At 75.4% G+C, this 49236-nt stretch carries 47 protein-coding genes and 1 pseudogene; 36 read left to right on the top strand and 12 right to left on the bottom strand.

Annotation, left to right across the window (positions count from 1 at the left end; translation table 11 throughout):
- The 4 genes and pseudogenes from VER05_RS05330 to VER05_RS05315 form a co-directional block, all read left to right on the top strand.
- Positions 1-288 (top strand): annotated as a pseudogene (locus tag VER05_RS05330) (ABC transporter ATP-binding protein); the annotation flags it as partial.
- A complete protein-coding gene (locus tag VER05_RS05325; protein ID WP_324844353.1) occupies positions 264-1829 on the top strand; it encodes a hypothetical protein in 1566 nt (521 codons plus the stop codon). The pseudogene VER05_RS05330 and the gene VER05_RS05325, both read left to right, overlap by 25 nt.
- A 28-nt stretch (positions 1830-1857) precedes the next feature.
- A complete protein-coding gene (gene ychF / locus VER05_RS05320; protein ID WP_147795830.1) occupies positions 1858-2943 on the top strand; it encodes a redox-regulated ATPase YchF in 1086 nt (361 codons plus the stop codon).
- Positions 2943-4076, top strand: a complete 1134-nt coding sequence (locus tag VER05_RS05315; RefSeq protein ID WP_324844352.1) for a class I SAM-dependent methyltransferase — start codon at positions 2943-2945, stop codon at positions 4074-4076. The genes ychF and VER05_RS05315 overlap by 1 nt, the downstream gene beginning before the upstream one ends.
- 21 nt (positions 4077-4097) lie before the next feature.
- Here VER05_RS05315 and VER05_RS05310 read toward each other — a convergent pair whose 3' ends face one another.
- A complete protein-coding gene (locus VER05_RS05310) occupies positions 4098-4889 on the bottom strand; it encodes an SDR family NAD(P)-dependent oxidoreductase (protein WP_324844351.1) in 792 nt (263 codons plus the stop codon).
- A gap of 110 nt (positions 4890-4999) precedes the next feature.
- On the opposite strand from VER05_RS05310, the gene VER05_RS05305 reads away from it, so the two are divergent.
- Entirely contained in the window at positions 5000-5506 is a 507-nt protein-coding gene (locus VER05_RS05305) for a MarR family winged helix-turn-helix transcriptional regulator (protein ID WP_324844350.1), read from the top strand.
- 4 nt (positions 5507-5510) lie between these two features.
- Here VER05_RS05305 and VER05_RS05300 read toward each other — a convergent pair whose 3' ends face one another.
- The 4 genes from VER05_RS05300 to VER05_RS05285 all read right to left on the bottom strand — a co-directional run bounded on the left by VER05_RS05300 (position 5511) and on the right by VER05_RS05285 (position 8886).
- Entirely contained in the window at positions 5511-5951 is a 441-nt protein-coding gene (locus VER05_RS05300) for a DUF1801 domain-containing protein (protein ID WP_324844349.1), read from the bottom strand.
- Between the two features lie 108 nt (positions 5952-6059).
- Positions 6060-6521 carry a hypothetical protein gene (locus tag VER05_RS05295; RefSeq protein WP_324844348.1) on the bottom strand — a complete coding sequence of 154 codons (462 nt, stop codon included), beginning with the start codon at positions 6519-6521 and terminating at the stop codon, positions 6060-6062.
- A complete protein-coding gene (locus VER05_RS05290; protein WP_324844347.1) occupies positions 6518-8116 on the bottom strand; it encodes an APC family permease in 1599 nt (532 codons plus the stop codon). Before VER05_RS05290 ends, VER05_RS05295 begins: the two co-directional genes overlap by 4 nt.
- 101 nt (positions 8117-8217) lie before the next feature.
- The gene (locus VER05_RS05285) at positions 8218-8886 is read right to left on the bottom strand and encodes a hemerythrin domain-containing protein (RefSeq protein WP_324844346.1); all 669 of its coding nucleotides are present in this window, start codon (positions 8884-8886) and stop codon (positions 8218-8220) included.
- A gap of 117 nt (positions 8887-9003) precedes the next feature.
- On the opposite strand from VER05_RS05285, the gene VER05_RS05280 reads away from it, so the two are divergent.
- From VER05_RS05280 to VER05_RS05260, 5 genes are all read left to right on the top strand, one after another.
- Positions 9004-9567: a CGNR zinc finger domain-containing protein gene (locus tag VER05_RS05280; RefSeq protein WP_324844345.1), complete on the top strand. Its 564-nt coding sequence runs from the start codon at positions 9004-9006 to the stop codon at positions 9565-9567.
- 85 nt (positions 9568-9652) lie between these two features.
- The gene (locus tag VER05_RS05275) at positions 9653-10069 is read left to right on the top strand and encodes a VOC family protein (RefSeq protein ID WP_324844344.1); all 417 of its coding nucleotides are present in this window, start codon (positions 9653-9655) and stop codon (positions 10067-10069) included.
- A gap of 509 nt (positions 10070-10578) precedes the next feature.
- Positions 10579-12429, top strand: coding sequence for an ABC transporter family substrate-binding protein (locus VER05_RS05270; RefSeq protein ID WP_324844343.1), 1851 nt, complete (start codon positions 10579-10581; stop codon positions 12427-12429).
- 204 nt (positions 12430-12633) lie between these two features.
- On the top strand, positions 12634-14250 hold the full coding sequence (locus VER05_RS05265) for an ABC transporter permease (protein WP_324844342.1): 1617 nt from the start codon (positions 12634-12636) through the stop codon (positions 14248-14250).
- On the top strand, positions 14247-15317 hold the full coding sequence (locus VER05_RS05260) for an ABC transporter permease (protein WP_324844341.1): 1071 nt from the start codon (positions 14247-14249) through the stop codon (positions 15315-15317). Before VER05_RS05265 ends, VER05_RS05260 begins: the two co-directional genes overlap by 4 nt.
- A gap of 4 nt (positions 15318-15321) precedes the next feature.
- Here the strand turns inward: VER05_RS05260 and VER05_RS05255 are convergent, their stop codons facing one another.
- The gene (locus VER05_RS05255) at positions 15322-15936 is read right to left on the bottom strand and encodes a PH domain-containing protein (protein ID WP_324844340.1); all 615 of its coding nucleotides are present in this window, start codon (positions 15934-15936) and stop codon (positions 15322-15324) included.
- A gap of 93 nt (positions 15937-16029) precedes the next feature.
- On the opposite strand from VER05_RS05255, the gene VER05_RS05250 reads away from it, so the two are divergent.
- From VER05_RS05250 to VER05_RS05225, 6 genes are all read left to right on the top strand, one after another.
- Positions 16030-17952 (top strand): ABC transporter ATP-binding protein, encoded by a 1923-nt coding sequence (locus VER05_RS05250; RefSeq protein ID WP_324844339.1) that lies wholly within the window; start codon positions 16030-16032, stop codon positions 17950-17952.
- 135 nt (positions 17953-18087) lie between these two features.
- Positions 18088-20025, top strand: coding sequence for a translational GTPase TypA (gene typA / locus VER05_RS05245; RefSeq protein WP_217615001.1), 1938 nt, complete (start codon positions 18088-18090; stop codon positions 20023-20025).
- A 10-nt stretch (positions 20026-20035) separates the two neighbouring features.
- Positions 20036-21103, top strand: a complete 1068-nt coding sequence (locus VER05_RS05240; RefSeq protein ID WP_324844338.1) for a PIG-L family deacetylase — start codon at positions 20036-20038, stop codon at positions 21101-21103.
- Between the two features lie 109 nt (positions 21104-21212).
- Positions 21213-21629 carry a hypothetical protein gene (locus tag VER05_RS05235; RefSeq protein ID WP_324844337.1) on the top strand — a complete coding sequence of 139 codons (417 nt, stop codon included), beginning with the start codon at positions 21213-21215 and terminating at the stop codon, positions 21627-21629.
- Positions 21626-22165, top strand: a complete 540-nt coding sequence (locus VER05_RS05230) for a flavin reductase family protein (protein WP_324844336.1) — start codon at positions 21626-21628, stop codon at positions 22163-22165. The genes VER05_RS05235 and VER05_RS05230 overlap by 4 nt, the downstream gene beginning before the upstream one ends.
- Before the next feature lie 167 nt (positions 22166-22332).
- Entirely contained in the window at positions 22333-24120 is a 1788-nt protein-coding gene (locus tag VER05_RS05225; protein WP_324844335.1) for a VanW family protein, read from the top strand.
- 23 nt (positions 24121-24143) lie between these two features.
- On the opposite strand, the gene VER05_RS05220 is transcribed toward VER05_RS05225, so the two are convergent.
- Entirely contained in the window at positions 24144-24425 is a 282-nt protein-coding gene (locus VER05_RS05220) for a hypothetical protein (RefSeq protein WP_324844334.1), read from the bottom strand.
- 125 nt (positions 24426-24550) lie between these two features.
- Between VER05_RS05220 and fdxA the strand changes: the two genes are divergently transcribed.
- The 5 genes from fdxA (at position 24551) to VER05_RS05195 (ending at position 29270) form a co-directional block, all read left to right on the top strand.
- Positions 24551-24877: a ferredoxin gene (fdxA, locus tag VER05_RS05215; RefSeq protein WP_203668414.1), complete on the top strand. Its 327-nt coding sequence runs from the start codon at positions 24551-24553 to the stop codon at positions 24875-24877.
- Positions 24878-24882: 5 nt separating this feature from the next.
- On the top strand, positions 24883-26040 hold the full coding sequence (dapC, locus tag VER05_RS05210; protein ID WP_324844333.1) for a succinyldiaminopimelate transaminase: 1158 nt from the start codon (positions 24883-24885) through the stop codon (positions 26038-26040).
- A 245-nt stretch (positions 26041-26285) separates the two neighbouring features.
- Positions 26286-27584, top strand: coding sequence for a citrate synthase (locus VER05_RS05205; RefSeq protein ID WP_324844332.1), 1299 nt, complete (start codon positions 26286-26288; stop codon positions 27582-27584).
- 163 nt (positions 27585-27747) lie between these two features.
- Complete coding sequence (locus VER05_RS05200; protein ID WP_324844331.1) at positions 27748-28290, top strand: PAS domain-containing protein; 543 nt, start codon at positions 27748-27750, stop codon at positions 28288-28290.
- Complete coding sequence (locus VER05_RS05195) at positions 28287-29270, top strand: methyl-accepting chemotaxis protein (RefSeq protein ID WP_324844330.1); 984 nt, start codon at positions 28287-28289, stop codon at positions 29268-29270. Before VER05_RS05200 ends, VER05_RS05195 begins: the two co-directional genes overlap by 4 nt.
- 132 nt (positions 29271-29402) lie before the next feature.
- Here the strand turns inward: VER05_RS05195 and VER05_RS05190 are convergent, their stop codons facing one another.
- Positions 29403-30326 (bottom strand): hypothetical protein, encoded by a 924-nt coding sequence (locus VER05_RS05190; RefSeq protein WP_324844329.1) that lies wholly within the window; start codon positions 30324-30326, stop codon positions 29403-29405.
- Positions 30327-30330: 4 nt separating this feature from the next.
- Positions 30331-31284, bottom strand: coding sequence for a 2,3,4,5-tetrahydropyridine-2,6-dicarboxylate N-succinyltransferase (dapD, locus tag VER05_RS05185; protein WP_324844328.1), 954 nt, complete (start codon positions 31282-31284; stop codon positions 30331-30333).
- 59 nt (positions 31285-31343) lie between these two features.
- On the opposite strand from dapD, the gene dapE reads away from it, so the two are divergent.
- From dapE to VER05_RS05155, 6 genes are all read left to right on the top strand, one after another.
- Positions 31344-32447 (top strand): succinyl-diaminopimelate desuccinylase, encoded by a 1104-nt coding sequence (gene dapE / locus VER05_RS05180; protein ID WP_324844327.1) that lies wholly within the window; start codon positions 31344-31346, stop codon positions 32445-32447.
- Between the two features lie 81 nt (positions 32448-32528).
- On the top strand, positions 32529-33380 hold the full coding sequence (locus VER05_RS05175) for a TIGR00730 family Rossman fold protein (RefSeq protein WP_324844326.1): 852 nt from the start codon (positions 32529-32531) through the stop codon (positions 33378-33380).
- Positions 33370-34320: a dihydropteroate synthase gene (gene folP, locus VER05_RS05170; protein ID WP_324844325.1), complete on the top strand. Its 951-nt coding sequence runs from the start codon at positions 33370-33372 to the stop codon at positions 34318-34320. Before VER05_RS05175 ends, folP begins: the two co-directional genes overlap by 11 nt.
- Positions 34317-35573: a hypothetical protein gene (locus VER05_RS05165; protein WP_324844324.1), complete on the top strand. Its 1257-nt coding sequence runs from the start codon at positions 34317-34319 to the stop codon at positions 35571-35573. The genes folP and VER05_RS05165 overlap by 4 nt, the downstream gene beginning before the upstream one ends.
- 228 nt (positions 35574-35801) lie before the next feature.
- Positions 35802-35969, top strand: coding sequence for a DUF3117 domain-containing protein (locus tag VER05_RS05160; RefSeq protein ID WP_082812748.1), 168 nt, complete (start codon positions 35802-35804; stop codon positions 35967-35969).
- 22 nt (positions 35970-35991) lie between these two features.
- Complete coding sequence (locus VER05_RS05155; protein WP_324844323.1) at positions 35992-37605, top strand: leucyl aminopeptidase family protein; 1614 nt, start codon at positions 35992-35994, stop codon at positions 37603-37605.
- Positions 37606-37725: 120 nt separating this feature from the next.
- On the opposite strand, the gene VER05_RS05150 is transcribed toward VER05_RS05155, so the two are convergent.
- The gene (locus VER05_RS05150; protein WP_147795860.1) at positions 37726-38358 is read right to left on the bottom strand and encodes an O-methyltransferase; all 633 of its coding nucleotides are present in this window, start codon (positions 38356-38358) and stop codon (positions 37726-37728) included.
- Positions 38359-38663: 305 nt separating this feature from the next.
- On the opposite strand from VER05_RS05150, the gene sigE reads away from it, so the two are divergent.
- The 9 genes from sigE (at position 38664) to VER05_RS05105 (ending at position 46960) form a co-directional block, all read left to right on the top strand.
- Positions 38664-39269, top strand: coding sequence for an RNA polymerase sigma factor SigE (gene sigE, locus VER05_RS05145; protein ID WP_324844322.1), 606 nt, complete (start codon positions 38664-38666; stop codon positions 39267-39269).
- On the top strand, positions 39266-40387 hold the full coding sequence (locus VER05_RS05140; protein ID WP_324844321.1) for a zf-HC2 domain-containing protein: 1122 nt from the start codon (positions 39266-39268) through the stop codon (positions 40385-40387). The genes sigE and VER05_RS05140 overlap by 4 nt, the downstream gene beginning before the upstream one ends.
- Positions 40384-42111, top strand: coding sequence for a S1C family serine protease (locus tag VER05_RS05135; RefSeq protein WP_324844320.1), 1728 nt, complete (start codon positions 40384-40386; stop codon positions 42109-42111). The genes VER05_RS05140 and VER05_RS05135 overlap by 4 nt, the downstream gene beginning before the upstream one ends.
- Before the next feature lie 59 nt (positions 42112-42170).
- A complete protein-coding gene (locus VER05_RS05130; protein WP_324844319.1) occupies positions 42171-42560 on the top strand; it encodes a twin-arginine translocase TatA/TatE family subunit in 390 nt (129 codons plus the stop codon).
- A 70-nt stretch (positions 42561-42630) separates the two neighbouring features.
- Entirely contained in the window at positions 42631-43653 is a 1023-nt protein-coding gene (gene trpS, locus VER05_RS05125) for a tryptophan--tRNA ligase (RefSeq protein WP_324844318.1), read from the top strand.
- Positions 43650-44189, top strand: coding sequence for a 2'-5' RNA ligase family protein (locus tag VER05_RS05120; RefSeq protein ID WP_324844317.1), 540 nt, complete (start codon positions 43650-43652; stop codon positions 44187-44189). The genes trpS and VER05_RS05120 overlap by 4 nt, the downstream gene beginning before the upstream one ends.
- A gap of 131 nt (positions 44190-44320) precedes the next feature.
- Positions 44321-45352 carry a YihY/virulence factor BrkB family protein gene (locus VER05_RS05115; RefSeq protein ID WP_324844316.1) on the top strand — a complete coding sequence of 344 codons (1032 nt, stop codon included), beginning with the start codon at positions 44321-44323 and terminating at the stop codon, positions 45350-45352.
- Between the two features lie 296 nt (positions 45353-45648).
- Entirely contained in the window at positions 45649-46554 is a 906-nt protein-coding gene (locus tag VER05_RS05110) for a hypothetical protein (RefSeq protein WP_324844315.1), read from the top strand.
- A 115-nt stretch (positions 46555-46669) separates the two neighbouring features.
- Positions 46670-46960 carry a hypothetical protein gene (locus VER05_RS05105; RefSeq protein WP_324844314.1) on the top strand — a complete coding sequence of 97 codons (291 nt, stop codon included), beginning with the start codon at positions 46670-46672 and terminating at the stop codon, positions 46958-46960.
- Positions 46961-47212: 252 nt separating this feature from the next.
- Here the strand turns inward: VER05_RS05105 and VER05_RS05100 are convergent, their stop codons facing one another.
- Both VER05_RS05100 and VER05_RS05095 read right to left on the bottom strand, forming a co-directional pair.
- Complete coding sequence (locus tag VER05_RS05100; protein ID WP_166942903.1) at positions 47213-47980, bottom strand: succinate dehydrogenase iron-sulfur subunit; 768 nt, start codon at positions 47978-47980, stop codon at positions 47213-47215.
- A partial coding sequence (locus VER05_RS05095; protein WP_324844313.1) for an FAD-binding protein occupies positions 47980-49236 on the bottom strand: 1257 nt, incomplete at its 5' end. The genes VER05_RS05100 and VER05_RS05095, both read right to left, overlap by 1 nt.

The raw sequence follows: 49236 nt of genomic DNA, 5'->3' as shown, positions 1-49236 counted from the left end.
CTGGACGAGCCGTTCGAGGCCGTCGACCCGGTGTCCGCGGCGAACATCCGGGACATCCTGGCGGCGTACGCCGCGGGCGGCGGCACCGTCGTCGTGTCCTCGCACGTGATGGACCTGGTGCAGCGGATGTGCGACCACGTCGCCGTCATCGCCGGGGGCCACGTGCTCGCGCAGGGCACGGTCGACCAGGTCCGCGGGGACGCGTCGCTCGAGGACCGGTTCGTCGAGCTGGTCGGCGGCCGGCGCACGGAGGGGGCGCTCGCGTGGTTGCGCACCTCGTCCGACTGAAGCTGACGCTGCTGCGCAACGGCCTGCGGCGCAGCGTGTGGAAGGTCGTCGCGCTCCTGCTGTCGGTCCTCTACGCGCTGTTCCTGCTCGGGCTCGCGGTCGTCGGCCTGGTCGCGCTCGGCGCGCACGACGACCCGGAGCTGACCCGCACCGTCGTCGTCCTCGGCGGCGCGCTGCTCGTCGCCGGCTGGTGGCTGCTCCCGCTGGTCGCGTTCGGCGTGGACAGCACCCTGGACCCCGAGCGGTTCCAGCTGTTCGCGATCCGCCGGCGGCACCTGCTGACCGGGCTGACGCTCGCCGGCCTCGTCGGCGTGCCCGGCGCCGCCACCGTCGTGCTGGGCGGCGCGTCGGCCCTCGCCTGGTGGCGGGACCCGGGCGCGCTCGTGGCCGGGCTGGTCGGCGGCGCGCTCGGCGTGGCGGTCTGCGTGGTCGGCTCCCGGGCGCTCACGACGATGCTGGCGCCGCTGGTCGGCGGCCGGCGGTTCCGCGAGGTCGCCGCGGTCCTGGCCATCGTGCCGCTCATGCTGCTCGGCCCGATCCTGCTCGGCGCGACGGCGGGGCTGTCCGCGGTCGCCGACGCGCTGCCCGAGGTCGGCGTCGTGGTCGGCTGGACCCCGCTCGGGGCGCCGTGGGCGCTCGCGGCCGACGTGCAGGCCGGCGCCTGGGCGGCGGGGCTGGGCAAGGTCGCCGTCGCCGGGGCCACCCTCGCGGTGCTCGTCGGCGTCTGGGACCGGGCGCTGTCGGCGGCCCTCGTCCGGTCGCCCGGCGGCGCGGGCCACGTCGCCCGCAGCGAGGGACTCGGCTTCTTCGCGCGGTTCCCGGCGACCCCGACCGGCGCGGTGGCCGCGCGCAGCCTGACCTACTGGCTCCGCGACCCCCGGTACGCGGCCGCCGTCGCCGTCGTGCCGGTGATGGTCCTGCTGCTGTGGTTCCTCGGCCGCGGCGGGGGGCTGCTGCTCGGCGCCGGCGTCGTGGTGGCGTTCGTCATGGGCTGGTCGCTGTCCGCCGACATCTCCTACGACGACACCGCGTTCTGGACGCACGTCGCGGCGCCGGTCGACGGCCGGGTGGACCGGGCGGGCCGCGCGCTGGCCGGGATGCTCGTCGGCGGCGTCGTCGTGCTGGCGACCGACGTCCTCGTGCTCGGCGTCGCGGGCCGGTGGGACGCCGCCGTCCCGGTGCTCGGCATGTCGCTCGGCGTGCTGGCGGTCGGCGTCGGGGCGTCGTCGATCTACTCCGCGCGCGTCGTCTACCCGGTCCCGAAGCCGGGCGACAACCCGTTCTCGACGCCGCAGGGCTCGTCGCTGGCGGTCATGCTCACGCAGTCGCTCGGGATGCTGCTGCTGCTCGTCGTGTGCGTGCCGACGGTCGGGCTGGGCATCGCCGCCGTGGTCACCGGGCACGCGCTGCTCCAGGCACTGACCCTGGTCGTCGGGCTCGGGTCGGGCGCGGCGGCGCTGGTCGTGGGCGTGCGGGTCGGCGGCGGGCTGTACGACCGGCGGGCCCCGGAGCTGCTGCAGACCATCCGCTCGTTCGCCTGAGGCGGCCCGCCCCCTAGGATGGTCGCCCGTGGCACTCACCATCGGCATCGTCGGCCTGCCCAACGTCGGCAAGAGCACGCTCTTCAACGCCCTGACCCGCGCGCAGGTGCTCGCGGCGAACTACCCGTTCGCCACGATCGAGCCCAACGTCGGCGTCGTGCCGCTGCCCGACCCGCGGCTGGAGAAGCTCGCGGAGATCTTCGGCAGCGAGAAGATCCTCCCGGCGACCGTGTCGTTCGTCGACATCGCCGGCATCGTCAAGGGCGCGAGCGAGGGCGAGGGCCTGGGCAACAAGTTCCTCGCCAACATCCGCGAGGCCGAGGCGATCTGCCAGGTGACCCGCGCGTTCGCCGACCCCGACGTCGTGCACGTCGACGGCCGCGTGTCGCCCAAGGACGACATCGAGACGATCAACACCGAGCTGGTCCTCGCCGACCTCCAGACGCTCGAGAAGGTCGTCCCGCGCCTGGAGAAGGAGGTCCGCATCAAGAAGGCGGACCCCGCCGAGCTCGCCGCCGCCCAGGCCGCGCAGGCCGTGCTGGAGTCCGGCCAGACGCTGTTCCAGGGCGCGAAGGCCGCCGGGCTCGACCTGGCCGACCTCGCCTCGCTGCAGCTCATGACGGCCAAGCCGTTCATCTACGTCTTCAACACCGACGACGCCGGCCTGGCCGACACCGCCATGCAGGACGAGCTGCGCGCGTTCGTCGCCCCCGCCGACGCGATCTTCCTCGACGCCAAGTTCGAGTCCGACCTGGTCGAGCTCGAGCCCGACGAGGCCAAGGAGATGCTGGCGGACAACGGCCAGGACGAGGCGGGCCTCGACCAGCTCGCCCGCGTCGGGTTCCACACCCTCGGCCTGCAGACCTACCTGACCGCCGGCCCCAAGGAGTCCCGCGCCTGGACCATCCACCAGGGGTGGACCGCGCCGCAGGCCGCCGGGGTCATCCACACGGACTTCCAGAAGGGCTTCATCAAGGCCGAGGTCATCTCGTTCGACGACCTGGTCGAGGCCGGCTCCGTCGCCGCCGCCCGGTCCGCCGGCAAGGCGCGCATCGAGGGCAAGGACTACGTGATGGCCGACGGCGACGTGGTGGAGTTCCGCTTCAACGTCTGATGACCGAGGACCTGCTCGCCGCGCTGCGCTGCGACCCCGAGATCCCCGCGCCGGACCTGGTCGCGGTCGACGCCGCCGACCGCCTGGTCCTCGACGAGGCCGCGCCGCTGCTCGACGGGGCGGCGCCGGGGACGGTCGTGGTCGTCGGCGACCGGTACGGCGCGGTGACGCTCGGCGCGATGCACCGGTTCGGCCTGACCGGGGTGCGCTCGCACACCGACCGGCTCACCGGCGAGCTCGCCCTGGCGGAGAACGCCGCCCGGCTCGGTGGCGCCGGGGCGTTCCGGTCGCACGCCGACCTGCGCCCGGAGCTGGTGGCCGGGGCCCGGGTCGTGCTGCTCCTGCTGCCGCGCTCGCTGGACGCGCTCGACGAGGTCGCCGGCCTGGTCGCCCGGCATGCCGACCCCGACGTCGCGCTGGTCGCCGGCGGCCGGGAGAAGCACATGTCCCGGGCCATGAACGACGTGCTCGCCCGGCACTTCGCGCAGGTGCGGGCCAGCCGCGGCCGGCAGAAGGCGCGGGTCCTGCACGCCGCCGGGCCCCGCGCGGCCGACGAGAGCACCCCCGCCTGGCCCGCCACCGCGCGGCACGACGACCTCGGCCTGACCGTCCGCGCGCACGGCGCCGCGTTCGCCGGCGCGCGCGTCGACATCGGCACCCGGTTCCTGGTCGAGCACCTGGCCGGCGCCGTGCCCGACGCGCGGACCGCCGTGGACCTGGGCTGCGGCACCGGTGTGCTGGCGTCCGCCCTGGCCGCCGCCCGCCCGGCCGTCGAGGTCGTGGCGACCGACGAGTCCGCGGCCGCCGTCGCGTCCGCCCGCGCGACCGTCGCGGCGAACGGGCTGACCGACCGGGTGCGCGTGCAGCGGGCGCGGGGGACCGCGGGGATCGCCGACGCGAGCGCCGACCTCGTCCTGCTCAACCCGCCGTTCCACGTCGGCGCCGCGGTGCACGACGGGGTGGCCCGAGGGCTGTTCGCCGAGGCGGCGCGGGTGCTGCGCCCAGGCGGGGAGCTGTGGTGCGTGTGGAACTCCGGGCTGGGCTACCGGCCGGCGCTGGAGGCGGCCGTCGGGCCGACCCGGCAGGTGGCGCGGAACCCGAAGTTCACGATCACCGCCTCCCGCCGGGCCTGACCCGGGCGCGGCCCGGCCCGCTCACAGCAGCGTCGTCAGCACGCCCCCGTCGGCGCGCACCGCGGCCCCGTTGGTCGCCGAGGACAGCGGGCTGGCCAGGTACACCACCAGCCGCGCGATCTCCTCGGGCTCGAGGAACCGCTGCACCAGCGACGTCGTCCGGGCGGCGGCGAGAGTGTCCTTCAGGTCCCCGGCCGGCACCCCCTGGGCCCGCGCGATCTGCTCCACCGCCCCGGCCACGCCGTCCGAGTAGGTCGGCCCGCCGAGGACGGTGTTCACCGTGACCCCCGTGCCGCGGGTGAGCTTGGCGAGCCCGTTGGCCAGCGCCAGCGCCCCGGCCTTCGTCACGCCGTAGTGGAGCATGTCCGCCGGGACGTCCACCCCCGACTCGCTGCTGACGAACAGCACCCGCCCGCGGCCGCGGGCGAGCATCGGCGGCAGCAGGCGGCGCGCCAGCCGGACGCCGCTCAGCAGGTTCACGTCCAGGTAGCGCTGCCAGTCGGCGTCGGTGATCCGCTCGAACGGGGCGACCTCGAACACGCCGACGTTGTTCACCAGCACGTCGACGTCGCCGAGCCGGTCGAGCAGGCGGTCGACCTGGTCGGCGTCCGCGACGTCGGCGGCGATCCCGGAGACGGTGGCGCCCGGCACAGCGTCCCGCAGCCGGGACACCGCGTCCCGCACCCGGCCCTCGTCGCGCCCGTTCACGACGACCTCGGCGCCCTCGCGCAGCAGCCCCGCGGCGACGGCGTAGCCGATGCCCTGCGTCGACCCGCTGACGAACGCCCGGGCCCCGGTCAGCTGCAGATCCATGGTGGTCCTCCCCGTGCCGCCGCGCGGTGCGGCGATCACTTGCTCAGGAAAGTCACGGTACGCCACGGATGACTTTCCTGAGCAAGTCACCCCGGGTTAGGCTCCCGGGCATGACGGACGACGCGCACCCCCCGGTCGAGCTCGAGGGCGACGACCTCGCGACCTGGTCCGCGCTGGCCACCGTGCTGGAGTGGCTGCCGCCCGCGCTCGACGCGCAGCTGCAGCGGGACGCGGGGATCACGCACTTCGAGTACGGCGTGCTCTACGCGCTGAGCCGGGCCGAGGACCGGACGCTGCGGATGAGCGTGCTCGCCGACTACGCGAACAGCACCCTGTCCCGGCTGTCCCGCGCGGCGGCCCGGCTGGAGGGGCGCGGGTGGCTGCGCCGGGAGCCGGACCCCGCGGACGGGCGGTACACGCTCGCGGTGCTGACCGACGCCGGCCGGGCCGCGGTCGCCGGGGCGACCCCGGGGCACGTCGCGACGGTGCACCGGCTGGTGCTCGACCGGCTCACGCCGGCGCAGGCGCGGCAGCTGCGGGAGATCAGCCTCCGGGTCGCGCGCGCGGTCCGCGAGGAGGGCGGCTGGCGGCCGCCGTCGGGCGGGGCGGAGCGGTAGCCCCTCACCCCTCCCCGGCGGCCCGCCGCACGAGCTCCCGGATCGCGGCCTCCTCGGCGTCCCCGACCCGGGTCAGCGCGTACGCCGTCGGCCACATCGCGCCGTCGTCCAGCCGCGCGTCGTCGTTGAACCCGAGCGTCGCGTACCGGGCCTTGAACTTCGAGGCCGGCTGGAAGAACAGCACCGCCTTCGACGCGCCGTACGCCGGCATCCCGTACCAGGTGCGCGGCGTCAGCCCGGGGGCGACCTCGCGGACGATCGCGTGGATGCGCTCGGCCATCGCACGGTCCTCGTCCGGGAGCTCGGCGATCTTGGCGAGCACCTCGGCGTCCGGGTCGGCGGCCTTCCCGCGCTTGCGGGCGGTGCGGACCTCGGCGGCGCGCTCCTGCATCGCGGCGCGCTCCTCGGCGGTGAAGTTCGCGGTGGACTCGCGGGTCTCGGCCATGCTCGGTGCCTCCTGCTCGGCGGGGTGGGGTGGTGCGTGCGCCCACCGTAGGAGCGCGGACGGGCGGGGCGCTTCTCCGATCCTGACGGGTCCGCGCCCCGCCCCCGGTCAGTACCCCGAACCGCCGTCGTCGGCGTCCGCGAGCTGCAGGTCGTCGACGATCGCCTGCACGTCCGCCAGGTGCTCCGGGCAGTACACGCCCACGATCAGCAGCTCGGCCCGCACGGCCCGGCTCGCGGAGATCGTCGGCCGGTAGCCGGGCCCGGTGGCGCCGTTGGCGAGCCCGGCGAAGATCGCCGCCTTGCCGAGGGCGGACGCGGGGTCGGAGCAGGCGACGCCGCCGTCGGTGCCCAGCACCGCGGCGACCCGGTCGACCGACGGCAGCTGGGCGGCCCCCGCGGCGGCCATCTGGTCGACGAGCTCCTGGGCCTTGTCCCGCGCCTCGGCGTCCTCGCGCGCGGAGCCGAACGAGAGCAGGGCGATCAGCACCAGCACCGCGAGGACCGCGATGCTCACCCCGTACACCCAGCCGCGCTCGCGGCGGGTCGAGGTCTCGACGGGCACGGTCATGACGCGCTCACCTCCGGCTGCTGCGCCTCCGCGAGCCGCCAGGAGGGCTTGCGGAGCCGGTAGAACAGGAACGGCACGAGCAGGCCGAGGCCGAGGGCGCCGCCGCCGACGACCAGGACGTAGACCCAGGGGCTGCCGGTGCCGAGCTGCGAGGGCGGGACGAACCCGACGAGCAGGGCGGCCGCGGAGGCGACGAACCCGACGCCGCACAGCGTCCGGATGATCGGCGCCTTGTACCCGCGCGGGTGGTCCGCGTGCAGCCGCCGCAGCCGCACGGCCGCCACGAACATGAGCAGGTACATGATCAGGTAGACCTGCGTGGTGATCACCGAGAACACCCAGTACGCGCTCGACACCGAGGGGATCAGCGCGTAGCCGAGGGCGATGAGGGTGGTGATCGCGCCCTGGGTGACCAGGATGTTCTGCTGCACGCCGTTCTTGTTCAGCCGCTGCAGGAACGGCGGCAGGTAGCCCTCCTGCCGGGAGATCAGCAGCAGGCCCTTCGACGGGCCGGCCAGCCAGGTCAGCATGCCGGCGACCGACGCGGTCACGAGCATGATCCCGATGACCGGCGTGAGCCACTGCCAGCCGAACTGGGCGAACACCGCGTCGAACGCCTGCATGATGCCGGCGGTGAGCGACAGCTCCTCGGCGGGCACGAACCAGGAGATGGCGAGCGCCGGGAGGATGAAGATCAGCAGCACCATCCCCATCGCCAGGAACATCGACCGGGGGAACTCCCGCGCCGGGTTCCGCAGCGAGGACACGTGCACCGCGTTCATCTCCATGCCCGAGTAGGACAGGAAGTTGTTCACGATCAGCACCAGGCTGGACAGGCCGGCCCACGCCGGGAGCAGGTGCTCGGCGTCCATCGGCGCGGCCGACGGGTTGCCCTGGCCGAGGAACACCACGCCGAGGGTCACGAGCAGCACCCCGGGGATCAGCGTGCCGATGATGAGGCCGCCGGAGGCGAGCCCCGCGATCGCCTTGGTGCCGCGGGACGACACCCACACGCCGCTCCAGTAGACGACCACGATGACCGCGGCCGTCCACACGCCGCTCGTCGCCAGGTCCGGGTTGATGACGTAGGCGAGCGTGCTGGCGACGAACCCGAGCAGCGTCGGGTAGTAGAAGATCGTCATCGCGAACTGGCACCAGACGGCGAGGAAGCCGGCGGGCTTCGAGATGCCCTCGGAGACCCAGTTGTAGACGCCGCCCTTCCAGCCGGACGCGAGCTCGGCGGACACCAGGGACGTCGGCAGCAGGAACACGACGGCCGGGACGACGTAGAGGAACACCGCCGCCAGCCCGTAGATCGCCATGGTCGGTGCCGCGCGGAGGCTGGCCACCGAGCTGGTGGTCATCATCGCGAGCGCGACCCAGGAGATCCACTGCGCGGCCGGCACCGGTGTGCGGGCGGGCACGGCGTCGGCGGGCGGCGGCTCCGGGGCGTCGCCGGCGCGGCCGTCGCCGGCCGGGCTGCCGTTCCCGGCGGGCGTGGACCCCACCGGGACGGCCGTGCCGCCCGGCGCCGCCGGAGCGGCCCGGTGCCGCGGCGCGGGCTCGCCGGTGGTGGGTGCGGTCTCCGCGGACATGGTGCCCCCCTTCTCCGCGCCGTCGCCGGCGACGGGGATCACGCTAGGGAGGCGCCGGAACGGCCGTCCTCACCCGGCCGGGGTTACCCGCCCGCCGCGCGTCACCGCACGCCGTAGACCCGCGCGCGGTGCGCGGCGAACCGCCGGCGCCCGACCGTGTGCCACAGCAGCCGGGCGGGCGCGGGCAGGTTGGTGCGCAGCCAGCCCGCGCGCTCGGGCGCCGGCACGGCGTCCAGGATCCAGCCCAGCTGGATCAGCATCCGGCTGCGCGGGACGGAGGCCATCCCGTGCTCGTGCAGCTGGTCCCACTCGCGCTGGCTGAGCACGCTCGACGCGGTCGGCAGGATGCGGTCCTCCTCCTGGCCGAGGTGCTGCACCAGCAGCGCCTGCAGCGCGTCGAGCACCCGGGCGACGTCGTCGCGCGCGGCGGCGGGCGCCCCGGCCTCCCACGCGGGCAGCGCGGCGTCCAGGTCGCGCAGCAGCCCGGCGACGTCCGCGTGCTGGGAGCGCATCAGCCCGACGTGCAGCGCGCAGGCGGGGGAGCGCTGCTCGAGCCGGTCCCACAGCAGCAGGTCCTCGCCCTCGTGGTGGTGGTGCAGCCCGGTCGCCACCTCGCGGACGTGCGCGGCGACGACCCGCATCCGGGCGGTGTCGCCGTCCGGCACCCCGCGGACGAGGCCGGGCGCGTCGGCGAACGCGCGCCGGAACAGCTGGTGGATGTGCAGGAGGTCCGAGGTGTCGCACCCGGGACGGTCGGTGGTCGCGGACATCGTCGGCTCGCTCTCGCTCGAGGGGGGACGGGGCTGGCGGCGTCCGGCGCCGGTGACGCCGCCCCTGCGGGCGTCACCGGCTATCGCCGAACGGTGGTGACGACTATCCTCAGGCCCATGTCCGCCGTCAAGACCCCCGGGGCCGACCCGCTCGACGCCTGGGTGGTGCGCGGCGCGGAGCCCGGCGTCGCCCCTGACGCGACCGAGGGCCTGCGCGCGCTGCTCAACACCGACGACCGGTTTCACAGCGTCGACCGGCTCCGCGGGTCCGGCCCGGCGGCGCTCGTCGAGGCCCGCGACGCGCTGCGCGGCTACCTGGGCGGCGACGCCGCGGCGCTCGGGGAGCTCGCCGCGCGGTACCCCCTCGTGCTGGCCGCGGCCGCACCCTCGGGCGACCCCGCGCCCGGCGACCCGGCCGGCGGCGGGCTCGGGCTGGTGCCCGCGCCCGGCTCCGACCCGGACGCGGCGCTGGTCGCCGGGGTGCTGGCGGCGCTGCACCGGGCGGTCGCGACGGGGGACTGGGCGCGGCTCAAGGCGTGCGCGAACCCGGACTGCCAGTGGGTCTACCACGACGGGTCCCGCAACCGGTCGGGTCGCTGGTGCTCGATGGACGAGTGCGGCGACGTGATGAAGGCGCGCGCCTACCGCCGCCGCGCGCGGTCCGGCCCGGCCCCGGCCTGACACGCTGCGACCCGGCTGCGACCGCCCGGCCGTAGGCTCGTGCGCCGGTCGGTCGACCGTCGGCCGACCCGCGCTGGAGGCGACGATGCTGTCCGACCACTCCGCGATGCCCTGCCTCGCCGTGCGGGACCTGGGCCGTGCGCGCCAGTTCTACGAGCAGACCCTCGGCTTCCGGAAGGCGGAGCTGCCGGGGTTCACCGACGCCGAGGAGATGACCGGTGTCGTCTACGCCACGAAGCAGGGCGGGATGCTGGTCTACCCGTCCTCCTACGCCGGCACCAACAAGGCGACCGCGGTGACGTTCCAGGTCGCCGACGAGGCGTTCGAGGAGGAGGTCGCCGCGCTGCGCGCGGGCGGCATCGAGTTCCAGACGTTCGAGCTGCCGTCCGGCACCTGGTCCGACGGCGTGCTGACGGACGGGCCGATGCGGTCGGTGTGGTTCGCCGACCCGGACGGGAACATCCTCAACGTCGAGGCGGTGCGCGTGGCCGCCGCGGTCTGAGGCCGCACCCGCGGCGGCCGCCGCACCCGCCGCGCCCGCCGCGGCCGCACGGGCCGCCCCGCCCACCCGGGCGGGGCGGCCCCGCTGCGTCCGGGCACCGCGGGGTGCCGGACAGGCGCCGCTGTGCGATCCTCGTCACACCCGCGCGCGGACGACGGCGTCGCCGACCGGGGGAGGGCGGCCGAGCGGTCGTCGCTCATAGCACAGGGCCGTGGATCCGCGCTGAGCCGACGGCCCCTCGCGAGGGCGCCCGTGCGAGACGGGCGCCCCGAGCGGCATGTTTCCGCGACGTTACCGGCATGTTCCGTCTTGAATGCTGGACACTACTGCTCAGTATCGATCCGGTAACGATCACCCCCGACGGGGGGCTGTGTCCGATTTGTCCTGACTGGGGTCACTAGCGTTGCCCCATCCACGGCGGGACCGCACGTCTGCCGCGCTCGGGACGACCCCTCCGGTCGGCCCACGCGGCGCGAGGACGGGCGGGCGCCACCTTCACAGGAGGAACATTGAAGATCAGGCGAATCAGCGCCGCGGCGGCTGCGGTGGCGGCGGGGGCACTCGTGCTCACGGCGTGCTCGAGCCCCGCCCCGCAGAGCGAGATCGACGAGACCACGTCGGTCAACGTCAGCTGGAACCAGCCGATGTTCTCGACGAACAACCTCACGTCGAACGGCAACGCGACCGCGAACGCGAACGTCATCTACCTGATGACCTCGTTCTTCAACTACTACGACGGCGACCTGAACCTCGCGAAGAACGAGGACTTCGGGACGTACGAGGTCGAGTCCGAGGACCCGCTCGTCGTCAAGTACACGATCAACGACGGCGTCACGTGGTCCGACGGCGAGCCCGTCGACGCGGCCGACATGATCCTGTGGTGGGGCGCGCAGAACGACGCGTTCGACACCGCGTCCGGCGACGACGTCGAGTCCGGCGACGACGGCTCGGTCACCGCGCCCGAGGGCTCGGTCTACTTCGACTCGTCCTCCCCGGCGATGAACCTGATCACCGAGTTCCCGGAGATCAGCGACGACAACAAGTCGGTCACCTTCCACTACACCGAGCCCCGCTCGGACTGGGAGGTCTCGATGAGCCAGCCGTCCCCGATCGCGGCGCACGCCGTGGCGGAGATCGCGCTCGGCATCGACGACCCGACCGAGGCCAAGCAGGCGCTCATCGACGCGTTCAAGAACAACGACGCGGCGGCCCTGGCCCCGATCTCGGAGACCTGGAACAACGGGTTCAACTTCACGTCGCTCCCGGACGACGAGCGTCTCTACCTCTCGTACGGCGCGTACATCATCTCGGACTACGTCGAGAACCAGTACGTCACGCTGACGAAGAACCCCGACTACACCTGGGGCCCGGAGCCCAAGGTGGACTCGATCACGATCCGCTACACCGAGGACCCGCTGGCCGCGGTCACCGCGCTCCAGAACGGTGAGGTCGACCTGATCGCCCCGCAGTCCTCCGTGGACGTGCTGGCCACCCTCGAGGGCATCGACGGCGTCTCCTACTCCACCGAGCAGGAGGGCACGTACGAGCACGTCGACCTGACGTTCAACAACGGCGGCCCGTTCGACCCGGCGGCCTACGGCGGCGACGCCGACAAGGCGCTCAAGGTCCGCCAGGCGTTCCTCAAGACGATCCCGCGCCAGGAGATCATCGAGAAGCTCATCCAGCCGCTGCAGGAGGACGCCACCACGCGTGACTCCTTCACCGTGGTCCCGGGCTCCCCGAACTACGACGAGGTCGTCGCCAACAACGACTCCTCGCTCTGGGCCGAGGTCGACATCGAGGGCGCCAAGGCGCTGCTCGCCGAGGCCGGCGTGACCACCCCCGTGGACGTGCGCTTCCTCTACGGCAAGTCCAACGTGCGCCGTGCGAACGAGTACCAGCTCATCGCGCAGTCCGCGGCCCAGGCCGGCTTCAACGTCATCGACAACGGCGACGACAACTGGAGCTCGCTGCTCGGCGGCGGCACCTACGACGCCGCGCTGTTCGGCTGGCAGTCGACCAACACGTTCGCCCTGAACTCCGAGGCGAACTACATCGAGGGCGGCGTCAACAACTTCGGTGGCTACGCCAACCCGGCCATCGACGAGCTGTACGGCCAGATGTCGACGAACACCGACCCGGACGTCGAGACCCAGCTGACGATCGACATCGAGAAGCAGCTGAACGCGGACGCCTTCGGCGTCAACATCTTCCAGTTCCCCGGTGTGGTCGCGCACCGCGACGTCCTGCAGGGCGTCTCGACCATCGCGCTCTCCCCGACCATCTTCTGGAACTACTGGGACTGGGAGATCAGCGCGTCCGACTCCCTCGACGCGCCGAGCGCGACCGAGACCGAGTGACGCTCTGACGCACTGACGCTCCCCAGCGAGCGACGCCGGCACGGGGGTACCGCGGCCACCGCGGTACCCCCGTTGCCGTGCCTCCTAGTACCACAGCCGTACGGGTACTCACGGTCGACCACGGCCTGCGGCGCAGCACCCCTACCGGGAGTGCCTACACTTGCGCCTTGCGAGTACCCCCCTTCCCGTGATGGCAAGGACCCCATGGCCACCTCTGTGACGACCCGTGCCTCCGGCGCGCGCTCCGCGCCCGACGCACCGGTCACGGCGCGCCGTTCCTGGTTCAGGAACGCGGCGCCCACCCTGACCTTCCTCGGGCGACGCCTCGTGTCGTCCGCGATCGTGCTGCTCGGAGCGACGTTCATCGTCTACATGCTCCTCGCGTACTCCCTCGACCCCCTCGAGGAGCTGCGGACCAGCACCGCCCCCAACAAGGAGGCGCTGATCGCGGCACGGATCCAGGCGCTGGACCTGAACACGCCGCCGGTCATCCGGTACTTCAAGTGGCTGGGCTCGCTGCTCACCGGTGACCTCGGCTCCAGCTGGGTCACGGGGCAGCCGGTGTCCGCCCTGCTCAGCACCGCGATCCCGAGCACCGTGCAGCTCGTCGCCGCCTCGACGTTCCTCGCGATCGGCCTCGGCGTGCTCGTCGGCATCGTCTCGGCCCTGCGCCAGTACACGCGGTTCGACTACAGCGTCACGTTCATGTCGTTCGTCCTGTACTCGCTGCCGTCCTTCTGGGTCGCCGTGCTCCTCAAGCTGTGGGGCGCCATCGGCTTCAACGACTTCCTGGCGAACCCGCACGTCCCGCCGCTGTGGATCGCGCTGCTGTCCGTGATCTCCGGCGTGCTCTGGTCGTCGATCATCGGCGGCACGACGCGCACCCGCTGGGTCTCCTTCGGCGCCGCGGTCGTCGCCACGGCCGGCGCCCTGCTGTTCATCTCGAACACCGGCTGGCTGCTGGACCCGAGCCTCGGCCTGGTGGGCGTGCTCGCCCTCGGCGTCGGCATCGCGTTCGGCATCGTCGCGCTGACCGCGGGCCTGCAGAACCGCCGCGCGCTCTACGCGTCCCTGACCACCGCCGTCATCGGCGCCGCCCTCTACTACCCCCTGCAGTACGCGTTCGTGAACGCGAGCTGGGGCCTGATGGCGCTGCTGGCGCTCGCCGCCCTCGTGGTCGGCCTCGTGGTCGGCTACCTGTTCGGCGGCTACGACCGCGTCGTCTCGATGCGGGCCGCCGCGGTCACCGCGATCGGCGTCGGCGTGCTGCTGTTCGTCGACCGCGTCATGGCGGTCTGGTACCCCTACTCGAACGCGTCGCAGATCAACGGCCGGCCCATCGCGACCATCGGGTCGCAGACGCCGGGCCTCACCGGCGACTTCTGGGTGCAGTCGCTGGACAAGTTCACGCACCTGATCCTGCCGACGATCGCCCTGATCCTCATCTCGTTCGCGAGCTACACCCGGTACTCCCGGGCGAGCCTGCTCGAGGTGATGAACCAGGACTACATCCGCACGGCCCGGGCCAAGGGCCTGTCCGAGCGGGTCGTCACCACCCGGCACGCGTTCCGCAACGCGCTGATCCCGCTGGCCACCGTCGTGCCGCTCGACATCGCGGCGCTGTTCGGCGGCGCGATCATCACCGAGCGCATCTTCTCGTGGAGCGGCATGGGCGCGCTGTTCATCAAGTCCCTGGGCGCCAAGGACGCGGACCCGATCATGGGGTACTTCCTCGTGACCGGCACGCTCCTCGTCCTCGCCAACATCGTGGTCGACTTCGTGTACGCGGCGCTCGACCCCCGGATCCGGGTGAACTCATGAGCATCACTCCTCCTCTCGAGCCCAACGAGGGCATCACCGACCCGAAGGCCGCGGTCGAGAACACCGAGAACGCGATCGAGCTCAAGGAGGTCGAGGGCCTCTCGCAGGGCCGCATCGTCCTGCGGCGGTTCCTCCGGCACCGCGGCGCGATGATCTCCGCGATCGTGCTGCTCGGCGTCATCATCCTGGTGACCACGTCCATCGGCTGGGGCCCGATCCCCGGCTGGTGGAAGTACGGCTACCGCGAGACCAGCGACATCGTGAACGCCGGCGGCGCCCCGACGATGGGCTTCCAGAACGGCTCGTTCCAGTTCGGCGAGCACCCGTTCGGCCAGGACAACATCGGCCACGACGGCTTCGCCCTCGTCATGCGCGGCACGCAGCAGTCGCTGACCGTCATGGTCGTGATCGGCCTGCTGTCGACGACGATCGGCGTGCTGGTCGGCGCCGCGGCCGGGTTCTTCCGCGGCCGCCTGGACGACCTGCTCATGCGGTTCACCGACATGATCATCACGATCCCGGTCATCATGATCGGCGCCATCCTCGGCGTGCTGGTCGGCGGCGCGAACCCCTGGTCGCTGGCCATCGCGCTGTCGCTGGTGTCATGGACGAACATGGCGCGACTCGTACGCGGCCAGTTCCTCACCCTGCGCGAGCGGGAGTTCGTGGACGCGGCCCGGGTGGCCGGCGCCTCGAACGGCCGGATCATGTTCAAGCACATCCTGCCGAACGCCGTCGGCGTGATCATCGTCAACGCGACGCTGCTCATGGCCTCGGCGATCCTGCTCGAGACCGCGCTGTCCTACCTCGGCTTCGGCATCAACAGCCCCGAGGTCTCGCTGGGTCAGCTGATCAACGAGTACCAGACGGCGTTCGCCACCCGGCCCTGGCTGTTCTGGTGGCCCGGCCTGTTCATCGTGACGATCGCGCTGTGCGTGAACTTCATCGGTGACGGCCTGCGCGACGCCTTCGACCCGCGGCAGCGGCGCATCCCGACCAGGCGGGCCCTGGCCCGTGCGGACGCGCGCAAGGCCAAGTCCCAGGCTCGGGCCGCGGCGCGGGCCTGACGTGTCAGAGCGCCACGGTCAGCACGCTGGCCGCGATCAGCACGACGATCGCGGCCAGCGTGCCGGCGTGCCAGCGCACCCGCGGGGTCGCGCGCTCGAGGCGGGGGTCCTCCAGGACGCCCGCGTCGAGCAGCTCCTCCCAGCGGGCGCGCACGATCATGGCCGCCTGGCCGGAGGCGCTCGACGCCAGGTCGCCGGGGCGGACGCTCCCGCCGGGGCCGTAGGTCGAGCCGGGGAGGTTCGCCACGTCGTCCTTGCCGGCGGTGGCCACCCGGGCCCGGCTCGGCGCCGGCGCGGCCCACGCGGCGTAGTCGCCGTAGGCCGTGTGCAGCGTGAGCGCGTAGCGGGTGTCCACCCGCTGGATCGTCGGCCAGGGCAGCTCGATCGTCCGGGTGACGTTCCGGAGCTCGACGCCCGCGGGGCTGACCAGCACGGCGGGGCGCCAGTAGGCGGCCCAGACCCAGAGCACCACCAGCACCACCGGTGCCACGTAGGGCCACGTGGCCCCCGCGTCGGCCACCAGCCCGGTCACGAGGCCACCGAGCCCCAGGACCGCCACGACCACCGCCAGAACCCGGCCGAAGGCCGGCCTGTACTCCACCACGTCCGCCGAGACCATGCGGCCATCGTCCCAGACCAGCGGACGACCGCCCCTCTCGACGTCGCGCGGCCCGCCCACATCGGGTCGTCCCACGGAAGGATCTCGTGAACCGTGACCACTGACTACGCCACCGCCCCCGGCGGCCCGGGCGCCCCGGCCCCCGGCGCCAAGGCGCCGATCCTCGAGGTCCGCGACCTCACGGTCGAGTTCTTCGTCGACGGCGAGTGGTTCCCGGCCGCCCAGGACGTCAGCTACGACGTCCGCCCGGGCGAGGTCCTCGCGATCGTCGGCGAGTCGGGCTCCGGCAAGACCCAGTCGTCGATGTCGCTGATCGGCCTGCTGCCCCCGAACGGCCGCTCGTCGGGCTCCGCGAAGCTGGCGGGCCGCGAGCTGCTCGGGCTGAACCACAAGCAGCTCAGCAAGGTGCGCGGCAACGACGTCGCCGTCATCTTCCAGGAGCCGATGACCGCGCTGAACCCGGTGTACACCGTCGGGTTCCAGATCATCGAGACCCTGCGCGTGCACTTCGACATGACGCCCAAGCAGGCCCGCGTCCGCGCGATCGAGCTGCTGCGCCTGGTCGACCTGCCGAACCCGGACGAGGCCGTCGACAAGTACCCGCACCAGCTGTCCGGCGGCCAGCGCCAGCGCGCGATGATCGCCCAGGCGCTCGCCTGCGAGCCCAAGCTGCTCATCGCCGACGAGCCGACGACGGCCCTCGACGTGACGGTCCAGGCCGAGATCCTCAAGCTCATGCGCGACCTGCGGCACCGCGTCGACGCCGGCATCATCCTCATCACCCACGACATGGGCGTGGTCGCGGACCTGTCGGACCGCGTCATGGTGATGAAGAACGGCCGCGTGGTCGAGTCCGGCTCCGCCGACGAGGTGTTCAACCGCCCGCAGCACGAGTACACCCGCCAGCTGCTGGACGCCGTCCCGCACCTCGGCTCGGAGACGTACGCGGCCCAGGGCCTGCACGGCGAGCACCCGGTCGCCGAGGCCGAGGGCACCGCGCAGGTCACCGAGCGCGCGGGCGTCGACCCGTTCGGCACCGCGGCCCCGGCCGCCGCCGCGGCGTTCTCCCTCGAGGCGCAGGGCCTGGTCATCGAGTACCCGGGCCGCGGGCGCGTGCCGGCCTTCCGGGCGATCAACGGCATCGACCTGACCATCGGCAAGGGCGAGGTCGTCGGCCTGGTCGGCGAGTCCGGCTCCGGCAAGACCACCGTCGGCCGCGCCGCGGTCGGCCTGCTCCCGGTCGCCGGCGGCTCGCTCAAGGTCAACGGCGTCGAGCTCGCGGGCATCAAGCCGAAGGACCTGCGCGGCGTCCGCCAGGACGTGTCGATCGTGTTCCAGGACCCGGGCTCCTCGCTGAACCCGCGCCTGCCGATCGGCGAGTCCATCGGCGAGCCGCTCAAGCTGCACAAGATCGCGTCGGGCGCCGACCTGGACCGCCGGGTCGAGTCCCTGCTGGACCGGGTGCACCTGCCCCGCGCCATGCGGAACCGCTACCCGCACGAGCTGTCCGGCGGCCAGCGCCAGCGCGTCGGCATCGCCCGCGCCCTGGCCCTGTCGCCCAAGCTGCTCATCGCCGACGAGCCGACGTCCGCGCTCGACGTGTCGGTGCAGGCGCGCGTGCTGGAGCTGTTCCAGGAGCTGCAGCGCGAGTACGGGTTCGCCTGCCTGTTCATCAGCCACGACCTCGCGGTCGTCGAGATCCTGTCCAACCGGATCGCCGTGATGAGCAAGGGCGACCTGGTCGAGGTCGGCCCGCGCGAGCAGATCCTGCGCTCGCCGCAGCAGGACTACACCCGGCGCCTGCTCGCCGCGGTGCCCGTGCCGAACCCGGCCGAGCAGAAGCTGCGCCGCGAGGAGCGGGACCGGCTGCTCGCCGCGGCCGCGCCGGCCGGCACCACGGCGGCCGAGGCCGCGGTCGCCGACGGCGCGCGCGTCCAGGCGTTCGAGGACGAGCAGATCACCAACGCGGGCCGGTACGACGGCAACATCCGGCCCCGCGGCGGCTCGGACGTCTGAGCCCTCGCAGCACCACCCCGCGCGCCCCGGCACGACCCCTCCTCGTGCCGGGGCGCGCGGGCGCGTACACTTGATCGGCGCTCGACGTCGTCGCGCCCCTCATCTCCCCACTTCCTCGCGGAAACGAGTCCTGACATGACTGTGCCCACCTCGCCCACGGGCACGCGCGTGCGCGGCGACCTGCGCAACGTCGCGATCGTCGCGCACGTCGACCACGGCAAGACCACGCTGGTCGACGCGATGCTCCACCAGTCCGGCGCCTTCGGCGCGCACGCGCACGTGGACGAGCGGGCGATGGACTCGGGCGACCTCGAGCGCGAGAAGGGCATCACCATCCTCGCGAAGAACACCGCGGTCCGGTACGCCGGCCCCGCGGCGGCCGCGGCGGGCGAGCCCGGTGGCATCACGATCAACGTGATCGACACCCCCGGCCACGCCGACTTCGGCGGCGAGGTCGAGCGCGGCCTGTCGATGGTCGACGGCGTCGTGCTGCTCGTCGACGCGTCCGAGGGCCCGCTGCCCCAGACCCGGTTCGTGCTGCGCAAGGCGCTGGCCGCGAAGCTCCCGGTCATCCTGGTCGTGAACAAGGTCGACCGCCCGGACTCCCGGATCACCGAGGTCGTCGCCGAGGCGACCGACCTGCTGCTGGGCCTGGCGTCCGACCTGCACGACGAGGTCGAGGACCTCGACCTCGACGCGATCCTCGACGTCCCGGTCGTGTACGCCGCCGCCAAGGCCGGCCGCGCCTCGCTGACCCAGCCCGCCGACGGCGGCCTGCCGGACTCGGAGAACCTGGAGCCGCTGTTCCAGACCATCCTCGAGAAGATCCCGGCGCCGACGTACACCGAGGGCGCGCCGCTGCAGGCGCACGTCACCAACCTCGACGCCTCGCCGTTCCTCGGCCGGCTCGCGCTGCTCCGCATCTTCAACGGCGAGCTCACCAAGGGCCAGACGGTGGCCTGGGCCCGGCACGACGGCACGATGCAGAACGTCCGCATCACCGAGCTGCTGGAGACCAAGGCGCTGGACCGCGTCCCGACCGAGAAGGCCGGCCCCGGCGACATCGTCGCGGTCGCGGGCATCGCCGACATCACCATCGGCGAGACCCTGACCGACCCCGACGACCCGCGCCCGCTGCCGCTCATCACGGTCGACGACCCGGCGATCTCGATGACCATCGGCATCAACACCTCGCCGCTGGCCGGCAAGGGGGGCAAGGGCCACAAGGTCACCGCCCGCCAGGTCAAGGACCGCCTCGACTCGGAGCTCATCGGCAACGTGTCGCTCCGCGTCGTCCCGACCGACCGCCCGGACGCCTGGGAGGTCCAGGGCCGCGGCGAGCTCGCGCTGGCGATCCTGGTCGAGCAGATGCGTCGCGAGGGCTTCGAGCTCACCGTCGGCAAGCCGCAGGTGGTCACCAAGAAGATCGACGGCAAGGTGCACGAGCCCGTCGAGCGCATGACGATCGACGTGCCCGAGGAGTACCTGGGCGCCGTCACGCAGCTGCTCGCGCAGCGCAAGGGCCGCATGGAGACCATGTCGAACCACGGCACCGGCTGGGTCCGCATGGAGTTCCTGGTCCCGTCGCGCGGCCTCATCGGCTTCCGCACCCGGTTCCTCACCGACACCCGCGGCACCGGCATCGCCTCGTCGATCGCCGAGGGCTACGAGCCGTGGGCCGGCCCCATCGAGACCCGGGTCGCCGGCTCGCTGGTCGCCGACCGCGCCGGCGTCGTGACGCCGTTCGCGATGATCAACCTGCAGGAGCGCGGGTCGTTCTTCGTGGACCCGACGCAGGAGGTCTACGAGGGCATGATCGTCGGCGAGAACTCCCGCGCCGAGGACATGGACGTCAACATCACCAAGGAGAAGAAGCTCACCAACATGCGCTCCTCCACGGCCGACAACTTCGAGAACCTGGTGCCGCCGCGGCACCTGACGCTCGAGGAGTCGCTGGAGTTCGCCCGCGAGGACGAGTGCGTCGAGGTGACCCCCGAGGTGGTGCGGATCCGCAAGGTGATCCTGGACCAGACGGAGCGGGCGCGGGCCGTGGCCCGCACCAAGCGCGCCTGACGCCCCGCGCATGTCCGACGCCGCGAGCACGCCGACCCGCACGGGTGGCGTGCTCGCGGTGCACGCGCACCCGGACGACGAGACCCTGTCGACGGGCGCGCTCCTCGCGACGTGGGCCGCGGCCGGGCTGCCCGCCACGGTCGTGACCTGCACCCGCGGGGAGCGGGGCGAGGTGATCGGCGCGCGGTGGGCGTCCCTGGAGGGCGACGGCGCGGCCCTGGCGGCCCACCGCGAGCGGGAGCTCGCGGCGGCGGTCGCGTCCCTGGGCGCGACCCAGCTGTTCCTGGACGCGCTCCCGCACCCGGCCGACCTCGCCGAGCGGGCAGTCGATGTCCCCTCCGGGCCGGTCGAGGGGCCATCAAGTGCCCGCTCGGCGCCGGGCGCGCGGTACGAGGACTCGGGGATGGCCTGGGTCGGGACCGGGCGGGCCGGTGCCGCGGGGGACGTGCCCGCGGGGGCGCTGGTGGCCGTGCCGCTCGACGTCGCCGCGGCGCGGCTGGCCGGGCTGCTGCGCGCGCGGCGGCCGGACCTGGTCGTGACGTACGAGCCGGGCGGGGGCTACGGGCACCCCGACCACGTGCGGGCGCACGCGATCACGATGCGCGCGGTCGAGCTGGCGGCCGGCGCGGGGGCCGTCGCCGGCGAGGACCGCTGGGCGCCCGCCGTCGTGTGGGCCGTCGCGCCCGCGGCCGCCCTGCGCGCGGGCTACGCGGCCCTCGCCGCCGGCCCCGGCGCCCGCGCCGTCCTGGCGGCCGCCGGCGAGGACCGCCGCGCGACCCGCGAGGGCCCGCTGGCGCTGCCCGACCCGGCCGGCCCGCTGCCGTCCGTCGCGACCGACGCGCCCGCGGACCTCGTCGTCGACGTGCTGCCCGTCCGGGACCGGGTGCTCGCCGCGCTGCGCGCGCACGCCACCCAGGTGCAGGCCGTGACGCCGCTCGACCACCCGGACGCGGTGGCGTGCTACACCCTGTCGAACCTCGTGCTCGCCCCCGTGCTCCCCGCGGAGTCGTACGCCTGGGCCCCGGGCCGCGCCCCGGCCGCCCCGCTGCGGCTGCCCCCGGGCGCCCGCTGGGCGTGAGGTCGTCACATCGGGGTGAGGTCGTCACTCGTTTCTGCCGACCTCGCGCGGTTGTGACGACCTCACCGCCCGGACCGCCCGCCCGGGTCGGCGGGGTAGCCTGGCGCGCGTGCCGCCCCTGACGACCCGCACGGTCCTCCGCGCCCTCGGCGCCCTGCTCCTCGGCGTCCTCGTCGGGGCCGTCGGGACCGTGATGCACCGGTCCGTCCGGCCCTGGGGGCTCGTCGTGTGCCTGCTGCTCGTGCTCGCCGCCTCGGTGACCGTGCGCGCCTGGGGCGGCTGGGTGGCGTCGGTCGGGCTGCTGGTCGGGCTGTTCGGCAGCGTCCAGGTGCTGTCCGGGTTCGGGCCCGGCGGGGACGTGCTGGTGCCGGGCGGGGACGCGGTCCTCGGCTGGACCTGGGCGCTCGGCGCGCTGGCGGTCGCGCTGGCGGTGGCCCTCGCGCCGCGGCGCTGGTTCGCCGACGTGCCGCTGCGCCGCCGCCCGGGCGTGCCGGGCCCGGGCGCCCCGGGCCCGAGCGCCCCGTGACCGGCGCCGAGGTCGACCCGCTCTACGGCGACGGCGACGCGGCCGGGGCCGCCGCGGGCACCGACGCGTTCCGCGCCGCGATGGGCCGGTTGCCCGCCGGCGTGGTCGTCGTCGCGGTGCGCTGGAAGGGCACCGACCACGCCATGACGGCCTCCGCGCTGACCTCCGTCTCCCTCGAGCCGCCGATGCTGCTGCTCTGCGTGCACCAGGACGCGCGGCTGCGCGACGCCCTCGACGACGTGGACACCTGGGCGGTCAGCGTGCTCGCCGACGACCAGGCCCCGGTGGCCGACTGGCTGGCCTCCCCGGGCCGGCCGGCGGTCGGCCAGCTGGACCGGGTGCCGCACGTCGCGGCGCCGCGGTCGGGCGCGGCGTGGGTGTCCGGCGCGGCGGCCTGGTTCGAGTGCCGGACGTCCCGGATCGTGCCGGCGGGGGACCACGACGTGGTGCTCGCGGACGTGCTGGAGTCGCGCGAGGGCGACCCCGCGGCGGGCTCGCTGGTGCACCTGCGCCGCCGGGTGCGCGGGCTGCGCTGAGGGCCGTGCCGGCCCGCCGGCGGCCGCGCGGTCGTCGTTGCGAAGTCGTGACCTGCGAACCCGGCCAAACCGGGGCAGAGGCGCGGGGCGGAACCGGGCGACGGCCGTAGAATCGGCGGTCGCGGCGCCCTGATCCCGGCACCGCGCACTCGCGAGGGGGAACCTGGATGGCGAAGGGCAGCGCGGAGGGCACCGAGCCCGTCGTGGACGGCGAGGGACCCGAGGAGCAGTGGTCCCCGCTCGACGAGTTCGAGCCCGAGCGCCCGCGGCGCTGGCTGCGCCCGACGCTGGTCGTCGGGGGCGTGCTGGTCGTGCTCGCGGGCGCCTACGTCGGCACCTCGTTCGCCCTGGCCGACCGGGTGCCGCGCGGCACCACCGTCGCCGGCGTCGAGATCGGCGGCATGTCCGCGGCCCGCGCGGAGCAGGCCCTGACCGACGGCCTCGGCGAGCTCGCGACGCAGCCGGTCCCGGTGAGCGCGCAGGACATGTCCGGCACGGTCGACCCGGCCGCCGCGGGCCTGACCTTCGACGCCGCCGCGACCGTCGACCGGCTCACCGGCGCGGACCTGCGCCCGCAGCGGCTGTGGCGGCACCTGACGGGCGGCGGCGCCGAGGCGCCGGTCACGGTCGTCGACGACGCGGCGCTGGACGCCGCGGTCGAGCAGCTGTCCGGGTCGCTGACCCTCGCCCCGGTCGACGGGTCGATCGCGTTCGCCGACGGGGAGGCGCACGCCGTCCCCGCGGAGGACGGCTGGGCGCTCGACGACGACGCCGCGCGCGCGACGCTGGTCGACACCTGGCTGACCGCCGCGCGCCCGCTCGAGCTCGCGACCGAGACCGTCGCCCCCGCCATCACCCAGGAGGCCACCGACGCGGCCCTGCAGGACGTCGCCTCGCGGGTCGTCGCGGCCCCGGTGGCGGTGCTGGTCGCGGGCCAGACGGTCGAGCTGCCGGTGGACGTCCTCGCCGCGACGGCGACGATGGTGCCGCAGGACGGCGAGCTGGTGCTGCAGATGGACGGCGCCGCGCTGGCGGAGGCCGTCCTCGCGCGCTCGACGAACCTGCTGACCACCGCGTCGGACGCCCGGTTCGAGTTCCAGGACGGCGCCCCGGTGATCGTGCCGGGCACCCCGGGCACGACGCTCGACCCGGCGGCGCTCGCCACCGCGGTCGCGGCGGCGACGCAGGCCGACCAGCGGGACGCCGCGGTCGAGCTCGTGGAGTCCGACCCGGCGCAGACCACCGAGGCGCTCCAGGCGCTGGGCGTCACCACGGTCGTGTCGGAGTTCTCCACGCCGCTGACGTCCGAGCCCCGCCGCACGCAGAACATCGCCGCCGGCGCGGCCGCGATCTCCGGCACGCTGGTCCGGCCGGGGGAGACCTTCAGCCTGACCGACGCGCTCGGGCCGATCGACGCCGCGCACGGCTTCACCACGGCCGGCGCGATCGTCAGCGGCGAGCACACCGACGCCTGGGGCGGCGGCCTGTCGCAGCTCTCGACGACCACCTACAACGCGGCGTACTTCGCCGGCATGGAGGACGTCGAGCACAAGCCGCACTCCGAGTGGTTCACCCGGTACCCGGCCGGCCGCGAGGCGACCCTGTTCACCGGCACGCTCGACATGCGGTGGAAGAACACCACCCCGTACGGTGCGCTCGTCCAGGCGTACGTCGCGGAGGGCAAGACGTGGGTCCGGATCTGGAGCACCCCGTACTTCGAGGTGAGCACCGAGGCCGGGCCGAAGACCAACGTCGTGCAGCCGACCACGGTGTACTCGCAGTCCGCGACCTGCTCGCCCCAGTCGGCGGGCAACCCGGGCTTCCGGATCACCAACACCCGGACCATCACGCTGAACGGCGAGGTCGTCGCGGTCGAGCCCTCCACCTGGACCTACAAGGCGCAGAACAAGGTCGTCTGCGGGCCCGACCCGGCCGCGGCGGCGCCGGCGGGCTGAGCGACGCGCGTCGGCGGCGCCGGTCAGCGGCGCGGGCGCCGCTCCGGGGCCGGCGGCACGACCTTGCCCAGCGCGATCTCGGCGCCCGGCACCCGCACGTCGCCCGCCCGGCGGGTCCGCACCGTGACGCCCTCGTCGTCGACGGCGACCAGGTCGCCGAGCACGTCGGTGTAGGGCTGCGGCTCGCCGGCGGGCAGCCGGCGCCGGACCACGACCCGCTGGCCGGCCCGCCAGGCGCGCCACGGGGCGTCGCCGGCGGCCGGGTCCGGGGGTCGCGGCGGGGGCGTCGCGTCGTCGCTGGTCACGTGTGGTCCTCGTCTCGTCGGCCCCGGCTGCGCCGGTCGTGCGCAGGTGAGCGATACTAGGAGCCGCCAGCCCGAGCCGACCCGGACCGCGCCCGACCGCCGAGGCGGGGCGCGTGGAGGACACCGTGACGTATGTGATCGCCCAGCCCTGCGTGGACGTCAAGGACAAGGCGTGCATCGAGGAGTGCCCGGTCGACTGCATCTACGAGGGCAAGCGGTCGCTCTACATCCACCCCGACGAGTGCGTGGACTGCGGCGCCTGCGAGCCCGTCTGCCCCGTCGAGGCCATCTACTACGAGGACGACGTCCCCGAGCAGTGGAGCGAGTACTACAAGGCGAACGTCGAGTTCTTCGACGACCTGGGCTCGCCGGGCGGCGCCGCCAAGATGGGCGAGATCCCCAAGGACCACCCGATCATCGCGACCCTGCCGCTCCAGGTGCACGGCGAGTAGAGCGCGTGGGCCTGCACACCGGCGCGCTGCCGGACTTCCCCTGGGACACCCTGACGGCGTACGGGGACCGGGCGCGCGCGCACCCGGACGGCATCGTCGACCTGTCGGTCGGCACGCCGGTGGACCCGACGCCGGAGGTGGTGCGCCGCGCGCTGGCCGACGCCGCGGACGCGCCGGGCTACCCGCAGACCTGGGGCACCCCCGCGCTGCGCGACGCCGTCGTGGCCTGGTACGCCCGGCGCCGCGGGGTGCCCGGCCTCGACCCGGCCGGCGTGCTGCCGACCGTCGGGTCGAAGGAGCTCGTCGCCCTGCTGCCCGCGCTGCTGCGCCTGGGCGCGGGCGACCTGGTCGCGCACCCCGCGGCGGCCTACCCGACGTACGACGTCGGCGCGCGCCTGGCCGGGGCCGAGCCGGTCGCGACGGACGACCCGGCCGCGCTGCTCGCGGGCCCGGACGGGGACCGGGTGCGGCTCGTCTGGCTGAACTCGCCGGGCAACCCGGACGGCGGCGTGCTGGGCGTCGAGGAGCTGCGCGCGGTGGTCGAGGCCGCCCGCGCCGCGGCCGCGCGCACCGGCCGGCCCGTCGTCGTGGCCTCCGACGAGTGCTACGCCGAGCTGGCGTGGGACGAGCCGTGGGCGACCGGCGGCGTGCCGAGCGTGCTGGACCCGCGGGTCACCGGCGGGGACGTCGCGGGCCTGCTGGCGCTGTACTCGCTCTCCAAGCAGTCGAACCTCGCGGGCTACCGGGCGGCGTTCGCCGCGGGCGACCCGGCGCTGGTCGCGGACCTGCTCGCCACCCGCAAGCACGTGGGGATGATCGTGCCCGCCCCGGTGCAGGCCGCGATGGCGGTCGCGCTGGGCGACGACGCGCACGTGGCCGAGCAGCGCGAGCGGTACCGCGCGCGGCGCTCGGCCCTGCTCGGGGCGCTCGTGGGGGCCGGGCTCGTCGTCGACCGGTCCGCCGCGGGGCTGTACCTGTGGGCGCGGCCGGCCTCCGGCGACGACGACTGCTGGGCCACCGTCGGCCGGCTCGCCGACCGCGGCATCCTGGTCGCGCCGGGGTCGTTCTACGGCGCCCCGCGGCACGTGCGGGTCGCGCTCACCGGCACCGACGAGCGGATCGCGGCGGCGGTCGAGCGGCTGGCGGCGGTCGACGCGCGCTGAGCCGGTGCGCGCGGCGGCCGGCGACGGCGGGCGCTCCCGCCTGCGAGCGCGCGTGTGACCCTCGTCACAGCGCCTCGCGCCGCTCCCGGGATGGTTCCGCCCGCGGACGGCACGTAGCCTCGACGCAGGCCGAGCCACCCCCGTGGCGCGCGCCCGCACCGCAGCGGCCGCCGGCAACCTGACCTGCACGACCTCGCGGACCGGACCGAGGTCCGAGCCCCGCACCCCGCCCGAGGAGGAGCGCCATGTCCGACGTCACCACCGAGCCTGTCCAGCTGGTCGTCGACGGCACCCCGCACGACCTGCCGGTGGTGCGCGCGACCGAGGGCAACGACGGCGTCGTCGTCTCCTCGCTGCTGCGCGAGACCGGCCTGGTCACCGTCGACCCCGGCTTCATGAACACCGCGTCCTGCGAGTCGCAGATCACCTACATCGACGGCGACGCCGGCATCCTGCGCTACCGCGGGTACCCGATCGACCAGCTCGCGGAGCGGTCGTCGTTCCTCGAGGTCGCGTACCTGCTGATCAACGGCGAGCTGCCCACCACGGACCAGCTCGAGGCGTTCGTCGAGCGGATCAACCGGCACACGTTCGTGCACGAGAACTTCCGCACCTTCATGGGCACCTTCCCGTCGGGCGCGCACCCGATGGCGGTCATGTCCTCCGCGATCAACGCGCTGCCGACGTTCTACCCGGAGTCGCTCGACCCGTTCGACCCCGCGACGGTCGAGCTCGCGACCGTGCTGATCCTCGCGAAGACCCGGACCATCACCTCGTACCTGCACCGCACGTCCCGCGGCGAGCCGCTGCTGTACCCGGACTACTCGCGCGGGTACATCGAGGACTTCCTCCGGATGACGTTCGCGGTCCCCTACCAGCAGTACGACGTCGACCCCACGGTGGTGCGCGCGCTCGACAAGCTGCTGATCCTGCACGCCGACCACGAGCAGAACTGCTCGACCTCGACCGTCCGCATCGTCGGCTCCAGCCACGCGAACCTGTACGCGTCGGTCGCCGCGGGCATCAACGCGCTGTCCGGCCCGCTGCACGGCGGCGCCAACGAGGCCGTGCTCAAGATGCTGGCCGAGATCCAGGCGAACGGCGGCGACGCCACCGAGTTCATGCGCCGGGTGAAGAACAAGGAGCAGGGCGTCCGGCTCATGGGCTTCGGGCACCGGGTCTACAAGAACTACGACCCGCGCGCCGCGATCGTGAAGGAGAGCGCCGACGCGGTGCTCGCCGCCCTCGGCAAGGACAACGAGCTGCTGGACATCGCCCGGAAGCTCGAGGAGATCGCGCTGTCCGACGAGTACTTCATCTCGCGCAAGCTGTACCCGAACGTCGACTTCTACACCGGCCTGATCTACAAGGCGATGGGCTTCGACGAGCGCATGTTCACCCCGCTGTTCGCGCTCGGCCGGATGCCCGGCTGGATCGCCCAGTGGCGGGAGATGATGACGGACCCGCAGACCAAGATCGGCCGCCCGCGCCAGGTGTACTCGGGCTCGCCGGAGCGGACCTTCGTCCCGGTCGAGGAGCGCTGAGGGCAGCACCGCCCGATCGGGCGAGCGCTTCCCCCGGATCGAGTCGGACGAACCGGTCAGAACCCGACGACCCGGACCGATCCGGGGGGACATGTCGCCCACTGAGGCCGCGCACCGACGCGGCAGCGGCCGGCGGCCAGGACCCGTGCGGGGGCGACGCGGGGTGCGGCCGACCGGTGTCGAGCGGGCCTTCGGGCCCGAGGAGATCATCGTCTCCAAGACCGACCCCAAGGGGGTCGTCACCTACGCGAACGACGTGTTCGTGCGCGTGAGCGGGTACCCCGAGGACGAGATCCTCGGCGCCCCGCACAACCTCATCCGGCACCCGGCCATGCCGCGCGCGGTGTTCCGGCTCATGTGGGACGTCATCCCCACGGGCCAGGAGCTGTTCGCGTACGTGCTCAACCTGGCGGCGGACGGCGGGCACTACTGGGTGCTCGCGCACGTCACCGCCTCGCGCGGGCCGGACGGCCGGGTGGTGGGGTACCACTCGAACCGCCGCTGGGTGCCGCCGGCCACGCGGCGCACGGTCGGCGACCTGTACGCCCGGGTCCGGGCCGCCGAGGACGCGCAGGGCAGCACGCCGGACGCGCTCGCGGCCGGCGCGGCGGCGCTGGGCGCCGTGCTGGACGGCGCCGGGCTGACGTACGACGAGTGGGTCTGGTCGCTCGCCGGCCGGGACGACGCCGACGGGGGTGCCGCGTGAGCGCCACGACGACGCGGGCCTGGCACCGCCCGCGGCCGGCCCGGGGCGCGGGCGGTGCGGGGGGTGCCGGGGGTGCCGGGGGTGCCGTGGGTGCCGGGTTCGGCGACGGCACGAGCGCCGCGCTGGAGGCGATCGCCGCGTTCTGCGAGCGCATCGCGGCGGGCGACCTCGAGGGGCGGCTGCCCGCGCTCGGCGACGACCCCGCCGTGCAGCGTGCGCGCGCCTCGCTCAACAGGCTGGCCGACCTGGTCGACGCCTACGTCCGCGAGTCCCAGGCGTCGCTGACCGCCGCGGGCGAGGGCCGGTTCCACCGCCGGTTCCTGCGCCGCGGCATGCCCGGGGCGTTCCGGGAGGGGGCCGCCCGGATCGACGGGGCACGCGCCGACCTGGAGCGCGCCGCGGGCCGCACCGCGCGCGACCAGGCGGAGCGCGCGGACCTGGCCGAGCGGATGGTCGCGGTCGCCGAGCGCGTCGCGGAGAGCGCGCAGCGGCTCGCGTCGTCGGCCGCCGCGCTGGGCGCCGCCGCCGAACAGGCCACGTCCGCCGCGCGCGACTCCCGCGCGACCGTCCGGGAGCTCGCGGACACCTCGGCGCAGATCGACGAGGCCGCCGGCCTGGTGAAGGCGATCGCCAGCCGGACCCGGCTGCTCGCGCTGAACGCGACCATCGAGGCCGCGCGGGCGGGGGAGGCGGGGCGCGGGTTCGCGGTCGTCGCCCAGGAGGTCCGCGCGCTCGCCGACGACTCCGCGGGCCGGTCCGACGACATCGCGCGGCAGGTCGCCGAGGCGCAGGCCGTGGCCGAGCAGGCCGGGCGGGCGATCGGGCGGATCGACGAGATCGTCGCCGGCATGTCCGGGCAGGTCGAGGCGGTCGCGGCGGCCGCCGGCGGGGGAGCCGCGACGGGCGCCCCGGCGCCGGGCCTCGCGGAGCTCGCCGAGCAGCTCCGGGAGGAGATCACGGCCTTCGCGACGCTCCGCTGACGCCGGCGGGCCCGGCCGCCACCCTCGCCGAGATAGGGCCTCCGCGCCGAGGTAGGACCGTCCGAGGCCCTATCTCGGGGCGCCGGTCCTATCTCGGCGAAGGCGGGCGGGGCGACCGGGGCGCGGAGCGAGTCAGGGGGTCGGGGACAGGGTGAGGGCGACCGTGCCCGCCGGGGCCGCGCCCGCGTCCGCCGCCGCCCCGCCCGCCGACCAGCCCTCGCCGCCGCGGTCCCACCGGCTGTCGCCGACCTCGACCGCGTCGAGGCTGAGCCCCTCCGCCACCGCGACGGCCCACTGCGCGACCGCCCAGGACGCGCGCGCCGGGTCGCCGCCGGTCGCCGCGGTCAGCCCGGCGACGTCGAGCAGCACGACCGGCCCCGCCGACCCGTCGGCCGCGCCGTCGACCGCCGCCGACACCGCCCCGCCGAAGTCCCGCTGCACCCGGGCGGCCACGGCGTCGACGTCGCCCGCCTGCGCCGCCGGGTCGAGGTCGCAGTCGAGCGCGCCCGGGGTCCAGCCGGTGAGCGCCGAGGCCCACGCGCGGGACCGGCCCTCGTGCTGGGCGTAGGCGTCCGGGAACCCCGAGCGCTGCACGGCCTGCGCGGCCTCGGTCACCGGCAGCTCGGTGTACCCCGGCACGGCGACCAGCCCGTCGTAGAACTTCCCGGTCGAGTACACCGGGTCCATGATCTGCTCGACCGTGCCCCAGCCCTGCGACGGGCGCTGCTGGAACAGGCCGACCGAGTCGCGGTCGCCGTAGTCGATGTTGATCAGCCGGGACTCCTGCAGCGCGGTCGCGAGCCCGATGGTCGCGGCGCGCGCGGGCAGCCCGCGCTGCGCCGCGGTCGCGGCGATCAGCGCGGCGTTGTCGGCCTGGTCCGCCGACAGCCCCCACGCCGTGCCGTCGACGGTCGCGGTGCACCGCCGGGACGCGGGCGAGGGGGACGTCCCGCCGAGCACCCACACGACCGCGCCCACCGCCCCGGCGAGCAGGACGACGGCGGCGAGCGCCGCGCAGCCCAGGCGCGAGGCCGTGCTGCTGCGGCGGCGGGACACGGCGTCAGTTCGCGTGCAGGGCGGCGTTGAGCGTGATGCCGGTGCCGGTGCGCGCGACCGCCTCGACCCCGCCGGTCAGCGAGTTGCGCCGGAACAGCACGCCGTCGGAGCCGGACAGCTCGCGGGCCTTGACCACGCGCGGGGCGCCGTCCTCGCCGGCCTGGCCGACCAGGGTCACCTTGGTGCCGGCCGTCAGGTAGAGGCCCGCCTCCACCACGCAGTCGTCGCCGAGCGAGACGCCGAGGCCGGCGTTCGCGCCGAGCAGGGACCGCTCGCCGATCGACACCCGCTCGCGGCCGCCGCCGGACAGCGTGCCCATGATGGACGCGCCGCCGCCGATGTCGCTGCCCTCGCCGACGACGACGCCCTGCGAGATCCGGCCCTCGACCATCGACGTGCCGAGCGTGCCGGCGTTGAAGTTCACGAAGCCCTCGTGCATGACCGTGGTGCCGGACGCCAGGTGGGCGCCGAGCCGGACCCGGTCGGCGTCGGCGACCCGCACGCCGTCGGGCAGCACGTAGTCGACCATCCGCGGGAACTTGTCGACGCCGAACACCGTCACCGGGCGGCCGGTCGCGGCGCGCAGCCGGGCGCGGGTGGTCTCGAACCCGTCGACCGCGCACGGCCCGTGGTCCGTCCACACGACGTTGGGCAGCGCGCCGAAGATGCCGTCGAGGTTGAGGGTGTTCGGCGCCGCGAGCCGGTGGGAGAGCAGGTGCAGCCGCAGGTAGGCGTCGGCCGTGTCGACCGGCTCGGCGTCCAGGTCCACGACGGTCAGCACGGTCTCGGTGCGGACGCCGCGGGCCACGTCGACGGCGACCAGCGCCGCGAGCTCCTCGGGGCACTCCGCGGCGGCGGGCACGTCGCCCAGCGCCGGCCGCGGGTACCACGTGTCGAGCACGGTTCCGGAGTCGGTGACGGTGGCCAGGCCCCAGGCCCAGGCGGTGCGGTCGGTCATGGCGTCCAGCCTAGGGGCCGTCGGCCAGGGGGTGGCCGCCCGCGGGTAGGGTCGCGGGCGTGACGACGACCACCCCGCTCGACCTGACCGCCGACCTCACCACGCTCACCGCCGCGATCTGCGACATCGCCTCCGTGAGCGGCGCCGAGGCGGCGCTGGCCGACGCGGTGGAGGAGGCGCTGCGGGCGTACCCGCACCTGGAGGTGCTGCGCGACGGCGACGCGGTGGTCGCCCGGACGCACCTGGGCCGGGCCGCGCGCGTCGTGGTCGCCGGGCACATCGACACCGTGCCGCTGACCACGGACCCCGCGAACCTGCCGACCCGGCTCGAGGGCGCCGGCGCGGACGCGGTGCTGTGGGGCCGCGGCACGGTCGACATGAAGGGCGGCGTCGCGGTGCAGCTCGCGCTCGCCGCCGCGCTGACCGAGCCGACCCGCGACGTCACCTGGGTGTTCTACGACCACGAGGAGGTCGAGGCGTCGCTGAACGGACTCGGCCGGATCGCGCGGGAGCACCCGGACTGGCTCGCCGCGGACTTCGCGGTGCTGTGCGAGCCGACCGACGCGGGCCTGGAGGGCGGCTGCAACGGCACGCTGCGCGCCGAGGTCCGGGTGCCGGGCGTCGCGGCGCACTCGGCGCGCGCCTGGACCGGCGTGAACGCGATCCACGGCGCGGCGCCGGTGCTGGCCGCGCTCGCGGCGTACGAGCCGGCCTCCGTCGAGGTCGACGGCCTGGTGTACCGCGAGGGCCTGAACGCCGTGCTGATCAGCGGCGGCGTCGCCACCAACGTGGTGCCGGACCGGTGCGTCGTCACCGTGAACTACCGGTTCGCCCCGTCGCGCTCCGTCGCGGAGGCGGAGGCGCACGTGCGCGACCTGTTCGACGGGTTCGAGGTCGTCGTCACCGACTCCGCCGCCGGCGCGCGCCCGGGGCTGGACGACCCGGCGGCCGCCGAGTTCGCCGCCGCGGTGCTCGGCGTGACGGGCGGGGCGCCCGCGCCCAAGTACGGCTGGACGGACGTCGCGCGGTTCTCCGCGCTCGGGGTGCCCGCGGTGAACTTCGGCCCGGGCGACCCGCTGCTGGCGCACAAGGACGACGAGCGGCTGCCGGTCGCCCAGCTCGACCTGTGCCACGCCGCGCTCCGGGCCTGGCTGACGGCCTGACCCGGCCGGTCACGCGGGGTTCACCCGGCCGCCGCCGGGGGCGCCCGTGCGGGCACGGCCGCGGACCGTAGAGTCGGGCCCATGAGCGACGACGGCGTTCCCGTGCCGGGCTCGGGGTACCGCAAGGGCCCCGTGCTGCTGCGGCGCGGGCAGATCCCGACCACCACGTCCGACCAGCGCCTGCTGTCCGGCGGCGACGGCGCCGACTGGCTGCACGGCGACCCGTGGCGCGTCATGCGGATCCAGAGCGAGTTCGTCGAGGGCTTCGGCGCGCTCGCGGAGCTCGGGCCGGCGGTCAGCGTGTTCGGCTCCGCCCGCACGCTGCCCGAGCACCCCGACTTCGCGCTCGGCGAGGAGGTCGGCCGGCTGCTGGCCGAGGCCGGCTACGCGGTCATCACCGGCGGCGGCCCCGGCATCATGTCGGCCGCCAACAAGGGGGCGTCCGAGGCGGGCGGCCTGTCGGTCGGGCTGGGCATCGAGCTGCCGTTCGAGCAGGGCATGAACCCCTGGGTCGACCTCGGGGTCAACTTCCGGTACTTCTTCGCCCGCAAGACGATGTTCGTGAAGTACGCCGAGGGCTTCATCGTGCTGCCCGGCGGCTTCGGCACGTTCGACGAGCTGTTCGAGGCGCTGACCCTGGTGCAGACGCACAAGGTCACCGAGTTCCCGATCGTCCTGGTCGGCACCGACTACTGGCAGGGGCTGCTCGACTGGCTGCGCGGCCCGGTGCTGGAGCGCGGCATGATCCGGGAGGCCGACCTGGCGCTGATCCGGCTGGTCGACGACCCGGAGGAGGCCGTGCGGATCGTGCGCGACCGCGGGGTCGAGCTGCGCGCCGCCGAGCGCGAGGCAGCCGCCGCGGCCGAGCGGGCGCAGGAGGAGGCCGAGGCGGAGGTGGCGGACGAGGCGGAGGACGCCGCGGGTGGGCGCTGAGCCCGACGCCGCGCCGGCGCCCGGCGTCCCCGCCGCCGGCGCGCCGCTGCTGCTCCGCGGCCGCTGGTTCGGGCCCGGCCGTCCCGTCGTCATGGCGGTGGTGAACCGGACCCCGGACTCGTTCTACGCCGCCGCCCGGTACGACGACGCGGGGGCGGACGCCGCCGTCGCGCGCGCCGAGGAGGAGGGCGCCGACCTGGTGGACCTCGGGGGCGTGCGCGCCGGACGGGGGCCCGCGGTCGACGTCGCGGAGGAGATCGCCCGGGTCGTCCCGCTGGTGGAGCGCGTCCGCCGCCGGCACCCGGACCTGCTGGTCAGCGTCGACACCTGGCGGGCCGAGGTCGCGCGCGCCGCGGCCGACGCCGGCGCCGACCTGCTCAACGACACCTGGGCCGGGCACGACCCCGCGCTCGTGGAGGTCGCGGCCGAGCGGGGGCTGGGCGTGGTGTGCTCGCACACCGGCGGGCTGCCGCCGCGCACCGACCCGCTGCGGGTGACCTACCCGCTGCCCGACGACGCCCCCGCCGGCGCGGACCCGCGGGACGGGGTGCTGCTCGACGTGCTGGCCACCCTGCGCGCGGCCGCCGCCCGGGCCGTCGACCTCGGGGTGCACCCGGCGAGCGTGCTCGTCGACCCGACGCACGACTTCGGCAAGAGCACGTGGCACTCGCTGCACCTGGTGCGGCGCACGGCCGCGCTCACCGCGCTCGGGCACCCGGTGCTGGTCGCGCTCTCCCGGAAGGACTTCGTGGGGGAGACGCTCGACCTGCCGCCCGAGGACCGGCTGGAGGGCACGCTCGCGGCGACGTCGCTGGCGGCCTGGCTCGGCGCGCGGGTGTTCCGGGCGCACGACGTCCGGGCGACCCGGCGGACGGTCGACATGGTGGCGGCGCTCCGCGGCGACGCGCCCCCGGCGCGCGCCGTGCGGGGCCTGGCGTGACGGCGGGACCCGGCGTGACGGCGGGCTCGCCCGCACCCGCGCGCCGCGCCGCCCTCGACCCCCGCACCTGGCCGTGGTGGGCGCAGGCGCTCGCGGTCTACGCCGCCGCCCGCGCGTTCTCCGCCGTCGTCCTGCTCGTCGTCGCCACCCGGCAGGCCGCCAGCGGCTGGACCGCCGCCGCCCCGGGGTACGCGGACTACACGGGCCTGATGTGGGACGCCACCTGGTACCGGACGATCGCCGAGGGCGGCTACCCGGCGCAGCTGCCGGTCGGCGCCGACGGCGTCGTGCAGCAGAACGCGTGGGCGTTCTTCCCGCTGTACCCGTTCCTGGTGCGTGCGCTGATGACCGTCACCGGCGGCTCCTGGGCCGTCGTGGCGCCGACGGTGTCGCTGCTCGCCGGCGCCGGCGCGGTGCTGCTCGTGCACCGCGCCGTGCTGCGCGGGGCGCCCCGGGCCGTGGCCGCGCGCCCCGGCCTCCCGCTGGCGACGGTGCTGCTGGTCAGCGTGTTCCCGACCTCGGTGGTGCTGCAGGTCGGCTACACGGAGTCGCTCGCGCTGCTGCTGGTCGCCGCCTCGCTGCTGGCGATCGTCACCCGGCGGTACGGCTGGGCGTGCGCCGCGGTGCTGGCGCTCGGGTTCACCCGCGCCGTCGCGCTGCCGATGGCGGTCGTCGTGCTGGTGCACGCCGTCGTGCGGTGGCGGGAGTGGCGCGCGGCGGGGGAGCGGCCGCCGGGCCGGGACCTGGCCGGGATCGCCGCCGTCGGGCTCGCCGCGGTCGTGTCCGGCTTCGCGTGGCTCGCGATCTGCGGCTGGGTGACCGGCGTGCCCGACGCCTACCTGCAGACCCAGGAGGCCTGGCGCGGCGCGGCGACCACCGCCCCGTTCGCGGGCTGGTCGTACGTGCCGGCGTTCTGGTTCGGCGCCGCGTGGCCCCTCGTGGTGCTCGCGGCGGCGGCGTTCGTGGTCGCCTGCCTGGTCGCGCCGTCGGCCTGGCGGCTCGGGCGCGAGCTGCACGCGTGGTCCGCCGCCTACCTGCTCTACCTCGCGGCCGCGGTCGAGCCGGGCAGCAGCCTGGCCCGGTTCCTGCTGCTGGCGTTCCCCCTGGGCGCCGCGACGGCGGGCCTCGTGACCCGGCCGCGCGCGGCGCGGTGGGCGTGGACCGGCGCGGTGGTGGTCCTCATGCTCGTGCTCCAGGTCGTCTGGGTCTGGCGCATCTGGCGGTTCGTGCCGCCGTCCGGCTGGCCGCCGTGACCGTCCCGCGGACCCCCCGGCGCCCCGCCGCGGCGGCCCCGCAGGGGCCTGACGAGCGGGTTGGCGCACGCACCGCGCGCCGACGGCCCCGCCTTGTCGCCCCGGTGAACTAGACTGAGGCCTGGACATCCGGGAGCCGGAGGCCCGCTCCTGCCCGTCCCGCCCCCCGCGGGCGCGGAGGGACCGGGCGCCCGGAAGCCCAGCTGACGACGCGAAGGAGAGCCACGCATGGCCGCGATGAAGCCGAGGACTGGCGACGGTCCGCTCGAGGTGACCAAGGAGGGCCGCGGCATCGTCATGCGGGTCCCGCTCGAGGGCGGTGGCCGACTCGTCGTCGAGCTCAACGCGACCGAGGCGCAGGAGCTGGGCGAGGCCCTGACCTCCGTCGTCTCCTGACCGCGCGGGACGCGCTTCCGACGTGGCTCGCACCCTGACCTCCCCCGCCGTGCGCATCGGCCGCGCGGTCCCGGCGGTCGGCCTCGCGGCCGGCTCGCTGGCGACCTCGGAGCTGCTGCTCGAGCCCGGCGTCGACGCGGTGGCCGTCCCGGTCGCCCCGGCGGCGCCGGACGACACCGACCTCCAGCCGCGCCGCGGCACCGCCGACGCGGCGGCGCGGTACGGCATCGACCTGGCCGAGCTCGCGGAGCGGGCCGGGCTCACCGGCGCCGCCGGCGAGGCGTGGACGCTGCTGCTCCCGCGCCCCGTCGGCAGCGCCACGGGGGCCCTGCCCTGGGCGGGCCTGCCCCGCCGGCTCGTGCTGGTGGGCGTCGGCGACGGCACCCCGGACGAGCTCCGGCGCGCCGGGGCCGCGCTGGCCCGTGCCACCCGCGGCCTGGGCCGCGTGCTCACCACCGTCGCCACCGAGCCGGGCGCCGACGGCCCGCGCGCGGTGCGCGCGTTCGCCGAGGGCTACCTGCTCGCCGGCTACCGCGTGCAGCGGATCGGCGCGCCCGCGTCGCCGAAGGAGGCGCCGGCCGCGGAGCTCGTGGTCGTCGGCCGCGAGGGCGTCCGGGTGCAGGCCGCGCTCGACGAGGCCGTGCGCGGCGCCACCGCCACCTGGCTGGTGCGCGACCTCGCCAACACCCCGTCCAGCATCAAGGACCCGGCCTGGGTCGCCGACCGCGCGTCCGAGCTGGCGCGCGCCGCCGGCCTGCGGGTCGAGGTGCTCGGCCCGCGCGAGCTGGAGGCCCAGGGCTTCGGCGGCATCCTCGCCGTCGGCGGCGGCTCGGCGTCGACCCCGCGCCTGGTCACCGTCACCTACGACCCCGCGGGCCCCGCCGGCACCGCGGGGCGCCGGCGCCAGCACGTCGTGGTCGTCGGCAAGGGCATCACCTACGACACGGGCGGCCTGTCGATCAAGCCGCGCGAGGCGATGGTGCCCATGAAGACCGACATGGCGGGCGCGGCCGTGGCGCTGGCGACCGTGCTCGGCGCGGCCGCCGCCGAGGTGCCGCACCGGGTCACCGCGGTGCTGCCGCTCGCGGAGAACCACTTCGGCGCCTCGTCCTACCGGCCGGGCGACGTCCTGCGGATGTGGGGCGGCCGCACGGTCGAGATCGCGAACACCGACGCCGAGGGCCGGCTGGTGCTCGGCGACGCGCTGGCCTGGGCCGACGCGACGCTCGCCCCGGACCTGCTGGTGGACGTCGCGACCCTCACCGGCGCGGCCAGCCTGGGCCTGGGCAAGCAGCACGGCGCGCTGTACGCGACCGACGCCCGGCTCGCCGCGGCGCTCGAGGCCGCGGGCGCGGAGTCGGGCGAGCCGGTCTGGTCGATGCCGCTGGTCGAGGACTACGCCGACGCGGTGCGGTCCACCGTCGCGGACCTGCGGCACGTCCCGCAGGACCTGAAGTACGGCGGCGGGTCCATCACGGCGGCGCTGTTCCTGCGCGAGTTCGTCGGCGCCCGCACCTGGGCGCACCTCGACATCGCCGGGCCGGCGCGCTCGACGGCGGACCGGCACGAGGTCACCGAGGGGGCGACCGGGTTCGGCGCGCGGCTGCTGCTGCGCTGGCTCGCGGCGCTGCGCTGAGCCGTCGCGGCGCGCCGAGCCGACGCGCCGCCCGGGACGACGACGGCCGCCCACCCCACGGGGTGGGCGGCCGTCGTCGTCCCTGGGCGGCCCGGGCCGGTCGCGCCGGGGCGCGCGGCGTCAGCGGCGCACGGCCACCAGCAGGCCGTCGCCCACCGGCAGCATCGCCGGCATCAGGCGGTCGTCCTCGCGGACCAGCCGCCCGGTCTCGCGCACCAGCGTCGTCGCCTCGTCCCGGCGCGCCGGGTCGGCGACCCGGTCGTGCCACAGCGCGTCGTCCACGGCCAGCACGCCGCCGGGGCGCAGCAGCCGCACCGCCCGCTCGACGTACGCGGGGTAGCTCTCGATGTCGGCGTCCACGAACACCAGGTCGTAGGCGCCGTCGGTCAGCCGCGGCAGCACGTCCAGCGCCCGGCCGGAGATCGTGCGGGTGCGCGCCGCGCGGACCCCCTCCTCGGCGAACGCCTGCTTGGCCGCGCGCTGGTGCTCCACCTCGACGTCGATGGTGGTCAGCACGCCGTCCGACGGCATCCCGCGCAGCAGGTGCAGGCCGCTGACGCCCGCGCCGGTGCCGACCTCGACCACCGCGCGCGCCCGGGAGGCCGCGGCCAGCACGGTGAGCGCGGCGCCGGTCCCGGGCTGCACCGGCGTGCAGCCGAGCTCGCCGGCGCGGTCCCGCGCGCGCAGCAGGGTGTCGTCCTCGGGGACGAAGCCCTCGGCGTAGACCCAGCTCGCGGCCTTGTCGGTGGCGATGGTGTCCTCCTGGTCTCAGGGTCGTGCGGGGGAGTCGTGCCAGGCTGGCGCGGCGGCCGGTGCGCGGACGTGCGCGGGCGCTGGCCAGCCTAGTGCGCGGGGCGGCCCGCGGCGGCGCGGCGCCCCGGGCGGCGGCGGTCGCGGAGGCCGGCCGGCCTCACCCGCTCGCGCGGGAACCGGGCGGGACCTGTGTGCGTTGTGCGGGGACAGGGGTGGGCCGGGTTCGCACCCGGCCCCGGGTCCTGGGACACTGGGTTTCTGGGACCTCGCGCCGCACCCGCGGCCCCCGACGCAGAAGGACGTGGATGGCGACCTCGTTGCCCGACCCGGACTGGCAGCCCCCGACCTGGGAGGCGATCGTCCGGGAGCACTCCGCGCGCGTGTACCGCCTCGCCTACCGGCTGACCGGCAACCGGCACGACGCCGAGGACCTCACGCAGGAGGTGTTCGTGCGCGTCTTCCGGTCGCTGTCCACGTACACCCCCGGGACGTTCGAGGGCTGGCTGCACCGGATCACGACCAACCTGTTCCTCGACGGCGCCCGCCGCCGCCAGCGCATCCGCATGGACGCGATGGGGGAGGACGGCGACCGCTACCCGGCCACCGACGCCGGGCCCGAGCGCGCCTTCGAGCACGACAACCTCGACGTCGACGTGCAGCGCGCGCTCGACGAGCTGCCCCCGGAGTACCGCGCCGCCGTCGTGCTGTGCGACATCGAGGGGCTGTCCTACGAGGAGATCGCGGTCACCCTCGGCATCAAGCTCGGCACCGTGCGCTCGCGCATCCACCGCGCCCGGGCGCGGCTGCGGGTGGCGCTGGAGCACCGCTCGCCGGCGGCCGTGCGCGCCGCGGCCGCGGAGTCCGCGGACGGTCGCACGTCCGAGGTGACGGCCCCGGCGGGTGCCCGGTGAGCGGGCACCTCGGGGACCGGGTCAGCGCCCTGGTCGACGGCCAGCTCACCCCGGCCGCCGCCGAGCGGGCGCTCGCGCACGTCGCGGGCTGCCCCCGGTGCGCCGCCGACCTCGCCGCGGCGCGGGCCGCCCGGCGGGTCCTGTCCGACTGCGACGACGTCCGGCCCGCCGGCGACCTCACGGCCCGGCTGCTCGCGCTGGGCGGCGCGCCCGTGCCCACCGGTGCCGGCGCACCGGGCGGGCCGGGGGCCGCGCGGCCGATGGACCCGTTCGTGCCGCCGTCCGCCGTGCGCGGCGCGGCCGCGTTCACCGGCGCCCCGACGACGGCCGGCTCCGGGATCGGGGGCCTGCTCGGCGGGCGCGGTCCGTTCGGCGAGGGCGTCCTCGGCGGGCGGTCCGTGCTCGGCGGGTCGGTGCTCGGCTCGCGCCGGGTGCTCGGCGACCGCCCCGTGGTCGGCAGCGCGCCCGGCTCCGCGGGCGCCGCGACCCGTCGGGGCCTGCGCGCCGCCGTGGGCTCGCTCACCGGCCTGGGCGTCGTCGCGGTCGGGCTGTTCCTGCTCGGCGACCGCCCCACGGTCGCCCCGGTGACCGAGTCCACCGAGGCGCTGCAGCTGCTCGGCGACGCGGGCACCGCCGCGCTCCCGGTGGTCGCCGGCGGCGCGGACGGCACCTCCGTCGGTCCCGCCGCGGGCGGCAGCACGCAGGACTACCTGGACTGGATGCGCGCCGAGGGGTGGACCTGCCCCGAGCAGGTCCCCGCCGGGTGGTCCGTCACCGCCGTGCACCTGCGCGACGACGGCAGCACGCTCGAGGTCGACCTGTCCGGGCCGACCGGCGACGTGGTCGTCACCGAGCAGCACGGCCGGCTCGACGTGTCCGCGCTGACCGCCGCCGAGCCGATCGACGTCGAGGGCCGCACCGTCTACCTGCTGTCGGCCGAGCCCTGGCACGCGGCCTGGCAGTCCGGGGACACCGTGGTCGAGGTGGTGTCGTCCCGCACCGGGCCCGGCGCCGCCGCCGTGGTCGCCCAGTTCCCCGAGGGCCAGTTCGACGCGGGCCTGAGCGCCCGCCTGACCCGCGGGTGGGACACGTTCGCCGCCGCGGTGCACCTGCCGTGACCGCGCCCGACGAGCGCGCCGGGGACGGGGACGGGACCGCGGAGCGGCCCGCTACCGGCGACCGGTCCGTGCCGGCCGACCGGCCCGCTGCCGGCGACCGGCCGACGGCCGACCCGTTCGCGCCGCCGCCGCGCGCCCCGCGGGGCTGGACGCCGCCGCCCGCCTGGGGCGCGCCGGCCGAGACGCCGCCGCCGGCGCCCTGGGCCGGGGTCGCGCAGCCCGGCGCCGCCCAGCCCGGCGCCGCCCGGCCCGGGGCCGCCCAGCCCGGCGCCGCCGTGCCCGCGTCGCCGTACGGCCCCGGCGGCGCGGCCGACCCGTACGCCGCCCCGCACCCCGCGGGCGCGGCCCCGCAGCCCCCGCACCCCGCGCCCGCCCCGTCCGGGTGGGGCGCGCCGTCCCCCTGGGGCGCGCCCGCCGGCCTCGCCGCCCCCGGTGGCCCCGCCGCGCCCGCGTCGGCCCACCCCGGCGCCCGGCACGGCCTCCCCGCGACCGCCCTCCCGCCGTCCCCGCTGCCGGCCGACCCGGCCGCGGCGCCGGCACCCGCGGTCCTGCCCCCGGGCGTGCTCCCGCCCCCCATGCCCGAGCTCGGCGTCCCCGTCCCCGCGCGCCGCGGCCGCCGGCGCCGGCGGGTGCCGCTCGGCCTCGTGGCCGGCCTGGTCGTCGCCGCCTTCGCCGCGGGCCTGCTCGGCGGCGTCGTCGGCGCCCGGGTCGACCGCGACGACGCGCACCTCGCGGACGCCGGGCTGCCCGCCGCCGTCGGCACGGGCGCGGGCGACCGCGCGCCGGACAGCGTGGCCGGCATCGCCGCGACGGTGCTGCCCTCGGTCGTCTCGATCGAGGTGTCCTCGGCGTCCGGCGGCTCGACCGGCTCCGGCCTCGTGCTCCGCCAGGACGGCTACATCCTCACGAACCACCACGTCGTCGCGGGCGCGTCGGGCGCGGGCTCGTCGATCGTCGTGCTGCTGGCGGACGGTTCGCAGCTGCCCGGCACGATCGTCGGCAGCACGGCCGACTACGACCTCGCGGTCGTCAAGGTCGAGGCCGAGGGCCTGACCCCCCTGGTGCTCGGCGACTCCGACGCGGTGCAGGTCGGCGACCCGGTCGTCGCGATCGGCGCCCCGCTCGGCCTCGCGGGCACCGTGACCACCGGGATCGTCAGCGCGCTCAACCGCCCGGTCGCCGCCGGCGACGGCACCGAGGAGACCGCGTTCATCAACGCGATCCAGACCGACGCCGCGATCAACCCCGGCAACTCGGGCGGCCCGCTCGTGAACGCCGCGGGCGAGGTCGTCGGCATCAACTCGGCGATCGCCCAGCCGCCCGGAACCTCGGCGACCAGCGGCGGCAGCATCGGCCTCGGGTTCGCGATCCCGTCCAACCAGGCGCGGCGCACCGCCGAGCAGCTGATCGAGACCGGCGTCGCCACCTACCCGGTGATCGGCGTGCTGCTCGACGGGACGTACACGGGCGAGGGCGTCCAGGTCGCGACCGCGCCGCAGGGCGCCCAGCAGCCGGTGACGCCGGGCGGCCCCGCGGACCGCGCGGGCATCCGGGCCGGCGACGTCATCCTGGCGATCGACGGCCGCCCGGTGACCGCGTCGGACGAGCTGGTGGTCGCGATCCGCGCGCGCACGCCCGGGGACGCCGTCTCGCTGCGGGTGCGCGCCGCCGACGGCGCCGAGCGGGACGTGCGCGTCGTGCTCGACGAGTCCGCGCAGGGCTGACCCGGACGGGCGACCCCGACCGCTAGGTCGGGCGGGCCGCGGACGGTAGCCTGGGGCGCGTGTTCGGGATCAACGGCGGCGAGCTCCTCGTGATCCTGGTCGTGGCCGTCATCGTCATCGGACCCACCCGGCTGCCGAAGTACGCCGAGCAGCTGGCCCGCCTGACCAAGCAGGCCCGGCACTTCCTCGCGGACGCGCGCGAGCGCGTCGACAGCGAGCTGGGCGACGAGGTCAAGGACATCGACTGGGCCGCGCTCGACCCGCGGCGCTACGACCCCCGCCGGATCGTCCGCGACGCCCTGCTCGACCCCGAGCCGGCCCCCGCCGGCGCGCGCACCGCGGCCGCGGCCGCCGGCGCCGGTGCCGCGGGGCACGCCGCGCGCGCCGCCCCGTCGACGACCCCGCTGCCGCCCGGCGCGCCGGCCCCGTTCGACGACGAGGCCACCTGACCGCTGCCGAGCACCGGCACCCCGCCCCCTCCTGCACGGGCCACCCGCCCCCGACCGTCAGAATGGACCCATGGCCTCCGGCTCCCCTCGCATCTTCTCCGGGATGCAGCCCACCTCCGACTCCCTCCACCTCGGCAACTACCTCGGCGCGCTCACCCAGTGGGTCGCGCTGCAGGACGCCTACGACGCGCTGTACTGCGTGGTGGACCTGCACGCCCTGACGGTGTCGCCCGACCCCGTGCAGCTGCGCGAGCGCACCCGGCGCACCGCGGCCCAGTACCTGGCGGCGGGTGTGGACCCGGAGCGCTCCATCCTGTTCGTGCAGTCGCACGTCGCGGAGCACGCGGAGCTGGCCTGGCTGCTGTCCTGCCAGACGGGGTTCGGCGAGGCCGGCCGGATGACGCAGTTCAAGGACAAGTCGGCCAAGCACGGCGCCGAGGGCACCACGGTCGGCCTGTTCACCTACCCGATCCTCATGGCGGCGGACATCCTGCTGTACGACACGGCGCTCGTGCCGGTCGGCGAGGACCAGCGCCAGCACCTCGAGCTGACCCGCGACCTGGCCGAGCGGCTGAACAAGCGGTTCGGTGACGGCACCGCGGTCGTGCCGGACGCGCACATCGTCAAGGCCACCGCGAAGATCTACGACCTGCAGGACCCGACCGCGAAGATGAGCAAGTCGGCGTCGAGCCCCAACGGCATCATCGAGCTGCTCGACCCGCCCAAGACCGTCGCCAAGCGGATCCGGTCCGCGGTCACCGACGCGGGCTCGGAGATCCGGTTCGACCGGGAGAACCAGCCCGGCGTCGCGAACCTGCTGACGATCTACTCGGCGCTCACCGGCCGCGACGTCGAGGCGATCGTCGCGGACTACGCGGGCAAGGGCTACGGCCACCTCAAGGTCGACCTGGCGGACGTGGTCGTCGAGTTCCTCGCCCCGTTCCAGGAGCGGGTGAACGGCTACCTCGCCGACCCGGCCTCGCTGGACGCGGTGCTCGAGGACGGTGCCGAGCGGGCGCGGGCCATCGCGCGGGGCACGCTCGACCGGGTCGCGGACCGCTTCGGGCTGCTGCCCCGCCGCCGAACGGCATGAACCCCACCGGGCCGTTCGCCGACGAGCTCCGGATCGGCGTCGCGGTCTCCGTCCCGGAGCCCTACGCGGCCGAGCTGCAGGCGGCGCGCGCCCGCGTCGGCGACCCCGGCGCCCACCTGATCCGCCCGCACATCACGCTGCTCGGGCCGACCGTCCTGCCGACGGCCGCGCTGCGCGAGGCGGAGGAGCACCTGCGGGCGGTGGCCGCCGCGCACGCGCCGTTCACCGTGCACCTGCGGGGGACCGCGACCTTCCGGCCGGTCTCGCCGGTGGTGTTCGTCGAGGTGGTCGAGGGCATCGCGTCCTGCGAGCTGCTCGAGGTGGCGATCCGGTCCGGGATCCTCGACCAGGAGCTGCGGTTCCACTACCACCCGCACGTCACCATCGCGCACGAGGTGCCGGACGACGCGCTGGACCGGGCGTTCGCCGAGATGGCGGGCTTCGAGGCGCGGTTCGACGTCGCGGAGATCCACGTCTACGAGCACGGGGACGACGGCATGTGGCGGACGATCGGGGCGTTCCCGCTCGGCGGCTGACGGGTCCGGCGCCGCCCACCGGCGCTGCTCACCGGCGCTGGCCGCCGGCGCGGACGCCCGCGGGCCGCTGACCGGCGGCGACGCCCCCGCTCCGGATGCCGAGCCGCCGCGCGGTCCCTAGGGTCATCGGCATGGGAGTCCCGGCCGAACCGCAGGGCGCCGGGCGGGCGCACGCCGCCGCCGCGAGCGCGGAGGACGTCGCCGCCGGCAACCGGCACGACGTCGGGGCGCGGGTGTACCCCGGCGGGTTCGCCGGGCTCGCCGCGCGCGGCAAGGCCGTGCTGGCCTGGTGGCAGCGCACCCGGGCGGCGCGCGCGAACGCGCGGTTCGGGGAGGCCGGCGGCGGCGTCCTGACCGGTGGCATCGCCTACGCCACGATCTTCTCGGTGTTCGCCGGGCTGACCATCGGCTACTCGGTCTTCATGGCGGTGCTCGGCAACAACGAGGCCCTGCGGCAGACCGTCCTCGACACGATCGACGCGAACCTGCCCGGCCTGGTGATGACCAGCAGCGACGACGAGACGGGCGTCATCGACCCCGACACGCTCCAGCTGAGCACCGGCGTCGGCGTCGCGGGGCTCGTGGCGTTCGTGGTGCTCCTGGTCAGCGCGATCTCCGCCATGGCCGCCCTGCGCACCGCCGTGCGGGCGATGTTCGCGGCCGAGGGCGCCGGCGGCAACGCGGTCACCGGCAAGCTGCGGGAGCTCGGCGGCTTCGCCGGCATCGGCCTGGCGATCCTGGTCTCGGCCGTGCTGAGCATCGCCACCACCACGGCCGCCGACTGGGCGCTCACCGTGCTCGGCCTGGACGGGTCGACCGTCGGGTCCCTCGTGCTCCGCGGCGCGGGCATCCTCGTGGCGTTCGTGGTCGACGCCGGGACGTTCGCGCTGATCGTGCTGGTGCTCGCCGGGCAGCGGCCGGCGTGGCCCGACCTGCGGCAGGGCATGCTGGTGGCGGCGCTCGGGCTCGGCGTCGTGCGGGTGCTCGGCACCTCGGTTGTCGCGGGCTCGGCGGACCGCAACGCGATCCTCGCGTCGTTCGCGGTCATCGTGACGCTGCTGATCTGGATCAACCTGATCGCCCGCATCGTCCTGCTGGCCGCCGCCTGGACCGCCGACCCCCCGCCGGCCGACCCCCCGGCCGAGGACGCCACCCCCGCCTGACCCGCGCGTTCCCCTTGCTCGAGTGGAGCGTTCTGCCCGACACGCCGGGGCGTGTCCGGCAGAACGCTCCACTCGTCTCCACTGTCGTGGCCGTTGTCCACAGGGCCGTCGCGCGGGGGTGGCCGCGTCGGAACTGCCACCCGCACAGTGGGTCGATGACCCGAGCACTCGCCACCGGCCCGCGGATGCGTCCCGACCCCGGCGGCGACCTGCCCGCTGTCGTGTCCACACGCGATGCCGTCGCCCGAGGGCGCCGGGGCGACCTCCGCGCGGGCTACGTCCGGGTCGCGCGGGGGGTGCACGTCGCCGCGGGTACCCAGATCGACGACCCTGACGTGCGGATCGCCGTCGCGATGACGGGCGCTCCCGAGACCGTCACGCTCGGCGGTTGGGCGGCGGCCCGGCTCCACGAACGGGATGCGTTGCGCAGTCGGGCTGCGTCGCACGGCTCGCGAGGTCCCCGCGGCCGCGATGACGGTGCGCTCCTGTTCGACGGGGCGGTCGTCGGGGGTCGTCCCGGCGACCTCCGACCCGTGCTGCTCCTCGGCCCGCCCGAGACCCGGCTGGCACCGCGTGCCGGCGAGCGCCTGCTGCGCAGCCGGGTCGCGCCGCACGAGCGCGCGGCGCTCGACGGCTACGCGATCACGGACGTCACGCGCACGGCGTTCGACCTCGCGCGGACCTCGCCGCCGGTCGACGCGGTCGTCGGGCTGGACCGGCTGCGCGCCCTGGGGCTGCTCTGCGCCGAGGACCTCCAGATCCTGGTGCGTGAGCGGTCGCGGTGGCGGGGCGCCGGCGCCGCTCGGCGCGCGCTCGCCCTCTCGACCGACGGCGTGGAGTCGCCGCAGGAGACGCGGATGCGCCTCGTGTGGCTCGAGGCGGGCTTGCCCGCACCGGTGTGCAACCCCGACGTGCTGGACGAGGACGGACTGTTCGTGGCGCGGGTCGACGTGCTCGACCCGGCCAGCGGGCTCGCCGCCGAGTACGACGGAGCGGTGCACTCCGGTGCAGAGCGACGGAGCGCGGACGCCGCACGTCAGGAGCGGTTGCGCGCGCTGGGGGTCGAGGTGCTGCGCGCCACGTCGGTCGACCTCGCGACCGCCGAGGCACGCGCCCGCTGGCAGGGGCGGGCGCGAACGGCGTACGCACGAGCTGTCGCGCAGCGGCCGACGGCCCGCTGGCACCTCGCGCCGACGCGCTGACTCGCTGCCCGGCAGGCAGCGGCGGTGGACGACAGTGGAGCGTTCTGCCCGACACGCCGGCGCGTGTCGGGCAGAACGCTCCACTGAAGCTCGGAACGGCCTAGCGTTCGGGCACGTGAGAGACACGGGTGAACCCCGCGCCGGGGGACGACCGGGCGGCGTCGGGCGCGACCTCGCGCGGGGCCTGCTCGACGGGCTCGTCGAGATGGTCGTCACCGCCGCGGCCGTGCTGGTCGTGGTCGGCGGCGGTGCCGGCGCCGGGTACGCCGTCGGCGGGGGCTGGGGCGCGGTCGTCGGGGGCGCGGTCGGTGTCGTGGCGCTTGGGGTCTGCCACGTCGCCATGCTGCTGTCCGGGGTCTCGCTCGCCGCGCGGCTCGTCACCCGCCGCGACGGTGGAACGTTGTGACCGACACGCCCACGGCGTGTCGGTCACAACGTTCCACTGTCGGAGGGGGCCCGGGGGACCCGCCGGGGCACGGCGACGGGGACGGGCACGGGGACCCACCCAGGCACGGGGACCCGCCCGGGCACGGGGGCCCACCCAGGCACGGGGACCCGCCCGCGCACGGGGACGGACCCACGCGCCCGAGCACCGGCCCCGGGGACGCCGACGGCCCGGCCCCCGCGCGGGGGACCGGGCCGTCGCCGTGCCGGAGCGTCAGAACGCGCGGGTGATCATCGCGCGCTTGACCTCCTGGATCGCCTTCGTGACCTCGATGCCGCGCGGGCAGGCCTCGGTGCAGTTGAAGGTCGTCCGGCAGCGCCAGACGCCCTCCTTGTCGTTGAGGATCTCGAGCCGCTGGGCGCCGCCCTCGTCCCGGCTGTCGAAGATGAACCGGTGCGCGTTCACGATCGCCGCCGGGCCGAAGTACTGGCCGTCGGTCCAGAACACCGGGCAGGACGACGTGCACGCGGCGCACAGGATGCACTTGGTGGTGTCGTCGAACCGGGCCCGCTGCTCGGGGGACTGCAGCCGCTCGCGGGACGGCTCGGTACCCGTGGTGATGAGGAACGGCATGATCTCGCGGTAGGACGCGAAGAACGGCTCCATGTCGACCACGAGGTCCTTGATCACGGGCAGGCCCTTGATCGGCTCGACCGTGATCGGCTTGTCCGGGTTCAGGTCCTTGAGCAGGGCCTTGCACGCGAGCCGGTTGCGGCCGTTGATCCGCATCGCGTCCGAGCCGCACACGCCGTGGGCGCAGGACCGCCGGAACGTCAGCGAGCCGTCGGACTCCCACTTGATCTTGTGCAGCGCGTCGAGCAGCCGGTCGGTGCCGTGGGCGGTGACCGTGTGCTCCTCCCAGTACGCCTCGTCGCCGTGCGTCTCGGGGGTGTAGCGGCGGATCTTGAGCGTGACCTCGAACGAGGGGATCTCGCCGGCCTTGGGCTCGGCGGCGGCCGAGCGCTCTGCGACAGCAGTCATCAGTACTTCCGCTCCATCGGCTGGTACACGGTGGTCACGACGGGCTTGGTGCCCAGGAGCACGACCGGGCGGCCGGGGCCCGGTGCGGGCACCTCCTCGCCCTTCGGCGCGGAGCCGGCGGGGGAGTCGACGGGCACGCCCGGCTCCCGGCGGTACGCCATGGTGTGCTCCATGAAGCCGGCGTCGTCCCGCTTCGGGTAGTCCTCGCGGAAGTGCCCGCCGCGGGACTCGCGCCGGTTGAGCGCGCCGACGACGACCGTCTCGGCGATGTCGAGCAGGAAGCCCAGCTCGATCGCCTCGATGAGGTCGGTGTTGAACATCCGGCCCTTGTCCTGGACCGACACCCGCGTGTACCGCTCCTGCAGCACCTGGATGTCCTGGAACGCCTGGCGCAGCGACTCGGCGGTGCGGAACACCTGCGCGTTGGTGTCCATCGTCTGCTGCAGCTCGCGGCGGACGTCGGAGACGCGCTCGCCCTGAGGGCGGTTCCGCATGTCCTCGAGCTCCTCGACGACCGCGGCGGCGGGGTCGGCCGGCAGGTCGACCCAGGACGCCCCGGCGGCGTACTCGGCGGCCGAGATGCCGGCGCGCTTGCCGAAGACGTTGATGTCGAGCAGCGAGTTGGTGCCGAGCCGGTTGGAGCCGTGCACGGACACGCAGGCGACCTCGCCGGCCGCGTACAGGCCCTTCACGACGTGCGTGGTGTCCCGCAGGACCTCGCCCTCGACGTTGGTCGGCACGCCGCCCATCGCGTAGTGCGCCGTCGGGTACACCGGCACGGGCTCCGTGTAGGGCTCGATGCCGAGGTAGGTCCGCGCGAACTCGGTGATGTCCGGGAGCTTCGCGTCGATGTGCGCGGGGTCGAGGTGGGTCAGGTCGAGCAGGACGTAGTCCTTGTTCGGCCCGGCGCCGCGGCCCTCGCGCACCTCGTTGGCCATCGACCGGGCGACGATGTCGCGCGGCGCGAGGTCCTTGATGGTGGGGGCGTACCGCTCCATGAACCGCTCGCCGTCGGCGTTGCGGAGGATGCCGCCCTCGCCGCGCGCGGCCTCGGACAGCAGGATGCCGAGGCCGGCCAGGCCGGTCGGGTGGAACTGGAAGAACTCCATGTCCTCGAGCGGCAGCCCGCGGCGGTAGGCGAGGGCCATGCCGTCGCCGGTCAGCGTGTGCGCGTTCGAGGTCGTCTTGTAGATCTTGCCGGCGCCGCCGGTCGCGAGGACCACGGACTTGGCGCGGAACACGTGGATCTCGCCGGT

The organism is Cellulomonas sp. (assembly GCF_035634735.1).
Classification (GTDB): domain Bacteria; phylum Actinomycetota; class Actinomycetes; order Actinomycetales; family Cellulomonadaceae; genus Cellulomonas.
This window is presented reverse-complemented; position numbering and strand designations above follow the sequence as displayed.

Bases quoted from the DNA above. Each gene is read 5' to 3' on its own strand.
- VER05_RS05315 (WP_324844352.1), top strand. From the start codon at position 2,943: ATGACCGAGGACCTGCTCGCCGCGCTGCGCTGCGACCCCGAGATCCCC.
- VER05_RS05175 (WP_324844326.1), top strand. From the start codon at position 32,529: ATGAGCGACGACGGCGTTCCCGTGCCGGGCTCGGGGTACCGCAAGGGC.
- VER05_RS05120 (WP_324844317.1), top strand. From the start codon at position 43,650: ATGAACCCCACCGGGCCGTTCGCCGACGAGCTCCGGATCGGCGTCGCG.
- VER05_RS05280 (WP_324844345.1), top strand. From the start codon at position 9,004: ATGTCCGCCGTCAAGACCCCCGGGGCCGACCCGCTCGACGCCTGGGTG.
- typA (WP_217615001.1), top strand. From the start codon at position 18,088: ATGACTGTGCCCACCTCGCCCACGGGCACGCGCGTGCGCGGCGACCTG.
- VER05_RS05285 (WP_324844346.1), bottom strand. From the start codon at position 8,886: ATGTCCGCGACCACCGACCGTCCCGGGTGCGACACCTCGGACCTCCTG.
- VER05_RS05290 (WP_324844347.1), bottom strand. From the start codon at position 8,116: ATGTCCGCGGAGACCGCACCCACCACCGGCGAGCCCGCGCCGCGGCAC.
- dapD (WP_324844328.1), bottom strand. From the start codon at position 31,284: ATGACCGACCGCACCGCCTGGGCCTGGGGCCTGGCCACCGTCACCGAC.
- VER05_RS05160 (WP_082812748.1), top strand. From the start codon at position 35,802: ATGGCCGCGATGAAGCCGAGGACTGGCGACGGTCCGCTCGAGGTGACC.
- VER05_RS05255 (WP_324844340.1), bottom strand. From the start codon at position 15,936: ATGGTCTCGGCGGACGTGGTGGAGTACAGGCCGGCCTTCGGCCGGGTT.
- VER05_RS05225 (WP_324844335.1), top strand. From the start codon at position 22,333: ATGGCGAAGGGCAGCGCGGAGGGCACCGAGCCCGTCGTGGACGGCGAG.
- VER05_RS05240 (WP_324844338.1), top strand. From the start codon at position 20,036: ATGTCCGACGCCGCGAGCACGCCGACCCGCACGGGTGGCGTGCTCGCG.
- VER05_RS05310 (WP_324844351.1), bottom strand. From the start codon at position 4,889: ATGGATCTGCAGCTGACCGGGGCCCGGGCGTTCGTCAGCGGGTCGACG.
- sigE (WP_324844322.1), top strand. From the start codon at position 38,664: ATGGCGACCTCGTTGCCCGACCCGGACTGGCAGCCCCCGACCTGGGAG.
- VER05_RS05275 (WP_324844344.1), top strand. From the start codon at position 9,653: ATGCTGTCCGACCACTCCGCGATGCCCTGCCTCGCCGTGCGGGACCTG.
- VER05_RS05100 (WP_166942903.1), bottom strand. From the start codon at position 47,980: ATGACTGCTGTCGCAGAGCGCTCGGCCGCCGCCGAGCCCAAGGCCGGC.
- trpS (WP_324844318.1), top strand. From the start codon at position 42,631: ATGGCCTCCGGCTCCCCTCGCATCTTCTCCGGGATGCAGCCCACCTCC.
- VER05_RS05260 (WP_324844341.1), top strand. From the start codon at position 14,247: ATGAGCATCACTCCTCCTCTCGAGCCCAACGAGGGCATCACCGACCCG.
- VER05_RS05115 (WP_324844316.1), top strand. From the start codon at position 44,321: ATGGGAGTCCCGGCCGAACCGCAGGGCGCCGGGCGGGCGCACGCCGCC.
- VER05_RS05265 (WP_324844342.1), top strand. From the start codon at position 12,634: ATGGCCACCTCTGTGACGACCCGTGCCTCCGGCGCGCGCTCCGCGCCC.
- VER05_RS05300 (WP_324844349.1), bottom strand. From the start codon at position 5,951: ATGGCCGAGACCCGCGAGTCCACCGCGAACTTCACCGCCGAGGAGCGC.
- VER05_RS05295 (WP_324844348.1), bottom strand. From the start codon at position 6,521: ATGACCGTGCCCGTCGAGACCTCGACCCGCCGCGAGCGCGGCTGGGTG.
- VER05_RS05205 (WP_324844332.1), top strand. From the start codon at position 26,286: ATGTCCGACGTCACCACCGAGCCTGTCCAGCTGGTCGTCGACGGCACC.
- VER05_RS05305 (WP_324844350.1), top strand. From the start codon at position 5,000: ATGACGGACGACGCGCACCCCCCGGTCGAGCTCGAGGGCGACGACCTC.